This window comes from Metabacillus indicus LMG 22858 (genome assembly GCF_000708755.2).
Classification (GTDB): Bacteria; Bacillota; Bacilli; order Bacillales; family Bacillaceae; genus Bacillus_P; species Bacillus_P indicus.
Map to the genome: position 1 here is coordinate 115343 of NZ_JGVU02000002.1, position 57238 is coordinate 172580.

The following is a 57238-nucleotide window of genomic DNA, read 5'->3' on the forward strand; positions in this document are numbered from 1 at the left end:
TCAATGAACCGTGAATGACTTCTGCTCCTGCACGGTAGAGCTGGTTAATGGTCCGGCTTACGCTGATTGTGTTGCCCGGAATCGGCGAAGATGAGAAAACAACAGTGTCGCCAGGAATAATCTGAATCTGGCGGTGTGTTCCGTTCGCGATGCGGGAAAGAGCAGCCATCGGTTCACCCTGGCTTCCTGTGCAGAGAATGGTCACTCTGTTTGCAGGAAGGCGGTTAATTTCATGAGGCTCAACAAATGTATCTTTCGGACACTGAATGTAGCCAAGATCCTGACCAATTGTAATGGCAGATTCCATGCTACGGCCAAATACGGCAATTTTTCTGCCATGCTGAACCGCAGCTTCTACTACCTGCTGGAGCCTGTGAATGTTGGATGCAAAGGTAGCGAAAATGACGCGTCCGTCGACTTTCCGGAAAATTTCCTGGATGCTTTCCCCAACGCGGCGCTCTGACATTGTGAAATGGGGAATTTCGCTGTTTGTGCTGTCTGATAACAGGCACAGTACGCCTTCTTTGCCGATCTCAGCCATTTTCGTCAAGTTGGCAGGTTCGCCGACAGGTGTGAAATCGAATTTAAAGTCTCCTGTATGGACGATATTTCCCGGCGGTGTTTTGACAACGATTCCATAAGAATCCGGAATGCTGTGAGTAGTGCGGAAGAATGTTACAGACGTTTTTCTGAACTTAATAATGTCATCTTCTTTAATTTCGATGAGTTTAGCCTGGCGAAGCAAACCGTGCTCTTCTAATTTGTTGCGGATAAGTCCGAGGGCAAGCTTACCTCCGTAGATCGGAATGTTCACTTGCTTTAAAAGGTAGGGAATTCCTCCAATATGATCTTCGTGGCCGTGCGTGATGAAAAGCCCCTTAATTTTATCCTCGTTTTTTACTAAGTACGTATAATCGGGTATAACATAATCAATTCCAAGCAGTTCCTCTTCAGGAAACTTAATGCCCGCATCAATCATGATGATCTCATCCTGGAACTGGACACCGTACGTGTTTTTCCCGATTTCTCCAAGTCCACCAAGAGCAAAAACCGCTACCTGGTCATTTTTAACAAATTTCATAAAATCAAATCTCCAATACTTTAAAGTTTTCGTTTTGTTTTTCGTATTCTAAGTAAGCACCTTCAACAGATTGAACAAATTCAATGTTGTGATTGCGTTCCTTCAGTTTATTGCGTGCATCGCCTTCTGTTTTAGCTTCAATATAAAGGGTTTTTGTTTTTTCGCGAACAGGAACCTCTCCGAGTTTTTCCTGAAAATAAACTTTGTATAACATTGCCAAATCTCTCCTTAACTGCCGTATGTTAGACTAACTTGTTCTATTATATTCGATAATGGCCTCTAAGCCAACCCTCACCCGGTCCCGGGGCGTTTTTGGAGGAAAGAAAAAACCTTTCTGCGGGCAGAAAGGTTTCATTACGCTATTGATTTTCTGCCGAGAATGCTATTCCATTGAGAACGCAATCTGCGTCTGAGTTTTTTCATCATTATGTCCCACACTCCCATCTTGTCCAATTTTCGGATTGTTTACCGTTCGAATCTGCCAGACTTAGTATATGTGAATATCGGAAAAGATAACATGGGTATTTATGGAAGGGGGGCTGCGGCAAAAAATGCAGGTGTTTTGGTTGTGGCTGCATTTATTTTCCGCTATGATGAGTCATGTAAAAGCTGTCCAAATTAAGTACAAGTAAGGAGACCTATACTATGACAGGTAACGTAATCTTTTTTGATATAGACGGAACATTGCTTAATCATGATAAGGAAATTCCTGATTCAACAAGAAAAGCGGTAGAGGATGTGAAAAAAGCGGGACACCATGTTGCGATTGCAACAGGAAGAGCCCCGTTCATGTTTGAAGACCTTCGCCGCGAGCTTGGAATCGATTCCTTTGTCAGCTTCAACGGACAATATGTTGTTTTCGAAGGTGAAGTGATTTATAAAAACCCGCTTCATACAGAACGTCTGGAAGAATTATATGAATACGCAAAAACTTCGAATCATCCGCTTGTCTTTATGAGCAATGAAACGATGATGTCAACAGAAACAGATCACCCTTACATACATGAAAGCATGGGAAGCCTGAAATTCATGCACCCAGAGCATGATCCGGAATTCTACCGGAATCGTGAGATTTATCAGACGCTGCTGTTCTGCAAAGAAGGCGAAGAAGAGGCTTATAAAAAATACGAGGATTTTCACATCATCCGCTGGCATGAACTTGCAACAGATATTCTTCCATTTGGCGGATCAAAGGCAGAGGGGATCAAAAAGCTTATCGAACGCCTAAATATCAGCAAAGAAAATGTATATGCATTTGGTGACGGGCTGAATGACCTTGAAATGATTAAATTTGCAGGAACCGGCGTGGCTATGGGGAATGCGGTTTCCGAACTCAAAGAAATTGCAGATGAAATCACAACGAGTGTAGATGAAGACGGTATTTTGAACGGCTTGAAGAAAACCGGTCTTCTATAAGAAAAAACCTGTCTGCAGAGCAGACAGGTTTTTACGTGCTTACTTTTACCGTTCGATTGCAATGGCGCCTTCAGGTTCTTGCAAAGGGTCTTCACTGCTGATGTGATCGTAGAACATCACACCGTTTAAATGGTCAATTTCGTGCTGAAAGACGATGGCAAGCAGCCCGCGAAGTCTGAGGTCTACATTTTCTCCTTCAAGGGATACGGCTTTTACCCGGATTCTCGCATAGCGCGGAACATATCCCGGAACAGGTCTGTCAACTGAGAGACAGCCCTCTCCGCTTGTTAAATAACTTTTCTCAACTGAATGACTTACAATTTTAGGATTGAACAGAGCGTAACTGTGCAATTGGCCCTTTTCATCTGTTAACCGGATGGCAATCATCCGTTTGGAGACATTTATTTGAGGGGCTGCAAGGCCAATCCCGGGTCTCAGGCCGTATTTTTCAATCATCTCGGGATTCTGGCTGTTCTGGACATATTCAAGCAGCTCCTGCAGCGTTTTTTTATCTTCATCAGAAGGCGGCATCGGCACTTCTTCTGCAGCTTTACGCAAGGTTGGATGACCTTCCCTGATAATATCCTCCGTAGTAATCACCCGGACTCACACTCCTTTTCCTGCTGAATTATCTTACTAAGTATAATGGAACTTGGATCAAACGAAAAGTCCTGCTTGTCCACCAGTATCATTTTTGGATGCGGCGGCCCACATCGAATGTGGGCTCTGCTGCCGCAAGCCATTTTTAGCAATGACCTACAAACGCTGCTCCTACGATAATTAATAGAATAAACAATACAACAATCAGAGCAAACGTGCGTCCATAACCAGGATAGCCGCAGCCGCCATAACCGTATCCAGGATAACCGTACATGAGAAAACCTCCTTTAAATGTGACGCTTTACCCTCAGCAGCCTGTGCATCAGCCTTCAGCGTCTAATATAACCTATGTTTTTTGGTTGAATGTGTATAGACGATAGCCCAGTTCCCCAAAAAATGAATGTCATTTTTCAGATGCCGGAGTTTTAAAACAAATAAAAATATTGTAAAAATACCCAGAACCTTTTATAGTAAATATGTTGAATGGGTTAGGGGGACTCGCGGTGAAAAAAATGGTTGCAGCTTCTGCAGTGCTGCTTGCCGGAGCATTATTCCTGGCAGGTTGCAGCGGTACTTCTGCAGAGGAAGAAATGTATAATGCTCTTGAGAAAGCCGTTTCGGCGGAAAGTTCATTCGAAGATCAGCAGGAGCCATTGGTGGAACTTGAGAAAAAAGAAAACGAACTTTACGAAGAAATCATTTCACTCGGCATGAAAGAGTATGAAAAAATCGTCTCACTTTCTGAAGAAGCACTTTCTGTCGTTGAAGAAAGAGAGAAAAGAGCCGAAGATGAAAAAGAGAGCATCATGGATTCGAAAGAAGAATTCAAAGCAGTTGAGGACATTTCAAAGAACCTGGATGATCAGGCTCTGAAAAGCAAAGCTTCTGACCTGCAAAAATTGATGCAGCAGCGCTACGACGCTTACGATGCACTTTCTGCAGCTTATAATGAAGCGATCGCTCTTGATAAAGAGCTGTATCAGCTTTTTCAGAAAAAAGATCTGAAGCTTGAGGAACTGGAAGCGAAAATCACGGAAATTAACAGCAGCTACGAAAAAGTGGCGGCTCTGAATAAAGAATTCAACGATTTTACTAAAAAGTACAACAAGGCTAAGATGGATTTTTACAAAAAAGCCGGAATTGAAGTCGAGCAGTCAGATGCCAAAGGCAAAACGTCATAATGGAGTTCAGTGAATGCAGGGAGCAGCCGCCCCTGCATTTTTTGTATGCTGACGAAGGATATGTCTGGAACTGCAAAAAGAGACAATGCTGTATCGATTTTTATAGTACAGAATATCAAATAGTTATAGTACAGATTGATTAAAAGGGAATAAAAGTAAAATGAAAAGCAGCAAAAAGGTTGAAAGAATATCAGTATAAATCAATTGACGTATACATTTTTAATGGTGTACACTAAAACATGTTGAAATGAATTGTATTAATTTTTTTCTTCCCTTTAATTAGTACAGATTTTTGTACTGTCCAATACATAGAGAACGTTTCGGCATTCTCTAAAGTGGTATAAAGATATGTAGAGTGAAGCCTAAAATAATGTGTCATAAGATGTCATTTTGGGAAGGCTAATGCTGTATGTGTCATATAATCAAGAATTATTTTTTATTAGAGAAAGGACAGGTGACTTAGATGGCTGCTAAAACGAAAAATGCTGTAGTTGACAGCAAAAAGCAATTTGAAGGAATTGCAAAGCAGTTTGAAACGTTCCAAATTCTGAATGAGCAGGGCGAGGTAGTAAATGAAGCTGCAATGCCGGACTTGTCAGATGACCAATTAAAAGAATTAATGCGCCGTATGGTGTATACGCGTATTTTGGACCAGCGCTCAATTTCATTGAACCGCCAGGGCCGTTTAGGATTTTATGCACCGACAGCAGGACAGGAAGCTTCACAGATCGCTTCTCATTTTGCACTTGAAAAAGAAGATTTCGTTCTTCCTGGATACCGTGATGTGCCTCAGATTATCTGGCACGGACTTCCTTTATACCAAGCATTCCTTTTCTCACGCGGACATTTCCACGGAAACCAGTTCCCTGAGGATGTAAATGCATTATCTCCTCAAATTATCATCGGTGCTCAAATCATCCAGACAGCGGGTGTTGCACTTGGACTTAAAAAGAAAGATAAAAAAGCTGTTGCAATCACTTACACTGGTGACGGCGGAGCATCTCAGGGCGATTTCTACGAAGGAATCAACTTTGCAGGCGCTTATAAAGCACCGGCTATCTTCGTTGTGCAAAACAACCGTTTTGCGATCTCAACTCCGGTTGAAAAACAATCAGCTGCACAGACAATCGCTCAAAAAGCGGCTGCTGCAGGTATCGTAGGTATTCAAGTTGACGGCATGGATGCACTTGCTGTATACGCTGCTGTGCGTGATGCACGCGAGCGCGCTGTAAACGGCGAAGGCCCGACACTTGTTGAAACACTTACTTACCGCTATGGCCCGCATACAATGGCCGGCGATGATCCGACACGCTACCGCACAAAAGAGCTTGACACCGAGTGGGAAGAAAAAGATCCTCTTGTACGCTTCCGCAAATTCCTTGAAACAAAAGGCATCTGGAGCGAAGAAGAAGAGAACAAAGTGATCGAACAGGCTAAAGAAGATATTAAAGAAGCGATTAAAAAAGCGGATGAATATCCAAAACAAAAAGTAACAGATCTAATGGATATCATGTATGAAGAAATGCCATTCAATCTGAAAGAGCAATATGAAATCTACAAAGCAAAGGAGTCGAAGTAAGCCATGGCTCAAATGACAATGATTCAAGCAATTACGGATGCTCTCCGCACAGAACTTAAAAACGATTCAAACGTTCTTCTATTCGGAGAAGACGTTGGCGTAAACGGAGGAGTATTCCGTGCTACAGAAGGACTTCAAAAAGAATTTGGCGAAGACCGCGTGTTTGACACGCCGCTTGCTGAATCAGGAATCGGCGGTCTTGCAATCGGACTTGGCCTGACAGGTTTCCGTCCGGTTGCTGAAATCCAGTTCTTCGGTTTCGTTTACGAAGTAATGGATTCCATCTCAGGACAAATGGCACGTATGCGCTACCGTTCAGGCGGCCGCTGGAATTCTCCAGTAACAATCCGTTCACCGTTTGGCGGAGGCGTTCATACTCCTGAGATGCATGCTGACAGCTTAGAGGGTCTTATGGCGCAACAGCCTGGTGTGAAGGTTGTTATTCCTTCAACTCCATACGATGCCAAAGGACTTTTAATCTCTGCTATCCGCGACAACGACCCAGTCGTTTTCCTTGAGCACATGAAACTTTACCGTTCATTCCGCCAGGAAGTTCCGGAAGAAGAGTACACAATTGAAATCGGCAAAGCAGAAGTGAAGCGCGAAGGTTCAGACCTTTCAATCATCACTTACGGAGCAATGGTTCATGAATCTTTAAAAGCGGCTGAAGAGCTTGAAAAAGAAGGCGTTTCTGCAGAAGTTATCGACCTTCGCACAATCAGCCCGATTGATATTGACGCAATTATTGCATCTGTTGAAAAAACAGGACGTGCAATTGTTGTACAGGAAGCTCAAAAGCAAGCCGGCATTGCAGCTAACGTAGTGGCTGAAATCAACGACCGCGCTATCTTAAGCCTTGAAGCACCTGTGCTTCGCGTAGCAGCTCCTGACACTGTTTTCCCATTCTCTCAAGCAGAGGGAGTATGGCTTCCTAACTTCAAGGATGTCATTGAAACAGCTAAAAAAGTAATGAATTTCTAATTATACATTTATGAAAAGAAATCAGTTGGTCCGGGCAGAGTGTTATTGTTTCATGATGGAGCGCATCGAAGGCGCAAAAGCATTTGAACGATCAAAGTTCTTCCGAGACCTGACACCTGGTTTCTTTTCCATATGAAAAATAGGAGGTAGTATACCGTGTCTTTCGAATTTAAAATGCCGGATATCGGTGAAGGTATCCACGAAGGTGAGATTGTAAAGTGGTTTATCAAGCCTGGCGATGAAGTAAACGAAGATGATGTTCTGGCTGAGATTCAGAATGATAAAGCAGTCGTAGAAATTCCTTCTCCTGTCAAAGGAAAAGTAATTGAGGTTAAAGTGGAAGAGGGAACTGTTGCTACGGTTGGACAAACTCTTATCACATTTGATGCACCAGGTTACGAAAACCTTAAATTTAAAGGTGACGACCATGGCGATGAGCCTGCTAAAGAAGAGTCTAAAAAAGAGGAAGCTCAAGTTCAGGCTACAGCTGAAGCCGGCCAGGACGTGAAAAAAGAAGAAGCTCCTAAACAGGAAGAAGAAGCAGCAACTGGTGCAGGTGCACAAGATCAGGCTGATGCAGATCCAAACAAGCGTGTAATCGCAATGCCATCAGTACGCAAATACGCTCGTGAAAAAGGCGTTGAAATCCGTCAGGTATCAGGCTCAGGCAAAAACGGCCGCGTAAGCAAAGAAGATATCGACGCATTCCTTGATGGCGGTTCTAAACCTGCTGCTGAAGCTCAGGCTGAAGCTCCGAAGGCAGAAGCTAAAGAAGAAAAAGCAGAGCAAAAAGCACCTGCTAAACAAGCTGTTCCAGAAGGCGACTTCCCTGAAACACGCGAAAAAATGAGCCCGATGCGCAAAGCGATCGCTAAAGCAATGGTTAACTCGAAGCATACAGCTCCTCACGTAACATTGATGGACGAAGTGGACGTAACAAACCTTGTTGCTCACAGAAAACAGTTCAAAGGTGTTGCAGCCGAGCAGGGTATTAAGTTAACATATTTACCGTACGTAGTGAAAGCTCTTACATCAGCGCTTAAGAAATACCCGGTTCTTAATACTTCAATCGATGACAAAACCGAAGAAGTTGTTCAAAAGCATTACTACAACATCGGTATTGCCGCTGACACAGAAAAAGGACTTATGGTTCCTGTTGTTAAAAACGCAGAACGCAAATCAGTCTTTGAAATTTCTGATGAAATTAACGGCCTGGCTACAAAAGCCCGCGACGGTAAACTTTCTGCTGCGGAAATGAAAGGCGCTTCTTGCACGATTACAAACATCGGTTCTGCAGGCGGCCAATGGTTCACTCCGGTTATCAACCACCCAGAGGTTGCGATTCTTGGAATCGGCCGCATCGCTGAAAAAGCAATCGTTGTTGACGGAGAAATTGTTGCTGCTCCAGTACTTGCGCTGTCACTGAGCTTTGACCACCGCATGATTGATGGTGCTACAGCACAAAATGCTCTAAATCACATTAAGCGTTTATTGAACGACCCACAACTTATTCTAATGGAGGCGTAATTCAATGGTAGTAGGAGATTTCCCTATTGAAACAGATACTCTTGTCATTGGTGCGGGACCTGGCGGCTATGTAGCTGCCATCCGCGCTGCACAACTAGGACAAAAAGTAACAATCGTAGAAAAAGCAAACCTTGGCGGCGTTTGCCTTAACGTAGGATGTATTCCTTCAAAAGCTTTAATTGCTGCAGGTCACCGCTTTGAGAATGCCAAGCATTCTGAAGACATGGGAATTAAAGCCGAAAACGTAACAGTTGACTTTACAAAGGTACAGGAATTCAAAGCTGGCGTTGTAAAGAAACTTGTCGGCGGAGTTGAAGGACTTCTTAAAGGAAACAAAGTTGAGATTGTCAGCGGAGAAGCTTACTTTGTTGACAGCGAATCTATTAAAGTAATGGATGACAACTCATCTCAAACGTACAAATTCAAAAACGCAATCATTGCTACTGGATCTCGCCCAATTGAAATTCCAGGATTCAAATACTCTAAAAGAGTGCTTGATTCAACTGGTGCTCTAAGCTTGAACGAAATTCCAAAGAAAATTGTTGTTATCGGTGCAGGCTACATAGGCACTGAGCTTGGAACAGCTTATGCCAACTTTGGTTCTGAAGTTGTCTTCATCGAGGCAATGGATGAAATCCTTATGGGCTTCGAAAAGCAAATGAGTTCTCTTGTTAAGCGTAACCTTAAGAAAAAAGGAAACGTTGAAATCCATACAAAAGCAAAAGCAAAATCTGTTGAAGAAACAGAAAACGGCGTAAAAGTAACCTTTGAAGTGAAAGGCGAAGAGCAGACAGTTGAAGCAGATTACCTTCTTGTAACTGTTGGCCGCCGTGCAAACACTGATGAGCTTGGACTTGAGCAAGTAGGCGTTGAAATGTCAGACCGCGGCGTTATCAAAATTGATAAGCAGTGCCGTACAAGCGTTTCTAACATCTACGCAATCGGTGACATCGTTGAAGGTCCTCCGCTTGCTCATAAAGCTTCATACGAAGGTAAAATTGCTGCTGAAGCAATTGCCGGCGAGCATGCTGAAATCGACTACCTCGGAATTCCTGCTGTTGTATTCTCTGAGCCTGAACTGGCTACAGTTGGATACACTGAAACACAGGCTAAAGAAGAAGGAATCGAAGTTGTTGCAGCGAAGTTCCCATTTGCTGCTAACGGACGTGCTCTTTCTCTTAACGAAACAGACGGTTTCTTGAAACTTGTTACACGTAAAGAAGACGGTCTTGTTATCGGAGCTCAAATCGCAGGTGCGGCTGCTTCTGATATGATTTCAGAGCTAAGCCTTGCAATTGAAGCTGGCATGACTGCAGAAGATATCGCAATGACAATTCATGCGCATCCAACATTGGGAGAAATCACAATGGAAGCTGCTGAAGTTGCAATCGGAAGCCCAATCCACATTATTAAATAATAATCAAACCCCCTGATGGCATCCATCAGGGGGTTTTTTTGCAGAAAAAAAAGACGGTGTGAAATCCGTCTATCGATCTCCGCTGCTGCCTGAAAGAGCTTTTACAACGGGATTAATAATTTCTTCCTTTGTTCCTACGTGGCCTTCAATCTGGAAGAGGACGCGATTATCGTCTACAACCACAAGCGAAGGAAATGTATCAATGTCTACAGGATAGTCTTCATCACTGCTCGTTTCAACAAATTCCAAGTCTTCCACTTCTTCGGGGAAATCCTGTTTCAGATCAATCAGAGCATCAAAATAAACAGATTCCCGGTGTTCATCCTGTTCATCTGAAAAAAACAGCAGCTTTTTATCATCGTCTTCTGGACGCAGCGATTCTGAGGATATATTCAGACTGCAAGATGAAAGAAGAAAAACTGGCATGATGAAGGCGACAATAACCGACTTTGCCATATTGTCCACCCCTTTTAATGAAATGGTCGTAACGGTCCGAACTAAGTCCTACTTCGTACCTATTTTACAGTTTCCGTTAATCTAAATTAATGCTATTTTATCATGTTTTCCGAATATTCCCCTGAATGTTACCTATTTGTTACAAAAATGAAAAATACAATGACAGTTTGTCGCAAAAATTTATAATTTACTTCATAACAAGGTGGAACGGTGAGGCAGCGAGAGGATGCGTACCCTGGAAAACTGAAAAACGATGTGGGAGGGGTAAGAAAGAGAAGAATACGTACCCTCGAAAACTGAAAAACGATGTGAGAGGGTAAGAAAGAGAAGAATGCGTACCCTCCAAAACTGAAATTCGATATGAGAGGGTAAGAAAGAGCAAAGAAAAAAGACACTTTACTCTGTAAAATTAAGGACAAGTGAATGTACCTTTTTATAGGCAGAGAGGATGATCCTCTTTAATGTCAGACAATAAATAAAAAATTAAGTACATCACTTTATGTAGTGGTGTGCTTTTTCGTTTATTTAGGCCTCTAAATGACCTCATTTTACAACAACAACAATTTTATTTTTCTGAATTTTACATAAAATAAAAGTTGTGGTAAAGTGGGAACATACATTCCGAACATAAATTCTAGTTGGGAGGTTATTTTTTGAAAGATTATACAGTAAAGGAAGTTTCAAAACTCTTAGGAAAACACGAAGAAACAATCAAACGATGGATTCGAACAGGCAAATTTCCAAACTCATACAGAAAAAGTGATAAAGAAGGTTGGAGAATTGTTGAATCGGATTTATTAGAACTAAATAAGGGTCTGCCTACCCATAAACCAGAACAACTAGTCGAGAGAATGAATTCTAACGTTGATGAAACAGAGTTAGTTAAACTAGCATATCAAGCTGTCACCCTAACCACTCCAACAAATGAAATCTTATCTATCCTTTCCGTCGTAGGAATAAAACGTACACTAGAGATTCTCCTTATTATGCAGCAATCAGCAACAAAGGTAAAAAACTCTGACGGGTTTATAAGGAAAGCAATCCGTGAAAATTGGACACCAACTTCTGTTCCTGTAAAGTTACAAAAAAGTCAAAGCAAAAGAGTATATGATTTATCACAGCAGGACAGCAGTATTGACTCAGATTTTAATAACCAACCTTATAAGCGTAAGGTACCTTTTTATAATTGGCTTGAAGAATAGGAACCTTTTATTAAACAGTATGAAGGGGGTTTTTATGGGAAGCTACCAGTATTACTACTGCCCCAAAGGAATTGAAAGTCGCTTTGAATTATTGGTCTTTAATGGCGAAAGTGAGCCTTTCCTGCCTTTGACTGAACATTACCACGACTGCATAGGAAGTATAGACAAAAGCTCCGCACTTTCGTATTTGAAATGTCTCCTCCCCTTCTTTAGGTGGTTAGACGAGGTGAGTAACTACCAGGGAAAACGGGTTAAGTGGGATGAACCCCCTGAAGCTATACGAGTGGCTGTGGAGGATTATCTAATGAATGAGATGGGCTGCAAAGTTCGTGATAAGGATAACTTCCGGTTTGTTAACAGGACAAGTATAAGTCCCAATACCGTAAACCGTTTTCTATCAGCATTGAAATCATTCTATAAATCTCTTATTCGATTAAAGCGTTACAACTATATAAATCCTTTGATCGATTCTTATGCGATTTTAGATGAATTTAAAAGCCAGACTGAAGGTGTAAGAAAGGATAAGCCTCGTATGCCATCTGAGGCTGGGACGGAAGATGCCATACAACATAGAAGGATGACTGATTCATATTTTAAGTTAATTAATGAAGAGTGGCAGCCTGAAATTATTGATGATCCTTACCTCCCTTCAAAGGTCTATCAAGCAGGAAAAAAGGTAAACTGGTCACTAAGGGAATTGGTTATATCTCGTATGCTTTTCGAAACCGGAGCAAGAGCATCAGAGGTTATAGAATTAACTATTGGTGATTTTCGCTCGCGTAAAAGTTTTCAAGAAGTAAGCACATTCAATAAAGGGAGCCACGGAAGAAGGGTTAAGTTTCTTAGATTTAGTAAAGATACAGTGAAATTACTGATGCGATATATCAATAATGATCGAATCCAATATGACGAATTCCAACACAATTATGAAGGATTGCCAAATGAAGCTCCAATATTCCTTACGGAACTAGGGACCCCCTTTTCATATGAAGCTTGGTATTACCACTGGAGCAGGGCTATCGATGAATGTGAGATTAAGTTAAATCCTCATAAAACAAGGCACTGGTTTGTTACGACAAGATTACGAGAGATCTATAATACTTCCCAAACAGAAGCTGAAATTAAACAAAGGACAAATGAACTAATCAAGTATATAAAGTGGAAAAATGCGGACACCATAAAAGTTTACGAACATTATTTTGATGAAGAAAAACATCGCGAAGCACACGATCAAATGTTGAACAGTATGTCACAATTAGAAAAAGAGTATATAGAGCAAACGAAAGACAAACGAAAGAAAAAACCTTCTCTAACTGTTATAGAAAATAGCAGTGCAGTTGAAATAATTCCTGAACTACAAGATTTTTTAGATGGATTGGAGTGATAACGCTGACAATCTCAACCCTTAAACCACAATCACCTTTTTACGAGAAATTATTGAACAAAGTTGATAATCAACTTCTTCATTTTTGTGATGCTAGAGGTTTTTTTGTACTGGACAAGATGGATGAAAGATATTTGAAATACTATATTAATAATGTGATAGACAAACCTTGGAACAACAATTTATTTCTTTCTATGCTAGTTTATAGAGAAAAAAATGTAGACGTTAGAACAATTATGATAGTTATCACTGCTATTAACACGCGATTAAGAGATTTGTTTGACTGCTTTCGTTTAATAGAAATGGGTGACTTGAATACTGAAACACATATGTATCAATACTTTAAAGGTTCTGTATTTGAAGAACATACAGACGGTTTAAAGGCGAGTTTTTTGGCTACTTATAGATCTTGTTCTTATGCAACTAAAAAATGGGTTGCAAACAAATGCCCTAAAGAACAACAAGGTTACTTCCAACAATTTATTTTTCAAATGCCTTCTTACGATTCAAGGGATTTTACCTTTACGAAGTCTGCCAAAGAACATACACGAAATACTCGTAAGAGTGAAACGGACGCTATTGTGCCTTTACTACCCCAAATCCGAGCCGAAGGACACTTTCGCTGGAATCAAATAACTAGACTGCGGCAAGCTTTTTTAAAAGCCTGTGAGCAAGGAAAAATGCCTAATGTTATGTTGCCTTTGGAATTTCATTATAATGAACCTGAGCGTGTCGGTGAACGTTTTTATTTTCGCCTGTGGGACAAGGTTGCGTTTGTCCTAAATCATCAAGACAAATTCAATCAACAAACTATTAAAGCAGCAAACAATCGTACTGGTGTATATTCAGAAGAAAAAAATTATTACTTTGTAGAGTTTATTAAAGCAGAAAGATTGGAGGATAATGAAGAAGTTGAGGGGCCTTGGTTCATTGAACTTTTTGAAAAGGATGTAATTGGGCAGTGGTCTCAAAATGCAACCGATGAAGAAATAAAGCAAAAGCGTGAACTGCTTTATTCGTGGGGTTATGGTGGAGATAATTCCAATAGTAATCCTGTACCCTTTTATTCCATTCATAAAGGAATACTTTCACGAAATTCCTTTCTTTCTCTCCATAAAGACAAAGCTGAAGGTGTTTTGTTAGATGTAGAACCTATGTATGCAGCTGCAACCTTCGGTTTATTGGCATTAGATATATGTACTACAACTGGTGCAAGATTAAATGAATTACTGCAAATTAACAACACGAAAGAATGTATCCGTACTGTTAAGGTTGATAAGAAATTACGTTTTGCTTTTTACGCTATTCCTAAAGGTCGTGATGAATTAGAAGCCTTTTATATCAGCGAACAAACAATGAGAATATTACAATCGGTTGGGTTGATGCTAAAAACTCATTATGGCACTGAAAAAATTCCAAGTGTTAAATATCGTGATGATCGAAAACACCTATTCCCTGATGCCAGGCCTTATTTTTTTCAGTATCACAATAATGCATTAAAAAATAATGCGATTTATTCATCTCTTCGTTTTTTATTACACGGTCAGCAAATGGAGACACAGGAAGGAAAAACTGTTGTAGTTAAAACACACCTTTTACGCCACGCATTTGCGACTGATGCCGTCCAGAGACAAAAGTTACCAATAGACATCGTAGCAAAGATATTACACCAAAGAGATGTAGGAATAACCGGTTATTATTCTGAGCCTACACCGAGCCAAGTGGCTCAATCTGTCAGTGATTTACACGATATAATATCTGATTATATAGATATTGATGAAACCGTTTTGCGAAACCCTGAAGAACTTGAAAAAGAACTTGAGGACTATAAAGAAAAAGTTGGCGTCTTCAATAACGTTATTGGCGGAACGTGTGTCACTAATCACGTCTGTCCAATCAAAATGGCGTGTTTAGGCTGTCAAGCAAAAATCCCTCAACCTGAAAAGAAACACGAATTATTAGATGTTATTGAGTTATCGAAAGATATGGAGAAACGATATAGTGAAATGGGTTTAACGATTGAAGTGAAAAAAACAAAAGCGATGCGAAAACACGCACGTACTGAATTAAAGGAAATAGAACTTATTGAAAAGTATAGGGAGGAACAAGAATATGAGCCAGACATTCAATCCGAAAAATGAACCAGTTTGGCTTAAAGATAGTCATCTAAGGCGAAGTAACCGTTCAATAGAGCTTGGTAAACAAGCAATCAATCAGTTGATTAATAAAGGTGAACCTATCACTTATACAGCAATCGCTGAGCAATCAAAAGAAATCGATCCCGAAGGGAAAGGAATTCACCCAAACACCATTCGTACAAATGAACAGTTATATGAGTATTACAAGCAGCATAGTAAAACTCATAAACAGAAAAGGAATAGGAAAAATCCCGTATTTAACCGTTCTATCAACAGTAATGATTGGGGATTTTCTAAAATTAAAACAGGTCGTAATCCTGATAATTTAAAAAGGAAATATATGAAATTAACAAAGGCAGAACTTGTCCAAAGACTTATTCTTACGGAAGAATTTATTGCAGAAAATAATACAAAGTGGGTTGCGAGTTACTTCGAATCGTTTAAGTAGGTGATGCACAGAAAGTATCACCTACTCTTATTAAACGAACACTGCTAATTCTAAGACCATTTTAGTAAGTATTTAAGTGCGTATTTTAAAATTCAGAAATAAGGATTAACGGGTTCGGTTGAAAAGTGCAAACTGCCAAATAACACAATAAATAACATATCAAATAGCATATTAATTCCCATAGGAATTACTATGCTATTTTTATTGTTCTATAAAGGTTTACTCGCAATTATTGTTCGAATTTAATATATCAAATAGCATAGGTATCAACAGGACTTTGTTGAGCAGCAAAGTCCTGTTGATTGAGGTAATATTTATACTGCCATTTATGAACCGGTATTACGGCACAGTAAAAAAGGTACTCCAGCATTAAAATTGAGTTCCTTTCCTTATTCCATTAATGCCCCCTATAACTGAATTAAGACAAATAGTTAAAATGTTATGATTGGTGATTGTCCAGGTTCACCTAGAAAATAGGCAAAGATAGTGAACAATATGATGATCGAGGCAATTAAGATCATTCCTAAACCAATTGCGTAAACATAGTTTGGCTTATTTATTTTTAATAATAGGATGCCGCATAGTAAACTTGTGAATCCAATAATTAAACAAAAAACAGCAGCTAAAACAGGAGGTAAACCAGTAAGCAAAGAACTGATATACATAAATATGAAAAACAGTTGCAATGTAAAACCAACCCACAAAAATGAATTGTATCTAACGCTCTGCTGGAACATTACGCTCGCCCCCTTTTTCAATTCTCTTATTCCACAATCCTGCCCTTTAATGGAATAACTGATATTTCCATTTTATCATAATTGTCCAATATCCTGTATTAAATATGAACTAAAAGCATTGACCGTTTCCCAAGACCCAGAACTTGCGGCGGGAAAATCGTGTTTTGAACAACTCCCATCGTTTAAACTAGGAATAGTGTTTCATCTTGAAATTGACTAACTGGCGAGTTAGTACAACAACGCTATAAGTTCTTGTTGTAGTAACTGAGGTCATTTGTAGTACAAAAAAGGATAGATAGAGCAAGGTTCTTTCTGCTCATCTATCCTTTATAATTTACCCATTATAATGTCTGACATTAAATAAAGACATAATGGTATTATAGGTTTCAAGAAATATCTTGACTTTTAATAAAACATTACAAAGTGTCTTTTTTAGTCTCAGTCCGATTCATAACAGGGAATTTTTCGCGTCTCAATGATTTCATTAACGAAATGACCATTAAAATCATGATGACGGCAAACGGAAGTGCAGCAATGATGGATGCCCTCTGAAGAGCTTCAAGACCGCCAATCCATAAGAGAACGGCAGCTGCAGCAGATTGGATAAAGCCCCATACAAATTTGATTTTGTTTGGCGGATTTAAGTCTCCGTCTGTTGTCTGCATGCCAAGCACAAAAGTTGCCGAATCGGCTGAAGTAATAAAGAAAGTGCTAATCAGGAGAATAGCGAGCAGTGACATGAACATGCCAAACGGAAATTGTTCAAGGACAGCAAACAGAGCGACTTCCATCCCTTTATCATTGACGATATCCATGATTGGCTTTTTCATAAAGTGCTGCAGGTATAATGCGGAACCTCCGAAAACTGAGAACCACAATGCACCGAAAATGGTTGGAACAGCAAGAACACCGATCAGAAATTCTCTGATTGTTCTACCTCTGGAAATCCGTGCGATAAATGTGCCGACGAACGGAGCCCATGATATCCACCATGCCCAGTAAAAGATGGTCCAATCCTGAACCCATGTGCTTTCCTCGTTAAAAGGCGTAAGACGGAAGCTCATGTAGGTCAAATTCTGCAGGTATCCGCCAATGGTTGTCGTGAACAAATCCATGATGAAATTTGTCGGGCCTGCAAAGAGCAGAAAGAGCATGAGGGCAATCGCCAGAATAATATTAACGTTGCTGAGTATTTTAATTCCTTTATCAAGCCCTGTTTGAGCAGACAGCATGAAAAGAAAGGTCACTATCACAATAATAATCAGCTGGGTTGAAAATGTATTGCTGATTCCGTCAAACAAGTAGGAGACACCTGCACTAATTTGAATGGCGCCGAGCCCAAGGGACGTTGCAACTCCAAAAATGGTGGCAAACACTGCAAGGAAGTCTACCAGTACGCCGGCCTTTCCATCTGCACGATCCCCAATAAGCGGCCGAAGAATATTACTGATAACTCCGTTTTGATTTTTCCTGAACGTAAAATAAGCAAGTGATAAAGCGATAACCGAGTAAATGGCCCAAGGATGAAGGCCCCAGTGGAAAAAGGAGTAGCGCATCGCAGCACGGGCAGATTCATCCGTGAATCCTTCACCGGAAGGAGGTGCGCTGTAATGATTCATCGGCTCAGATACTCCCCAGAACACAAGTCCGATTCCCATGCCGGCACTAAAAAGCATCGCAAACCAGCTGAGGTAAGAATACTTTGGTTCATCATCATCATTTCCAAGCTTGATGTTTCCGTACTTCGTAAAAATTAATCCAATTGCAAAAATAAGAAAAAAAGTAGCAGTCAGCAGATAAAACCAGCCGAATTTTTCAATAATAAATCCGTGGATAAGTGTCGTTACATTTGACAGATTGGCACTCCCGATTATGCTTTTTGGCAGCGCTCCCCACAAAATAAAAAGAACAGAAACGATGAGAGAAAGGATAAAAACAGGTGTTAGTCTCTTCATATTCAGACCTCCTTCAAAATAGGAAATAAGAAGTGTTGTTAATTAATTCCTCTTCCTATATAGTGAAGCAATCGGCGGCAAATTATTCTAAAAAGAATGCACCGGGGAGGAAAGAACGTGAGAAAAGCACTCTGTATGACGGCAGCAGCTTTTTTCCTTGCAGGATGCACTGCATCAGGAACTGGCGGCAAAAACGAAGAAAAGCCGCCTGAGGAAGAGAAAGCGGTACATGAGGCAGGGGAGGAAAAACCAGAGCCTGCAGCAGATCTGGAATCAGATGAAAAGACTAAACAGCCAGCCATATTGGATAAAACCCCAAAATATAAAATCGATCCGGAAAATTGGTCACTTAAGCCTTTAAGTCCTGATGTCAGCCCGAAAGCGGTGCTTCTGACTATCGACGATGCTCCTGATCAGCACAGTGTGGAGATGGCTCAGACATTAAAAAAGATGGGAGTAAAGGCGATTTTCTTTGTAAATGGTCATTTCCTGGATACGGAAGAGGAGAAAGCAAGACTGAAAGAGATTTATCAGCTTGGCTTCCCTATTGGAAATCATACAATGACCCATTCCAATCTTAAGGACCTGACCCCTTCAGAACAGAAAAGGGAAATTACGGTTCTGAATGATCTCGTTGAGCAAATAACGGGTGAACGTCCCCGTTTTTTCAGAGCTCCGTTTGGAAGCAACACAGATGAAAGCAGAAAAATTGCGGAAGAGGAAAAGATGGTGCTGATGAACTGGACGTACGGCTATGACTGGGAAAGTGAGTACCAGACAAAAGAAGCACTGACAGAAATCATGATCAATACTCCGTACTTGACTGATGGTGCAAACTTGCTAATGCATGACCGCAAGTGGACAAGCGAAGCATTAAGCGCCATTGTGACAGGACTGAAACAAAAAGGGTATGAAATGGCTGATCCTGATACAATTGAAACTCCTCTTTAGAATGAAAACAGCGATCTTTGGCGATCGCTGTTTTCATCTTTTGTAATAGTACATCTTCCTTCCGTTGAATAAAGTCAGTTCCCCTTTTAGTTTTTTTGCCAGAAACTTTGAAAATTCATTTGCTTTATTTCTGTCGCCATATTTGGAATCTGCCGGCAGGGTAATTTGCAGAAATGAAAAGGCCTCTTCATTCACGGGACCTGCTCCAATATACATTTTTGCATAGCCGCGCTCCTCAGAGGTAAGGGAGAGATATCCGTCCTCATGCTTGCACTCGTATGGAAAAGCAGACTGGTCATAGTCAAACTGCAGCTGTTCGCCCGTTTTTCCTGTTATCTCTTTGTAATAAAGAAAGAGCTCCTCAACCTGTTGGAGGGATATTGTCTGCTGAGCAGATCCTTCGACTAAATGAATAAAAGCGTGTGAGGCCATTGCGTCAACTCCTAAGCACAATTTTATAGATGTCCGATTATTTAAAATATTACATATTATCCGCCGGCTTGCAAGTTCAAGGGGAAATGATTGTGCTCTTCGGAATAATGAAGTATAATTAATCTGAATAATCTGATAAAAAGAAGGAGGCCATCATGAACACATTGGAAAAGTTTTATGATGATACCGAACAGGCAAATGTCAGGTATGTTGGTTTTGCTTCCAGTGATTTAAGGTACGATATGGCCATCGTGTATTCAGGCATGTTTTTTGGCAAACCTCTCGTCATCTGCCTTCAGACCGGAAAATCTGTTCTCCTTGACTCATCAGATATCGAAGACCTCGAATTCCTCATGCGCACCTTTCGGATTGATACACTGCAGCAGGCAGCAGAACTGTCAGATTTCTTCCGTGAAGTCATCCCGTCCGTCCAATTAACAACTCAATATGAATAGTTAAGCAAAGACTGGCGAACAGATCCGTTCCGCCAGTTTTTTTGTGCATTTTTCAAAAAAGAATACTTTTAGAGATAAAAAGATTAAATGTGTTATACAATTTAGGCTTGACGGATTAAATGTGTTATATTATTATAAAGTTACAAAGTATTAAGCGCTTTCAAATAGTGCTAATCCATTCAAAAAGGGGTATGGAAATGGGAACAATCGTGTGTCAAACCTGCAACGGAACGATCGATCATTTTGAAGATGAAAAGGTCAGTGTTTTGTACGGAAAATGCACAAGCTGCGATTGCCAAGTACTAGAGAGAGAAATGACAGTTATTCAAGGGGTTTAAATAGAAGATTGAAAAGCATGCAGGGGGGCCTGCATGCTTTTTTTGCTGTTTAAAAGACAAGGTGAATGGTACCCCATAAATCTGACGGAGCAAATTACAGGGAAGCAAAGCGTCAAAATGGTACCTCATAAATCGGCCGGAGCAAATTACAGGGAAGCAAAGCATCAAAATGGTACCCCATGAATCAGGCGAAGTAAATTATGGGGAAGCAAAAAGCGAGAATGGTACCTCATAAATCAGACGGAGCAAATTAAAGGGAAGCAAAAAGCGAGAATGGTACCTCATAAATCAGACGGAGCAAATTAAAGGGGAGCAAAAAGCCAAAATGGTACCTCATAAATCAGGCGGAACAAGTTATAGGGAAGCAAAAAGCGAGAATGGTACCTCATAAATCAGACTGATCAAATTATAGGGAAGCAAAAAGCCAGAATGGTGCCCTATAAATCAGGCGGAGCAATTTATAGGGCAGCAAAGCGTCAAAATGGTACCCCATAAATCAGACAGAACAAATTATAAGCTGCCCAGCATCACACCAATCCGCTGTTATCAAATAAATAACAAAACAAACCCCCGGGAACTCTTTCCCGGGGGTTTCAGCATGCACCATGCTTCAGTTATTTAATCGCTCTATGCTCTTTAATTACCCGCAGGTAATGGAGTTCCGGATCTTCCGGTCCCTGGACGGGAAGCCCGACTTCAAGATTTTTGCGCACATATGAAAGGTTCTCTTCTGAAATGATTTCTCCTGGAATGAAAATTGGAATCCCCGGAGGATACACCATGATAAACTCTGCAATGATCCGGCCAGCAGATTCTGAAAACGGAACGATTTCTGTGTCAGCGTAGAAAGCGTCACGCGGCGTTAAAGCCAGTACTGGAATATCCGGAAGCATGACCTCCGGCTTAGCTTTATCAGCCGATGCGTGTGCAAATTGCGCCGACAGCGCCTGCAGCGCTTCAACCAGGATTCCGGTTTCTCTTTCCGTGTCACCAGGTGTGATGATACAGAGAATGTTGTATAAATCAGACATTTCCACTTCGATATTATAGTTTTCACGCAGCCATTTTTCTACATCATAGCCGTTCAGTCCGAGCTCTTTAATCGAAATGATTAATTTCGTCGGATCGTAATCATAAGCGGCCTTTGTGCCGATGATTTCTTCTCCGATGCATTCAATTTTATCGATTTCATTGATTTTGTTTCTTGTTTCATTTGCAAGCTGTATCGCTTTTTCGGCAAGATCGCGTCCTTCTGTGGCAAGCCTCTTTCTTGCCACGTCAAGGGATGCAAGCAGCAGGTAGGAAGTTGACGTTGTTGTCAGCATGCTCAGGATTGTCTGGACTCTCTGAACCGAAACAAGTCCTTCCCGCACATTGAGGATCGAACTTTGAGTCATGGAGCCACCTAGCTTATGAACGCTTGTAGCGGCCATATCAGCACCTGCCTGCATCGCTGAAAGCGGCAGGTCATCATGAAAATGAATGTGCACGCCGTGTGCTTCATCAACAAGCACCGGCACGTTGTAGGAATGAGAAATTTCCACGATTTTTTTCAAATCAGCTGAAACGCCGAAGTACGTAGGATTAATGACGAGCAGCCCTTTTGCATCAGGATGCTGCTCAAGTGCATGTTCAACAGATTCGGTTGTTATGCCGTGCGAAATGCCGAGGTCTTTGTCAATCTCAGGGTGGATAAAGATCGGTGTTGCACCTGAGAAAACTACGGCAGACATAACAGATTTATGAACATTGCGCGGGACAAGGATTTTATCTCCAGGTCCGCAGACGGCCATTACCATGGTCATGATGGCCCCGCTCGTGCCCTGCACAGAGAAGAATGTATAGTCAGCTCCGAATGCTTCTGCTGCGAGGTCCTGGGCTTTTTTTATCATGCCTTTAGGAGAGTGGAGATCATCCAGCGGGCCGATGTTGATCAAATCTATAGATAAAGCAGATTCCCCGATAAAAGATCTGAATTCCGGGTCAATGCCTGCTCCTTTTTTATGTCCAGGAATATGGAATTGTACAGGATCTTTCTTTGCATGTTCTTTTAGCCCTGTAAATAACGGTGTTTCATATTGCGACAATTTGTATTCCCACCTTCTTTAGTGCGTAATCTATTTTCATCACGTTCATTTACACATAAAACAAGTGAATTATATCACTTTCTACAAGGATTGGAAAGGAGTTTTTAGCGGGCAGATAAACGGGGGACAATGAATATTTAACAGAATTTTTAGAATAATAGTTGTCTTTTTTGGCAGAATCATATTATGATAGAAACAGAACTACATACCAACCGGTTAGTAAGGTGGATGAAAGGGTGATGAGAGTTGAATTTCTCGTATTCAGAAAAGGTAGTTGAGCTGCAGAAGCAGGTAATCTCTTTTATGGAAGAATTCGTCTATCCGAATGAAAAGAAATATGAAGAGCAATTAAATGATCAGGAAACGAGATGGTCTGCCATTCCTCCTATTATGGAGGAGCTGAAAGCCAAAGCAAAGGAACGGGGACTGTGGAACTTGTTCCTTCCAGAAAGCGAATATGGTGCCGGGCTGACAAATCTTGAATATGCTCCGCTTTGTGAGATTATGGGCCGTTCGCTGCTCGCTCCGGAAGTTTTCAACTGTGCTGCACCTGACACTGGAAACATGGAAGTGCTTGTGAGGTATGGATCGCATGAACAGAAAGAAAAATGGCTGAAACCGCTGCTTGCGGGCGAGATCCGCTCTTGCTTTTCCATGACAGAACCAGACGTTGCCTCAGCTGACGCGACAAATATTGAAGCGAGCATTATCCGCGACGGTAATGAGTATGTCATCAACGGAAGAAAATGGTGGTCATCCGGTGCAGGAGATCCGCGCTGCAAGATTGCGATTGTCATGGGTAAATCTGATTACAACGCTCCTAAATATGAGCAGCAGTCTATGATTCTCGTGCCGCTCGATACTCCGGGAGTTACTATTGAAAGAGTTCTTCCCGTTTTTGGCTATGATCATGCTCCGCACGGTCATGCTGAAATTACGTTTAAGGATGTCCGCGTTCCTGCAGAGAATATGCTTCTAGGCGAAGGAAGAGGGTTTGAGATTGCCCAGGGCCGCCTTGGACCGGGCCGCATCCATCACTGCATGCGCTTAATAGGGGCTGCAGAACGTGCGCTTGAAGAATTATGTAAGCGTGTACAAAAGAGAGAAGCCTTCGGTAAACCGATATCAAGCCAGGGTGTTGTCAGAGAGTGGATCGCTGATTCCCGAATTGAAATTGAGCAGGCAAGGCTGCTGACGCTGAAAGCTGCCTATATGATGGATACAGTTGGAAACAAACAGGCGAAAACGGAAATTGCCATGATTAAAGTGATTGCTCCAAACATGGCTTTAAAAGTCATTGACCGTGCTATTCAGGCATTTGGAGCAGCCGGAGTAAGCGAAGATACTCCGCTTGCGGCTCAGTGGGCAGGGGCAAGAACGCTCAGAATCGCCGACGGTCCTGATGAGGTTCACCGTGCACAGCTGGCAAGACTTGAACTGAAAAAATACGATGTGAATCTGCAGACTGTATAAGGAGGGATATCATGCACATCAAGGAACTTTTTGATCTGAAAGACAAGGTCGCCATAATTACAGGCGGCGGCAGGGGGCTTGGCGCCCAGATGGCGGAAGGCTTTGCCCAGGCCGGCGCATCGCTCGTGCTCTGCTCCAGAAAGGCAGCTGCCTGTGAGGATACAGCGCAAAGGCTGAGCAGTGAATACGGAATCAAGGCGATCGCACTCGGGTGTGACGTAACGAATCAGGCTGATGTGAAAAATGTGGTGCAGACAGCAGTGGACACGTTCCGAAAAATTGACATTCTCGTCAATAACAGCGGTGCTACATGGGGAGCTCCGGTACAGGACATGCCGCTTGATGCGTGGAATAAAGTCATGAATGTGAATGTAACGGGCACCTTTTTGATGTCACAGGAAGCAGGAAAGCACATGATCCAGCAAAAAAGCGGAAAAATCATCAACATTGCTTCCGTTGCAGGCCTTGGAGGGACAGACCCGCGCTACATGGATACGATTGCCTATAACACCAGTAAAGGAGCGGTTATTACCTTTACAAAGGATTTAGCTGTGAAATGGGGCCAATACAACATCAATGTCAACGCGATTGCCCCGGGATTTTTCCCGACAAAAATGTCCCAGGTCATTATCGAGAATGGAAAAGACCATTTCCTGAACATGACGCCGCTCAAGAGGTTCGGGACCGACCAGGATTTAAAAGGAGCTGCATTGTTCCTTGCAGCTAAAGCATCAGACTTTATGACCGGTGATGTTCTCGTCGTTGACGGCGGAACACATGCCATGTAAGGAGGAAGAAGAATGAACAGAGATCCTGTCATTGTAGCGGCAGTCAGAACACCCATCGGACGCCAGGGCGGTGCGCTATCCGCCATGGAACCGAATGAGTTCGGGGCAATCGTCATAAAAGAAGCCATGAACCGTGCAGGCGTTACGGCAGATATGATTGATGATGTTATTTTTGGAAACGTCCTGTCAGGCGGAGGCAATATTGCAAGACTCACTGCCTTAACAACCGGCCTTTCTATCAGCATTCCCGGATTGACAGTAGACCGGCAATGCGGCTCAGGCATTAATGCAGTCTGTCTTGCAGCCCAGGCCATCAAAGCCGGTGACGGAGACGTCTACATTGCCGGAGGAACAGAAAGCATGTCCCTTGCGCCATTTCTGATGGAAAAGCCGAAAAAAGCATTCAGTCCTGCACCGCCAAAATTTAAATCTGCTGTCCTTTCGCCGAAGGAGATCGGAAATCCGCCAATGGGCATAACAGCAGAAAATCTGGCGGTCAAATACGAAATAAGCAGGGAAGAGCAGGATGAATATGCACTGAGAAGCCAAGCGAGGATGGCCGCAGCTGTCGAAGAAGGCAGATTCGACGAGCAGATTGTGCCCGTCCCTGTTCCTCAGCGAAAAGGGGAGCCGCTTCTATTCGAAAGAGACGAGCACCCGCGTCCGAATACGACGATTCAGGGTTTGGAAGCACTCCAGCCTGCATTTAAAGAAGGCGGAACGGTTACGGCTGGAAGCAGTTCAGGGTTAAATGACGCGGCATCCGCTGTTGTCGTCATGTCCCGCGAAAAAGCGGCGGAGCTTGGACTAAAACCGCTGTGTACAGTCAGACAGTATGCAGTTGCAGGAGTAGACCCGAACATTATGGGAATAGGTCCGGTTCCTGCAGTAAAGCTTGCACTTGAGAAATCAGGCCTTTCACTCAGCGACATGGATTTGATTGAACTGAACGAGGCGTTTGCTGCCCAAGTTCTGGCATGTGACCGTGAACTGCAGTTTGACCACAGCAAATTGAACGTAAACGGCGGGGCGATCGCACATGGACACCCATTAGGTGCGACTGGTGCGATTCTCATGACGAAAGCCGTATATGAACTGCAGCGGTCAGGCGGGCGCTTTGCAATGATTACGGCCTGCATCGGAGGAGGCCAGGGAATCGCCGCCATTATTGAAAGAGAGTCTGAGTGATGAGACTAGAAGGAAAAACGGCAGTCATAACCGGGGGAGCTGGAGGAATCGGCAGAGCAACGGCGTTCCTCTTTGCTGAACATGGAGCAAACGTCGTGATTGGAGATGCCGATCAGGAGGCCGGTGAAAAAACAGCTGCAGCCGTGAGAGAAAAAGGCTTTTCCTGTCTTTTTATCCATACAGATGCAGCGAAGGCTGAAGATATAGAAAGACTGATGAATGGGGCTGTTTCCGCATACGGGGGCCTTCACATCCTGTTTAACAACGCCGGTGTTTCAAATCAGAGTGTGAAGCTTCATGATATGGAAGAAATGGAGTGGGACAGGGTCGTTGATATTAACCTGAAGGGTGTTTTCCTCGGCATGAAATATGCTGTTCCGCATATGAAACAGAGCGGGGGCGGATCGATCATCAACACGTCGAGCGTGCTCGGCATAAAAGGGAAAAAGCGAATGGCTCCTTATAACGCCTCAAAAGCCGGAGTCATAGCCCTCACTAAAAATGCCGCGCTTGATTACGGGAAAGACGGGATCCGGGTCAATGCCATTGCTCCGGGTGTGATCGATACAGCCATTGTTGATGAATGGCGGAATGATGAACGAAGATGGGGCATTTATACAACATCCAATGCGCTCGGCAGAATCGGCCAGCCTGAAGAAATCGCTAAGGCTGTGCTGTTTTTGGCAAGCGACGATGCCTCATATGTAACAGCTGCTGCTCTACTTGCAGACGGAGGAACGATTACCTTTTGAAAAAGTCTATCTTTTTTAGCATAAGGAGGAGTTCAATTGGATCAATGGCTAGCTAATTATCCGGATACTGTCAGTCACGAGTTCGAAATACCCTACATTTCCATTCCGCAGATGCTTGAAGAAACCGTTGAGAATTACGGCGACAAAGAGGCGATTTCGTTTTACGGGAAATCCATCTCCTACCGTCAGCTGTACGGGATGACCATTGCCTTTGCATCAGCGCTTCAGAAAAAAGGCGTTCAAAAAGGGGACAGGGTGGCGATCATGCTTCCAAATTGCCCGCAATATCCGGCAGCCTATTACGGAGCCCTTAAAGCGGGAGCCATTATCACCCAGGTTAATCCGATGCTCGTCGAACGGGAGCTTGATTATATTCTGAATGATTCCGGCGCGGAAACGATTGTCGTATATGATGCGCTTTATCCGCGAGTAAAGGCGGTCAGTGCAGGCACGGCTTTAAAGCGGATTATTACCGTCAGTCTGCAGGAGGAAATGACTCCTGCAGAGGGAGATTTTACGTTTTCGCAGTTTCTTTCTTTTTCAACAGGAGAGGTTCTTCCGGTGCAGATTGAACCGGAGCACGATATCGCCGTGCTTCAGTATACAGGAGGAACGACCGGGCGCTCAAAAGGGGCGATGCTTACACACAGAAATTTGATTGCAAATATTTATCAGTCTTTCGAATTTTTCAAGCATGAAGTTCAGACCGGCTCAGAACGCTGCCTGACAGTGATCCCGCTCTTTCACGTCTTCGGAATGACCTCGTGCATGAATTTGACTGTCCTGAGAGGGAATTCAATGATTCTGCTTCCGCGATTTGACCTTGAGGAAGTGATGCAGACCATCAAACGTGAACAGCCGACCATTTTTCCGGGTGTACCGACGATGTATGTGGCCATTACCAACCATCCTAAAGCTGAGGAGTACGGGATCAGCAGCATCCGCATCTGCAACAGCGGCAGTGCACCGATGCCTGTTGAGCTGCTGAATGAATTCGAGCGCAAAACGGGTGCCAAAATTCTTGAGGGATACGGATTATCAGAGGCTGCTCCAACGACTCACTGCAACCCGCCGTTTGCCAAGCGGAAGCCTGGGAGCGTCGGAATCGGCGTGCCGGGCACGGCTTATAAAATTGTCGATGTGGCAACAGGCAAAGAAGAAGTGCCTGCCGGAAAACTCGGAGAAGTCATCCTTAAAGGCCCCCAGGTGATGAAGGGCTACTGGAACATGCCTGAGGAAACGGCCAATACGCTCCGGGACGGCTGGCTTTTTACGGGCGATATCGCAAAGGTTGATGAAGAGGGATACCTTTACATCGTTGACCGGAAAAAAGACCTGATCATCGCAAGCGGCTACAATGTGTACCCGAGAGACATAGAAGAAGTTCTCTATGAACATGAAGCGGTGCAGGAGGCTGTCGTTATCGGGGTGCCTGATCCTTACAGGGGAGAGACTGTCAAAGCTTTTGTTGTGTTAAAAGCAGGGCGGCAGGCATCAGATGAAGAGATTATCGCCTTTTGCAGGTCCAATCTTGCTGCCTATAAAGTACCGGCGATGATTGAATTCAGAAGCGAACTTCCGAAAACAAGCGTGGGCAAAATCCTCCGCAGGGCCTTGCGGGAAGAAAACCTTCAAAGATAACAGGAAACTATGAATCTCTTTAAGTGCTTATGGTATACTTTTTTTAATCTAAGCTAGAGAGGATTAGCCAATATGAAGGAAAAAATCATCCAGGAAAGCATTCAGCTGTTTGGAGAAAAAGGCTTTAAGGAAACGTCCATTCAGGACATCGTCGATGCACTCAGCGTCACTAAGGGCACATTCTATTACTATTACAAAAGCAAAACTGAGCTGCTTATGGCCATCCATTTAAAATACATTGATGAGCTTCTGAGAAAACAGGAAGAAATCATCCATGACGCTTCGAAGCCATATAAGCAAAAGCTGCATGAAATTGTTTATATGCTGATTCATGATATTGAAAAAGAAGGCTTAAGCGCAAAAGTGTTTTTCAGGGAAATGAGAAATTTGACAAAAGAGGATATGGCTGAGGTCATTAAAAAACGCGACCAGTTCAGACTGAACATACAGCAGCTTCTTGAAGCAGGAATCGGAGCAGGGGAATTCCGGTCCGACTTGCCGATGGATATTGTCACCTTCGGTATACTCGGCATGACAAACTGGAGCTACTTCTGGTTTGATCCAAACGGAAGAGTGTCTGACGCAGAAGTATCGGATATTTTTCTGAAAATGGTGCTCCAAGGATTGAAAGGGTAAAGGGGGTTCCGGTTTTGTCCCGGATCTCTACCTGCTCTAATTATACCGACTGGTCAGTAGTTAAAAGGAGAGATGATGATGAAAAAGGAAGATATTCAGCAGATTTCGGTCATTGGAGCGGGTCAGATGGGCCATCAGATTGCCATGCTGTGCGCCCTTGGCGGTTATGAAACCGTGATTCAGGACGTTCAAGAAAGCGCTTTAGAAAAAGCGGAAGCATCTCTCCGTAAATTGATGGACAAATGGGTATCAAAATCCAAACTGACGGAGGAGCAAAAAGAGGCGGCATTTGGAAGGCTTACCTTTACACCTTCGCTTGAACAGGCTGCTGCCCACGCTGATTTTATCATTGAAGCAGTCGTTGAAAAGCTGGATGTAAAAAGGGAATTGTTTGCAAAGCTTGACCAAATGGCAAAGCCTCATGCCATTTTTGCATCCAACAGCTCAACTATTGTCAATTCACTGATTGCATCAGCAACAAATCGTGCAGACAAAGTTGTCAACATGCATTTCTTTTTTCCGCCGCTTGTCATGGACTGTGTGGAAGTTGTCATGAGTGAAGACACGTCAAAAGAAACAGCCGATTTGACGATGGATGTCTGTAACACAATCAACCGCACGGCAGTCCTTCTGAATAAAGAAATTTCCGGCTTTATCGCCAACCGGATTTTGGGTGCCCTGCAAAGAGAAGCCGTTTACCTGTATGAAGAAGGGTATGCAAGTTTTCAGGATATCGACACCATTTGCCGAAAAGCACTGAATCATCCGATCGGGCCGTTTGAATTAATGGATCTGTCCGGCATTGATGTCGGCTATTACGTCATGCAGCAAAGGTATGCGGAGTCGGGAGACCCTGCTGATAAGCCTTTTGCCTGCATTGAGCAGAAGGTGCGTCAAGGTGATCTTGGACGAAAAACGGGCAAGGGATGGTACACCTATCAAAAAGAAGAGGTGAAAAAATGAGCGTTGTATCTTACGAAAAACATGGAGCAGCTGCTGTTGTCACAATCAGCAATCCCCCTTTGAATGTCATGAACCAGCAGGTTACAAGAGAGCTTAAAGAAGCCTTTGCAAGTCTCAGAGAAGATGATGAGACACTTGCGGTCATTCTGACAGGAGCGGGTGACAGAGCGTTTATGGCCGGAGCTGATATTAAAGAATTTCCGAACCTTATCGGGAAAAAAGGCATTAAAGCCAATTTCCTGGAAGGACACGCATTCTTAAATGAAATTGAACAGTTCCCTAAACCGGTGATTGCGGTTTTAAACGGAATGACCTTCGGAGGAGGGTGTGAACTTGCATTAACATGCGATCTAAGAATAGCCGAGGAGCATGCCCAGGTAGGGCTTCCGGAAATTAAACTCGGATTATTCCCGGGTGGAGGCGGCACTCAGAGGCTTCCGAGAGCGGTTGGAGCAGCTAAAGCAAAAGAGCTCATGTTCACGGGAGATCCGATTGACGCAGCTGAAGCAAAAAGAATCGGCCTCGTCTCGTATGTTGTACCAAAGGGAGAAGGACTTCAAAAAGCCCTTGAACTTGCCGGCCGCATGACGCGCCACTCGCTTCCTGCCCTGTCCAAAATTAAAAAAGCGGTAGACGAGGGCATGAGCAGCACGCTTGAAGAAGGACTGGATCTTGAAGCTGGCCTGTTTGAAGAGGTATTTCAGACAGAAGATATTAAAGAGGGCGTACAGGCATTCATTGAAAAACGAAAGCCTGCTTTCAGCCATAAGTAAGGAGATGCTCCATGCATGAAGCACGGATGAGAGTCAGGTTTTGTGAAACAGATGCGCTTGGGCATGTGAACAATACTAGCTACTTCATTTACCTTGAAGATGCGCGCGTTCAGTTTTTTGAAGCGCTCGGATATTGCATGTCTTCAGGGGACTGGCCGTTTATCCTTGCCAGAGCAACATGCGATTTCCGCGGTCAGGCTTACTTCAATGAACACCTGATCATAAAAACGTCCGTTATGAAAATCGGAAAAAAAAGCTTCACCGTTCATCATGAAATTACAGAACAGGAATCCGGAAGACTGATTGCAGAAGGCGAAGCGGTCATTGTGACCTATAACTTTAAAACCGAGGAAACAGAAGAGATGCCGGACCATCTTGTAGAACAGCTGAAGAATTATGCTGCAAGAATTAATATCTGAATTTTCAAAAAAGAGGTGGCGCGATGTCTCAGCTTATTCCGGTAAGAACAGGAGAAGAACTGAATGCAGGGGTTCTTGAGACATACTTAAGAACGAAAATAGAAGAGCTGCCTGAAGGTACTCTTCAAATCAATCAGTTCGGCACAGGTGCTTCAAATTTAACGTATGCCCTTAAGATCGGCAGCTGGGAAGGGGTGCTCAGAAGGCCGCCGCTTGGACCAGTGGCTCCTAAAGCGCATGATATGGAACGGGAATTTGTCATTTTAAAAGACTTGCATCCATTGTTTCCTCTGGCGCCGAAACCTTATTTTTTCAGCAGCGATGAGTCGATTGCAGGCAGCCCGTTTTTCGTTATGGAAAGACGGCACGGTGTATTGGTCGACACTGAGTTTCCAAAGGGAATCGAAGCAACCCGGGAACTTGGCAAATCTCTTTCTGAGCTGATGGTCGATACGCTTGTCCGTCTTCATGATGTTCCGTATAAGGGTACGGCGCTTGAAAAACTGAGCAGGCCTGAAGGATTTATGGAGCGTCAGGTGCATGGCTGGATCGGCCGTTATCACAGGGCAAAAACAGATGATATACCAGAAGTCAGGCTGCTGACAGAGTGGCTTGAGAAAAACCTGCCAGCATCACCTGATCCGACGGTAATTCATTATGATTTCAAATTGAATAATTCGCTGTTTTCAAGTGACCTGAAAGAAATGACCGGCCTGTTTGACTGGGAGATGACCACAATCGGGGATCCTCTCGCAGATCTCGGGGCCGCCATGAGCTACTGGATGGAGGAGGATGATCCGGAGCCTTTGAAAAAAGGAATGGGCAAGCCTTCTGTTACAGCGAGCGGCATCTTCTATACCAGAAAGCAATTTATAGAAAGCTATGCTAAAAAAAGCGGCAGAGATATAGCAAACATCCATTACTACACTACATTTGCCACCTTTAAGCTTGCCGTCATCTGCCAGCAGATCTATTACCGCTTTAAAAAAGGGCAGACAAATGACCAGCGCTTTGCCCGCTTTGGGCCATATACTGAAATCCTCATCCAGCATGCACTGCGGCTGGCACAGAAGGGCTGACTATGGGGAAAATACATGTTGTGACCAGAAAAGAAGAAATAGACGAAGCCAAAATGAAAGGCAAAATTGCGGTAGTCTTTGATGTGTTGCTTGCCACATCAACCATTGCCACTGTTCTTGAGCATGGTGCCCGCTCCGTCATCCCTGTTCTGGACGGTGAACAGGCCCGAAGCCGTGCAGCGGAAATGAACAAGGATGACTGCATGCTTGTCGGCGAATATGAGGGAAGGACGATTGATGGATTTCTGGATCCTAACCCCTCCGCTTTGAAGGCTTCAGCCAAAGGGAAAAAAATCATATTATCTACGACAAACGGAACGGTTGCCATTCATAAAAGCAGTCCTGCCAGAAGAATATTCGCCTGCTCGCTCTTGAATGCCAAAGCAGTGGCAAATGCCCTTACTAAAGACCACAGTGAGGATACAATCATCCTTGTCTGTTCCGGTTCGTCCGGGCATTTCAGTTTGGAAGATTTCTACGGCGCAGGCTGCCTGATTCAGCACCTGGCAGAAGCGGGGGGCTATGAACTGAGTGATGCCGCCCAGACTGCGAAGCTGTTTTATGAAGGCTGCAAAGAAGAACCGGCAGTCGTACTTGCGAAATCCAAAGTCGGGAAAATGCTCGAGAAATACGGTTTTCAGGAGGAAATCAGCTTTATTTCCGCTAGAGACTGCTTTTCATGCGTGCCGGTCCTATACGGAGATGAATTAATCGATTACCGCCATCTGAAAGTCAACTCGTCATGAAAGGAGAGTGGGAAAATTGAGATTTCAAAACCAAATCGCTGTAGTGACAGGCGGAGGTAGCGGTATCGGGCTTGAAACGGCAAGTAAGCTTGCATCAGAAGGAGCAAAAGTCATTCTTGCAGGAAGAAGCGAGGAAAAACTGAAGGCGGCGGCAGAGCAGCTGAACCATTCAGAGCAAGCTGCGTTTCCTTTTGCGGCTGATGTTACTAAGGAAGAGGATGTCCTCTCACTTCTCTCATATGTGAAAGAGGAGTTTGGCGATCTGCATATTCTCGTCAACAACGCTGGTGGGTCTGTACACTCGAGAATTATGGATACAACAGCAGAACAATGGGATTTTGTTCAAAATGTCAATCTGAAGAGTGTTTTTCTTGTATCAAAAGTGCTTGGCGGCTACATGGCTGAGTGCAGCGATGAGGGTAACGACAACAGGGCAATCGTCAACGTAGCGTCTCTTTCAGGACATAAGGCGGGGGCGGAAATCCCTCATTACAGTGCAGCTAAAGCGGCCGTCATTCATTTTACAAGGGCGCTTGCACATGAGTTCGCGCGAAATGGCATCAGAGTCAACTCGGTATCACCGGGTTTCATTGAAACACCCCTGACAGAGCAGGGTCTTCAAAATGCAAGATTCACGGAAGCGATAAAGCGGAATACCGCATTGAAGCGTGTCGGCAAGCCTGAAGAAATTGCGAACATTATTGCATTTGCTGCTTCTCACGAGGCATCATATATGACCGGTTCCGATCTGCTTGCAGACGGCGGCTGGCTGATTACATAAACCAGGGAGGAATTAAGATGAGTGATTTATTAGTAGAAAAAAGCGGAAATGTCTTGTTTTTAACGCTGAACCGTCCAGAAAGGCTGAATGCTTTCAGTGCAGAGATGATTTTGTCACTGACGAATGAACTTGCCGCAGCAAAAAAAGATGACAGCATCAGAGCGGTTGTCCTGTCAGGATCAGGACGGTCGTTCAGTGCAGGCGGGGACGTCAAAACGATGGGAGAGGCTGACGGCCAGCAGGTTTATGATCATATTGGCCGCCTGAATGAATGCATCAAGGCTTTTAAAGAACTTGATAAACCTGTCATTGCCGCTGTACATGGGTTTGCCGCAGGTGCAGCCTTCAACCTTGCTCTCGCGTGCGATCAGATTCTGGCTGCCGAAGACAGCAAGTTTGTGATGAGCTTTTCACAGGTCGGGCTGATTTCCGACGGAGGAGGCCTTTATTTTCTGCCTAGGATCATTGGACCTTATAAGGCGAAGCAATTGTTCTTCAATGCTGAACCGATTACAGCTGTCCAGGCTGAAGAATATGGCATCGTAAACAAAGTAGTCCCGCTTGAGCAGCTTATGGATGAAGCTGTCTCATATGCCCATAAGCTCTCCCAGGGACCTGTAAAAGCATATGGCATGATGAAAAAAATCATCAATGCCTCAGCGGTGAGCACACTTGAAGAAATTCTTGAGCAGGAACGGATCGCACAGACGCTGATGATCTCAACAGAAGATCATCAGGAAGGCATTCATGCATTTAAAGAAAAACGCAAGCCAGTCTTTCAGGGGAAGTGAAGAGATGATGAGAGCGATCCAATTAAAAGAATACGGCGGACCGGAAGTATTGAAGGTAGTGGAACTTGATGTGCCGAAGCCGGCTGAAAACGAAGTGCTGATTAAAATTGAAGCAATCGGCGTCAATTATGCAGATACGGCAAGAAGGGAAGGGCAGTATGTGATTGATACGCCGCTTCCGTTTGTTCCCGGTGCAGAGGTGGCTGGAACGGTCGCTGAGACAGGAAACGGGGTTACCCGTTTTAAAAAGGGGGACAAAGTCGTTACCCTTCTTGGATCAAGCAGAGCTACAGGCTATGCAGAATATACCGTTGCAGAAGAACGCGGGCTGATTCCCGTTCCTGAAGGAGTGGATCTCAAGCAGGCTGTGTCTCTCCCGCTGCAGGGACTGAGTGCTTATCATATCTTAAAAACAATGGGACGGGTTGAAAAAGGCGAAACGGTCCTTGTTCATGCGGCTGCAGGCGGAGTCGGTACCATTGCCGTCCAGCTTGCCAAATTGTTTGGGGCAGGCAAAGTCATTGCAACAGCCAGTACGGCTGAAAAAAGAAGGCTTGCTCTTGAGATGGGGGCAGATGAAGCTGTTGATTATACACTTGAAGGCTGGGAGAAGGAAGTGCTGCAGCTGACGGACGGCAAGGGCGTAGATGTTGCTCTTGAGATGGCCGGAGGAGATGTTTTCAGGAAAACCCTCTCCTGCATGGCTCCATTTGGCCGCCTGGTCATTTACGGCGTGGCGAGCGGGGAGCAATCAAGGCTTTATCCATCATCGCTGATGGCTCAAAACCTGTCTGTCATCGGATTTTTTCTTCCTCAGATTATGAGAAAGAAAGAAATCTATCTTCAAAGTTTGTCTGACCTGCTTGGACATCTTCAAAAAGGAGAACTGAAGCTTACGATCGGCGGCGTTTATCCGCTCGAACAGGCAGGTGAAGTTCATGAAATGCTTCAGGGTAGACAGACGAAAGGAAAACTGATTCTCGTGCCTTAATTTTTTTAAAGCGGGGGGCTTTAGTCCCCCTGCCTCTTATCTTTTACTACATCCATCCTTATCCAGCAGCAGTTTTGCAAAAACTCCTCTCATCTACTCTGATATGTACCTGTCATGAATATCTTCCAGATGGACTGCAATTGAATGAAAATAAGCATGAGCAAGGGGGCCGCTATGGAGTTATTTCTTCAGCAATTGTTTAACGGAATTACAATTGGGAGCGTTTACAGTCTTGTGGCTTTAGGGCTGACGCTTGTGTTCGGCATTCTGCATATCCCGAATTTCGCCCACGGTTCGTTCTATATGATCGGCGCTTATGTCAGTCTCTTATTTATGACTCAGTATGGCATGAACTACTGGGCAGCACTCATATTGTCGATCCTGATTGTTGCTGGTCTCGGCATTCTCTGCGAGCAAGTAGTGTTTAAATACCTTGGAAATGTCAATCCGATGAGAGTCATGGTTGCTGCAATCGGCCTGATGCTGTTTTTTGAAGCGCTGGCGCAGCTGATATGGGGAACAGATTACAAACAAATGCCAACGCCTTTTTCAGGGGTAGTGGAAATATTCGGGCTGACCATCACGCAGCAGCGGATACTGGTTGTTGTATCATCCGTCCTCCTTATGCTTGCTTTGCATTTTTTCCTGACAAAGACGATGATTGGAGCTTCCATTGTCGCAATGTCACAAAACAGGGACGGCGCCTTTTTGGTCGGCATCAACGCCAATATGGTGGCCATGCTGACATTTGCCATTGCAGCGGCGCTTGCTTCTGCAGCCGCTACTTTAGCTTCTCCAATCAATCTCGTCTTTCCGACGATGGGGAGCCTCGTCATTATGAAAGCCTTCGTCATCATCATTATCGGAGGGATGGGCAGTATTCCCGGGGCAATAGCGGGAGGATTTCTACTTGGGCTGACTGAAAGCATGGGGGCTACTTATCTTTCAAACGATTATAAAGACATCTTTGCCTTTCTTCTCCTCGTGGCCATTTTAACCATTAAGCCTACCGGTCTCTTTTCAAAGGGGGCACGTACATGAAGGTTCAAAAAATACTGCTGCCTGTTATTCTGCTGATTGCGGTGCTGTTTCCTTTAATCTCTCAAAATCATTATCATAAGCAAATCCTCATTCTTGTCATGATCTGGTCCATCGCTGTTTACGGACTTAACATCATCTCGGGGTTTACAGGCCAGCTGTCTTTGGCCCATGCCGGTTTTTTTGCGGCAGGCGCCTACACGCTCGGAATACTGACATCCACTTATCAGATGAATTTCTGGCTTGCATTTGCAGCTGCGCTTGCCGTTACAGTAACCCTGAGTTTTGTAATCGGTCTGATTGCGCTAAGGACAAGACACCATTTTTTCGCCATATACACCATGTGTGTGGGGTTTATTATATACCTGGTCATCGACAAGTGGGATGAAGTCACCGGTGGAGTAAGAGGCCTGATCGGCATTCCTGTGCCGTCGCCTCTTGGTCCTGTCACCTTTGACACGATTGAATCGCAGTACTATTTTATCTTGTTCTTTTTGCTCGGAACAATCATCGCTGTTAAAAGAATCAAAGACTCTCTATTCGGCAGAACGCTCTTTGCCATCAGAGGGAGTGAAGATCTTTCAAAGACAATCGGGATCAATATTATGAAAAATCAGCTGCTCGCCTTTGTCCTCTCCGCTTTTTTTGCGGGTCTCTCAGGCGTGCTGTATGCGGGTTTTATCCGTTTTCTCGGGCCGGATATCTCAGCGATCACCGTCACGTTTGAAATGCTGATGTATCTTCTTGTCGGAGGAATCGGCACGATGACAGGACCTGTTCTCGGTACATTTTTGATTGTTACTGTCACACAGTCCCTGCAGTTTCTGGAAGAATACAGAATGCTGATTTTCGGTCCGATCGTCGTTTTGATCATGCTTTTTTATCCAAAAGGGCTTGTCGGAAGCTATCACTCTCTGAAAATGTATTTCTCGCAGCGCAGGCCTGCTGATGCAAAGAGAAAAATAAAGGAGGCTGGATGATGCTGATAGAAATCAGACAGTTGACAAAATCCTTCGGGGGATTGACGGCTGTAAATGAAGTTGACCTTGGGATTGAAAAAGGGAAGATCACCGCAATCATAGGGCCGAATGGAGCCGGAAAATCAACATTTCTGAATCTGATCAGCGGTTTTCACCGGCCGACTTCCGGAACCATCCTGTTTAACGGGACAGATGTGACAGCAGCAAAGCCTGCCAGAATGGCAAAGCTCGGAATCGGCAGGACGTTTCAGACGACAAGTCTTTTTTCGGACGCTACTGTCATTGACAATGTGCTGATCGGCCATCGCCTCAGAACGAAATCAAACTTGTTTGACGGAATCTTTAAAACAAAAAGGGAACGGTCGGAGCAGCAGCTGTGCTATGACAAAGCGGTGGAAGCTCTTTCCTTTTGCGGGGTCGACCATTTAGAAGGCGAAATGGCTTCTGCCATCTCACAGGAAGCCCAAAAACGGGTGGCCATTGCACTTGCTCTTGCAACTGAACCTCAGATCATCCTTCTTGACGAACCTGCAGCAGGAGTTAATCCTGATGAAACAGACGGACTGTCCGAGCTGATTCTCAAATTAAAGCGCACCGGATATACAGTCTGTTTCATCGAACATAAGATGAAGATGGTCATGAGTCTTGCTGATAAAGTGATGGTTCTCAATCACGGCAAAAAAATTGCAGAAGGTCTGCCATCCGATATTCAGGCAGATCCAAACGTGATTGAAGCTTATCTTGGAGGACATGCCTATGCTGAAGCTGCAACATATTGATGTATTCTACGGCCGGTTTCAGGCACTGAAAAACGTATCCATGGAAATTGGACAGGGAGAGCTTGTGACCATTCTGGGGGCAAACGGTGCAGGGAAAAGCACGCTGTTTCACACGCTGTCGGGCCTGAACAAGGTTTCTTCCGGAGACATTCTTTTTGAAGACCGGAAGATTCATAATATGGCGCCCTATAAATTAGTCAGAGCTGGTATTGTCCAGTGCGCCGAAGGCAGAAAGCTGTTTTCTGAAATGAGTGTTTTTGAAAATCTGAAAATGGGAAGCTATACCCGGCGAAGTGATAAAAAGGCTGTCCAAAAACAGCTGGATGACATTTATGCCCTGTTTCCGATTCTATTTGAAAAACGGAAAGATGCTGCAGGGTCTCTCAGCGGCGGTCAGCAGCAAATGCTTGCCATCGGCAGGGCTCTCATGGCGAAGCCGAAGATTCTGATGCTTGATGAACCTTCTCTCGGACTCGCACCGCTGATTGTAGACCAGATGTTTAAAGTCATCCAGGAAATTCATAAGCACGGAACGACGGTGCTGCTCGCTGAACAGAACGCGCATGCCGCTTTGTCCATTTCAACAAGAGGTTATGTTATGGAGAACGGACAGATTGTGATGCAGGGGACAAAAAAAGAGCTGTTTGATAACGATGAGGTCAAACGCGCCTATATTGGCGCTTGACATATTTTTTTTTGCAAATGGCATGCCTGCAGCGCAAATAGGTTGGGCAGAAGTCGATTTTGATGAAAAACAAGGGGGAATTTCTGTGAAATCGCTTAAAAAGATCGGGATGGTTCTTGGGCTTTCGATGTCGTTAATGGGTCTTGCAGCATGCAATTCAAGCGGTGCGTCAGGCGGGGGAGATGCAGGCGGAGAGGGCACAGTCAATATCGGATACAGCGGTCCTCTTTCCGGTCCCGCTGCTTTTTACGGGGAGAATACGCTGAGAGGCCTGACGATGGCGGCAGACGAGATAAATAAAGAAGGATTTGAAGTCGACGGAAAAACATACAAGGTGAAAATTGTATCGCTTGATGACAAGTACCTTCCAAATGAAACGGGTACGAATGCCCGTAGGCTGGTGCAGGAAAATAAAGCGCCGATCGTTTTTGTTCCGCACAGCGGCGGTGTGTTCGCGACGCAAGTTTTTAACCAGCAGGAAAACTTCATCATCGGGGCCTATACAAGCGAACCGAAAATCCAGGAACAGGGCAATAAGCTGACATTAAGCATTCCTCCTGCATATGACGCGTATCCTGAGCCGTATGCTGATTATCAGATGGAACGCTTCGGGAAAAAGCTTGCACTGATTCCGACTGCTACACAATATGGCAAAGACTGGACGGCTACCATTAAACCGGTCTGGGAAGAAAAAGGCGGAGAAATCGTTTTTGACGGTTCAGTGGATTTCAGCAAAGAAACAGACTTTTTCACCATCATGACAAATGCGCTTAAAGAAAAACCTGACGTATTGTTTGTGGGGGGACCGTCCCAGCCGACGGCACTGCTGATCAAACAGGCGAGAGAGCTTGGGTTTAAAGGCGGTATCATGATTATGGACCAGGCGAAATTTGAAGAAATGGAACCGGTCCTTGGAGGGTATGAAATGCTTGAGGGTGCGATCGGGACGCTTCCAATCAGTGAAAGCGACGCACCGGGAGGCAAGGCGTTTGTTGACAAATATGCAGAGCTGACTGACGGCATTCCTACAGCCGAAAGTGCATTTAACTATCAGGCCCTTCACGTTGCAGTGAAAGCAATGCAGGCAGCAGGCACTGTCTCAGACCCGGCGAAAATCATGGAGAACATGGATAAAGGAATTAAAGAACTTGAAGACGAGCAAATGGTATGGCACTTGACCGGAGTGGAAAACAACGGATTCAACTGGAAAACGTCCATCCACGTCGTAGAAGACGGAAAGCTTGTGAAGTTGGATAAGTAAGGTTGTCCTGCAGATTGAAAGATTGAATTTTAACAGTTTCCCGCTGTATACAGCGGGAAACTGTCTTTAATTAAGTCTGTGTTCGCAGTTATGGTTGCTTCAAAGTCTTTAAATAAGACACCAGTGACTTGAGCGAAAGGGAACGGGTACAACTTAAAAAACTAAGTAACAGTTACTTAATAAACCATGTGATGATAAGAAAAAATTTTTCCACAAAGAATAAAGGTATTTATCAGAAAAGTTAGAAATGTTACTGTAAGCGCTATCAAAACCAGTAAGGAAGGTGGAACACATATGATTCAATCTCATTTCAAGCATTGGCCGGTCAGGGTGCCATACACACTGACAGTACCTGAAACAACCTTGTACGAAAACCTTGAACTGTCTGCAAAAAGATACCCGGACAAAACAGCCATTCATTATTACGGCGCAGAACTTACATACAAACAGCTTTTAAAAGAAACCGAAGCACTTGCCGGATTCCTTGAAAAGAAAATGGGCGTTCAAAAAGGTGAAAATGTTCTGCTGTTCGTTCAAAATTCGCCCCAGTTTGTCATCGGGTATTATGCCATCCTCCGTGCCGGCGGCGTCGTCGTGCCGATTAATCCGATGAACACTTCAGAAGAACTGAGATTTTTTATAAACGACTGCGAGTTAAAGACAGGTATTGTAGGGCAGGAGCTGTACGCCAAGGTGCTTCCTTTGCTGGATTCAGTCCCGATGAAAAATGTCATCGTTTCAACCTATTCTGATTATCTGCAGGCAGGGAGCCCCGGTCATGGAATACCGGAAGAAGTAAAAATGGGGCCGATTGAGCTTGGTCAAACCGGGCATATTCACTGGAAGGATGCGCTGTCGAGTCTGGAAGTGCCTTCACAAATGACGGCATCAGCTGATGATCTCGCTGTACTGCCGTACACATCGGGAACGACAGGACTTCCAAAGGGGTGCATGCATACTCACCGCACCGTTCAAGCAAACACGTTCGGAGGCTATCACTGGCTGAATGCAACGTCTGATGCCGTATGTCTTGCGACTTTGCCCCTGTTTCATGTGACAGGCATGGTACACAGTATGCACATCCCAATCCTCTCTGGTGCCACCATGATCATGATGACAAGGTGGGACAGGGAATATGCGAGAAACACCATCAGGGATAAAGAAGTGACGCACTGGATAACAATCAGCACGATGCTGATCGACTTTATGGCCAATCCTTCCCTGAAAAAAGAGGATATGGCAAGCCTGATGAATCTTGCAGGAGGAGGTGCAGCTCTTCCTGCAGCAGTTGGAGAAAGACTGTACCAATTGTCCGGCCTGAAATTTATTGAGGGCTACGGGCTTTCAGAAACCATTGCCCAGACGCATTTTAATCCGCCTGACAGATCGAAGCTTCAATGTCTTGGAATCCCTTCATTTGATGTAGATGCAAGGATTATTGATCCCGTGACATGCCGGGAGCTTGAAAATGGAGAAGAAGGCGAAATTGTCGTGAACGGGCCGCAAGTCTTTTTAGGCTATTACAGAAGACCGGAGGAAAATGAAAAATCGTTTGTCGAGATTGAAGGAAAAAAATTCTTCAGGACCGGCGATATTGGAAAGCGCGACGAAGAAGGCTATTACTTTATCGTGGACAGAGTAAAACGAATGATCAATGCATCGGGCTTTAAAGTGTGGCCGACAGAGGTTGAAGGCATGCTTTATCAGCATCCTGCCGTTATGCAGGCATGCGTGGTCGGCGTACCTGATGAACGCAGGGGAGAAACGGTCAAAGCCTTTATCATTCTGAATCAGGAATATAAGGGGAAAATTGACGGCGAGGAAATCATCGCCTGGGCAAAAGAAAAAATGGCAGCCTACAAGTATCCAAGGATGATCGAATTCAGAGAAAGCCTTCCGATGACCTCAAGCGGCAAGCTGCTTTGGCGGAAGCTTCAGGAAGAAGAAAAACAAAAGGTGATGGGGTGAAGCGCAATGACCGGCACAGTTGAAACCGTTACAGGGCCGATCCCGGCAGATCAGCTCGGCAAAACACTGATTCATGAACATTTTGTTTTCGGGTATCCGGGTTTTCACGGTGACGATTCCCTTGGAGGCTTTGATGAGCAGGATGCCCTTGAAACAGGCATAACCGTCGCTCTTCAGCTGCTCAGCTTCGGAGTCGATACAGTAGTGGATCCTACACCGAATGAGTGCGGCAGAAATCCGGAGCTGCTGAAGGAAATATCAGAAAGAACCGGCCTCCAGATTATCTGCGCCACGGGATATTATTATGAAGGGGAAGGAGCTACTCCTTACTTCAAATTCAGACAAGGCCTCGGGACGGCAGAAGAAGAAATTTATGAAATGTTTAAAAAAGAGCTCACAGAAGGCATTCGCCAGACGGGCATCAAGCCTGGAATTATAAAACTTGCATCAAGCAAGGGTGAAATTACACCTTATGAGCAAATGTTCTTCAGAGCCGCAGCAAGGGTTCACCGTGAAGAAGGCACGGTGATTCTTACCCACACCCAGGAAGGCACAATGGGGCCGGAACAAATCAAACTGCTCATTGAACTTGGCTGTGATCCGAAAAAGATCGTCATTGGACACATGTGCGGCAATACGGATACTGACTATCACTCAGCTGTTCTTGAGCACGGAGCTTATATAGCTTTTGACCGTTTCGGCATTCAGGGAATGGTGGGAGCACCTGACGATGACATAAGAATAAAGACGCTGATGGAATTACTTGATAAAGGGTATGCAGACCAAATCATGATGTCTCACGATACCGTAAACTATTGGATGGGAAGACCGCTGATCCTCCCGAAGCAGGTTCAGGAGAAAATGAAGAACTGGCACCCTGCCCACCTGTTTGAAAATGTTATTCCGGCTCTTCGGGAAAAGGGAGTGCAGGAAGAGCAAATCAGAACCATGACAGAAAAAAATCCTTCCAGACTGTTTGCCGGTGTGGGGGCAAAGGTAAGGCTTTAGGGCCGGGCAAGGAAACTCAGTAAAAAGAATCCGAACGGTTTAAGCCGTTTCGGATTTTATTGCTTTAATTGACTGATCTGACTGGAACAACGAGTTAGTGGGGTCATTTCCTAGGCGTAGTCACTATTCTTCTGTTGAAGTGTTTGCTAAAGTGGCGTCATTCCATAGAGTGCTGCCATTATTACCGTTTAGGGATCATTAGAAGTGGCTTCATTCTCCAGAGTGCTGCCACTTTTGCAACTGAGGGAGCTCCGAAAGTGGCGCTATTCCCCAAAGCGGCACCACTTTTTTCATTATGAGTGTTCCTTTTTTCACACAGCAAGAAGGAGAACGGCTGTCTTGAGAGAAGTGGAATACAGTACGATTTTAAAGGGGGGATCATGATGAACTGGAAAACAAGAATAACCGATATGCTTAATATTCAGTACCCGATCATACAGGGAGGTCTTGCATATCTCGCTTATTCGGAACTGGCTGCGGCAGTGTCGAATGCCGGGGGGCTTGGGCAGATCACGGCGATGTCGCTTGGAGAGCCTGAACTGCTGAGAGAAGAGATCGCGAGAGTCAGGATGAAGACTGATAAGCCGTTTGGCGTCAACTTCGCAGTCGGCCAGCACGGCAGACCTTATTCTGACCTGCTTCAGGTTGCAATTGATGAAGAAGTGCCCGTGATTACGATGACAGGAGGAAATCCTGCACCCATTTTTGAGCAGCTAAAAGGGGTGAATGTAAAAAAACTTGTGCTTGTAGCTGCGAGAAGACAGGCGGAAAAAGCTGAAGAGCTTGGTGCTGATGCTGTGATGGTTGTCGGCCAGGAGGGGGGAGGACATCTCGGACGGGATGATACAGGCACATTTGTCCTCATTCCGCAGGTTGTCGATGCGGTTTCCATTCCGGTCATCGCTTCAGGCGGAATTGGAGACGGAAGAGGCCTTATGGCAGCATTAAGCCTTGGTGCAGAAGGAATTGAAATGGGCACAAGGTTTATCGCTACTAAAGAATGCACCCATGCCCATAAGGCATACAAGACAGCCCTTGTGAACAGCTCTGAAAGAGATACAGTCGTGATTAAACGAAGTATTGGCACGCCTGCCCGCGCGCTTGCAGGGACTTGGACGGACACCATTCTTGACATGGAGCAAAAAAAGGCAGATTATGAGCAGCTGAAAGATTATATTAGCGGACAAGCTAACAAAAGATACATATATGATGGTATGATAGACAATGGTTTTGCCTGGGCAGGCCAGGTTACAGGGCTGATCAGGGATGTTCCGAGCGTGGACGAGCTGTTTTCAAGAATCATCTCAGAAGCCTCGGATATCAGAGGGAAATGGAACTAGCAGCAGGAAAAAGGCAGGTGAACAGAGTGGATTATCAATATCCAATACAGCCGGATTGGTCGACAACAGAAATCATCGACGTCATCTCATTTTTTCAGGCAGTCGAGAAAGCCTATGAAAAGGGGATCAGCAGAGAAGACTTCATGAAGAAATACCGCAGGTTTAAAGAAATTGTCCCAAGCAAAGCGGAGGAAAAAAACATTTGCGATGATTTTGAGGAAATAAGCGGCTATTCCAGCTACAGGGCTGTGAAAAAAAGCAAAGACAACAGCGATGCTGAAATAATTAAAATGTAAAAAAAGGACGGGTATGCTCCGTTCAAAATCAAAACAGGGTGCCATCCTTAGATGGCACCCTGTCTGGTTCTTATGACTTAACCGCAGCTTTTTGAGACAGCTTGTAAAGCGGGAGAAGTGTTTTGAATGCATCCTGCACGGTGCTGATAAATTCGTCACCGCTCATCTTTACTGCGTCATCGCGGTCAATTCGGATGCCGCAGAGCAATTCCGCTTTTTTAACGTTTTGAAGACGCTGGAACAGGTTTTGAAAATCAGTGCTGCTCAGCTCTTTTTGAACGAGGGTCTGAGGTTTTGTATGATCGCCTGACCATACATAGTGATCAGGAATATTCTTTTTCAATTTGCTCCAGTTTTTTTCAATCGCTTCGCCGTACTCTTCTTTAACCGGCGCTTCGTATATGACGGCAAACCAGGCAAAGGCGTGTGACTCCCAAAGTCCGATTTGGAAGTGCGGCAGCATTTTGTAGCCGCGTTTGCTGCCGGCAAATGCAACCCACGTATCATTCGGAGGGTTAACCGATCTGCGGGCATGCTTTGCAACATGAGAGAACATCTCTTCTCCTGTCATGGCAGACAGCTCACCCGCGAACACTTCCCCGAGCACTTCAAGCTTTGGCCTGACAGTAGATATGAGCGCCTCCATCCGCTGATCAAGTCCATCTATTTTAAAAACATCAAAATCTTCATTTGTAAATCCTTTAAATTCCATATGATTGCCTCCCGTTTGCAGGTAATGGAATCAGTTTAGCACAGGTGTGCGCATATTCGAAAGGAACTTGCACGTTTCGACACTCCTTCAATGTGGTATTTAAAAAATAATAGGTAAATACACAATTTTCACTTCCAAGTTGCATCCTATTTCCATATCTCATATCATATATAAAAATATCAGAAAATTAAGTCAATCGATTAAAAGTCACCGGTTAACAATTATAGACAATTTTTGAAAGGGGCGGTAGAAAGATGAAACAAATCGTGAGAACGACAGGACAAAAGGAATCAGATCATCGCATAGGGGTGCTAAAGCTCGAACTGGACTATGAATTGGCCACCCTTTACGACGCCATGACCGAAAATGATGAAACGAAGAAGAATGAATGCAAACGCAAGCTTGAAAGACTCAGAAAAGAATGGATCAGACTTCAGGCATAGCAGCCGCAAACAAAAGCGAACCTCGGCACAGGGTTCGTTTTTATCTGAGCAGACAAATCCTCCCTGCAGAGCGCTTGCGTTTCTTAAATTCATTGCGTTATTCTTACTATAAGAAGCCGTTCACAGCCATTAACCCTGCAATTAGGTTACCTACATAGAAAGAAGGTTTATACATGGAAAATTGGACTAAGATTGAACAGGATGCTAAAACGTGGATTTATGAGGCAGGAGAAAAAATCAGGCAGTCTTTTCAGAAGGTCCTGTCTGTTCAGGCCAAATCGAATCCCGATGATCTCGTTACGAATATGGACAAAGAAACAGAACAATATTTAATTTCTAAAATCAACCATACATATCCCGATCATAAAATTCTTGGTGAGGAAGGCTTCGGGGACAAGCCTGACTCGATGGACGGCGTTATCTGGATTGTTGATCCGATCGACGGAACGATGAACTTTGTTCACCAGCAGCGCAATTTTGCCATTTCCATTGGAATTTATGAGAACGGCGTCGGACAGGTCGGCCTGATCTATGATGTCGTGCATGATGAGCTTTACCATGCAGTAAAGGGAAAGGGCGCCTATATGAATGACGCGGAATTGCCTAAGCTTGAAGATGTTCCGCTGAATGAGGCCGTCATAGCCCTGAACGCTACGTGGGTAATGGAGAATAAACGATTTGACCATAGTAAGCTTGTTCCTGTTGCAAAAGCGGTCAGAGGCACAAGGTCATATGGTTCTGCTACGATTGAATGCGCATATGTGGCAGCGGGCAGGCTTGACGCCTACATCACTTTGAGGCTTGCACCGTGGGATTTCGCAGCCGGCCTGGTGCTGCTTGAGGAAGTCGGAGCAAAAGCAAGCACTCTTGACGGGAAACCAATCAATATGCTTGGACAAAACAGTATTTTCGTTGCGAAAAAAGGGATTCATGACACGATTTTGAATGAGTACTTAAACAACTAATGATTGAGAGCAGACCATACGAGGATTCAGATCTGGATTTTTTCAGGGAGCTCATAGCTTCAAGCCCTGCATGGCAAAAAGAAGAATGCCTCCCGGAGCAGGCTCTGGAATACATGTTTTCTTACAAGATGTATAACGGGGAATGGCAGATATGGAGCTGCAATAATGAAGCAATCGGCATTTCCTTTCATATCAGCTGGTCTCCTTCAAACGAGAAACCGTGGCTAGGAACAGTACTTGTTAAAGAAGACCAGCGAAACAAAGGGTACGGAAAAGGAATGGTTTCGCGGATCTCAGCCGATCTGAAGAAGGCGGGCCGTCAAGCCGTTTTTGCCGGCTGTCCTGCGGATAAGCTTGAATGGCTGAAATTTCTCGCATCGTGCGGCTTTGAGCAGCTGAAGCTTGAACGGGATGCGGGCGGTAAAGAGTATATGATTACAGTGAAACCTGCTTAGCAGGTTTTTTTTCATGCAGTAAAAAAATACAAAAATAAAGCCCGGACACATATCCAGGCTCCTAAAGCATTCCTTTATCGCGCATTTTCTTTTTTGTGGCAAAGCCAAATCCCATTGCTCCGGTAAGTGCAAGCAGCGAGAGAACGACTCCGATTATGCTTCTTTCCCCGACAGCGATGCCGACTGCAACCATAGAAGCTGCCGCTGTAAAAGCTAAAAGAAAGAAAATCCATTTTCCGGATTTCATCGTTGTTTTCATCCCCTTTAAAGCGGTTTGGACAGAAAATACTGCCCCTTTTAACAGTTTACATAAAATGATTTCTTTTTTCTACAAAAGTTTGTGGTATAATACACTAGGTTATTTTAAATTTTTAGGAGATGAAAATGTGAAACTTCGAAATGATATTCGAAACATTGCGATTATTGCCCACGTAGACCACGGGAAAACGACGCTTGTAGACAAATTGCTTCACCAGGCAGGAACGTTCCGTGCGAACGAACAAGTTGCAGAAAGAGCGATGGATTCAAACGACCTCGAACGCGAGCGCGGAATCACGATCTTGGCAAAAAATACGGCAATTAACTATAAAGATACACGCATTAACATTATGGATACACCAGGACATGCCGACTTTGGCGGAGAAGTAGAGCGCATCATGAAAATGGTTGACGGCGTACTTCTTGTTGTTGACGCTTATGAAGGATGTATGCCCCAAACACGCTTCGTGCTGAAAAAAGCACTTGAGCAAAATCTGACGCCGATTGTAGTTGTCAATAAAATTGACCGCGACTTTGCACGTCCTGAAGAAGTGGTTGATGAAGTTCTTGACCTGTTCATCGAACTTGATGCAAATGAAGAACAGCTTGAGTTCCCGGTTATCTTTGCATCTGCCATGAACGGAACGGCAAGCACAAGCCCTGACCCGGCTGATCAGGAAGAAAACATGGTTGCATTATTTGATTCTATTGTTGAGAACATTCCTGCACCAGTTGACAACACAGATGAGCCTCTTCAATTCCAGGTAGCTCTTCTTGACTATAATGACTATGTAGGACGTATCGGAATCGGCCGTGTATTCCGCGGAACGATGACTGTCGGCCAGCAGGTTTCATTAATGAAAATCGACGGAAGCATTAAAAACTTCCGTGTAACGAAATTATTCGGATTCCAGGGATTAAAACGCGTTGAAATCGAAAGCGCTAAGGCAGGGGATCTTGTTGCCGTTTCCGGAATGGAAGACATCAACGTAGGGGAGACTGTCTGCCCGGTTGAGCATCAGGAAGCATTGCCTATCCTGCGAATCGATGAGCCTACTCTTCAAATGACGTTTGTTGTTAACAACAGCCCATTTGCAGGCCGCGAAGGAAAATATGTGACGTCACGTAAAATTGAAGAGCGTTTAATGGCGCAGCTTCAGACAGATGTCAGCCTTCGTGTTGAGAACACAGAATCTCCGGATGCGTGGATTGTGTCAGGACGCGGTGAGCTTCACCTTTCCATCCTGATTGAAAACATGCGCCGCGAGGGCTATGAGCTGCAGGTTTCAAAACCTGAAGTTATCGTAAAAGAAATTGACGGAGTCCGCTGTGAGCCGGTTGAGCGTGTTCAAATCGATGTTCCTGAAGAGCACACGGGTTCTGTTATGGAATCAATCGGTGCCCGCAAAGGCGAAATGCTTGATATGATCAACAACGGCAACGGTCAAGTCCGTTTGATTTTCAACGTGCCTGCACGCGGATTAATTGGATACTCTACTGAGTTCATGTCTATCACACGCGGTTTCGGCATCATCAACCACACATTTGACAGCTACCAGCCAATGCAGCCTGGCCAGGTTGGCGGACGCCGTCAGGGTGTACTGATCTCAATGGAAAACGGAAAGTCAACAACTTACGGTATCCAGGGAATCGAAGACCGCGGAATCATCTTCCTTGATGCAGGTACAGACGTGTATGAAGGAATGATCGTAGGAGAGCACAACCGCGAAAACGACCTTGTTGTTAACATCTGCAAAATGAAGCAGCAGACAAACATTCGTTCAGCAAACAAAGATCAAACGAGCACAATGAAAAAACCTCGCATCATGTCACTTGAAGAATCTCTTGAATACTTGAACGAAGATGAGTATTGCGAACTTACGCCTACTTCAATCCGTTTGAGAAAGAAAATTCTTGATAAGAACGAACGCGAAAAGCAGGCTAAAAAGAAAAAGCTTGCAGGATTGCTTTAAGTCTGACTCTCGACGTGCAATGGAGGGGATAGCGGGATGAACGTATACGAAAGTATGTGGCCGGTTGCCTACAGTATTTATACGGCAACAGAACCCGATACACAAACAGGGGCAAATATCTTATATCTGGTCATTCTCGGACTGTCAATTGTCGTATTCAAGCTGGGGTTTGCTAAAAAGCTTCCCCTTCTTCAGACAATTGTCATCTACTTGTTTTTGATGTTCGGCTGTACGGTTCTGACGTTTTTAGGGGCGTTTTTGCCTGTTGCAGAAGGACTCATTGTGGCTGCACTGATTTTAATAATTTATAAAATCAGACTCCACAGGGCAAAAAAAGCCGAGCAGCAGGATGCCGCAACATGAAGTCTATTCAGGACTCCCTCTACAATTGGCTCTCCATTAAAACAGTGGCAGACGCCCGTCCTGATGACACGGCAGCAGCAGATACATTCAGCCTTTTTGATCAGCTGCTGAAAGAAAATCATGACATACAGGAAATTTCTGTCCAAAAGGACGATGTGATGTACCTGGTCGCGTATAAGCTGAACGGGGAACAGAAATCATCCAGATTTCCGGTTGAACTGATTGACAGCATGATTGAGCAGATTGAAGCTGAACCTGAAAAATATAAGAACTATTAAAAAGACACCTCAACGTTGAGGTGTCTTTTTGTGTATGCATGCCGCAAGCACTGCGGCAAACAGAATATGGCCGGCAATCCACCAGGAGATCGCTTCAATATTAAAAATGCCGGGTGTTTCTTTAACAGCAAGAATGGTAAGGGGAAAATAAAGGAGAGCTGCAGGCAGGGTAAGGAGGAAAGATGCAGCCCATACTTTTCCTTCAGACAGCCTGAAAGCACGGGTCATCCAGCTGCAGACGATGCCAATTGCGACAGCCACCGCCAAATGCAGAATAAATTCAGCAAGTTCAGGAAGAGGCCTGCTGTAAATAAAGTCGATATTCAGCAGTAAGACATATACTTTTTCACCGCTGAATTGTTCGGCAAATTTAAGAAAAAGCCCCAAAAGGATTCCGCTCAGCAGGCCGGCGATGGCGCCTCTCAGTGCCACTACCAGCTGTCCTCTGTTTTTTTATCTCTGTAAAGCTTGAAATTTCCCGTATTTGCCCGTTCAATTGTCCGGTTTTCTATTCTGTTTTCACACTCTTTGCACATATATGTATGAATTGGCCTGTTGCGCAGACGCTTCGCCTGGAGTGTTTCATCATGGATCGTTTCAACTTTGTCGCACAGCACGCATTTTACTCTCATGTGACACCTCATTCTTTTTTTGTAGGAGATATTGAATTTGATTAAGCCGCCAGTTCCATTCGCAAGTTCGGCAGGCAGCGGAGTTTATCGGCAAAAAGGATGTCCGAATTTGAATGTAGCAAGCATTAGAAAAAAAAGGTATGATAGCATTATACAACGAATATGGAGGGAAGAAAATGGCTAATAAGTCAGAAACCAAATTGATTCAGCCTTTGTTTGACAATCTCCAGAAAGAACGTTTTGCTGTTTTTGCCACAATTGACTTTGAAACAGGCGCTCCAAATGTGTCAGCCGTCTCCTGGGTTTTTGCGCCGGATGAGGAGCGGGTGTACCTTGCGGTTGATAACCGCTCGCGCATTGTCAAAAATGTCAAAAAGCATCCTGCTGCAGCTCTGACGCTGCTTGCAAATGAGTCTACATATACTATTAACGGAAATGCACATATAAAAGAAGAAAAACTTGAATCTGTCCCACTGAAGCTTGCCCTGATCGAACTGGTGATCTCTGAAGTAAGAGATGTTATGTTTTACGGTTCGAAAATTTCGGCTGAACCAGCATATGAAAAAACATATGATGAAAAAGCAGCAGCTAAGCTTGACGGCCAGGTTTTAGAAGCCATGAAAAAAGCTTAGTTCAGCGTGAACTAAGCTTTTTTTGCTTCAATCTTTGTTTAAATGGTTTTCTGACTGATCATTCTGTTCGCGGTCAAGCTCTTTTTGCTCTTTCGTGTTGAGCTGATTGTTGTCCTGCTCAGTCGGTCTGTTATTGCGGTTTTGATTGTTCAGCGCATCATTCGGGATTTCGGGCATCACACGGCCTACTATGGCAGCAAGCTCATCAAGAATGCCTGAGATCGGTTTGCCCTGCTGAAGATCTTTGCCGATTGCTTTTAGACGCACTGTCGTATCGGCATCTGCAATGATGACAGCATTTGCACCGTACGGGTCGTGCTGAATGCTTTCAGCAACCGCATATTTAATGGATTCAGCCTTGTTTCTGTCAAGCTCTGAGTTCACATCAATCCCTACAATGGCATATCTCCCGAGAACAACGGCGCTGGCATCATTTACACCAGGCACCCGGCCTGCAAGATCAACGAGGCGGCGTGAAATCTGCTGGCCCGTTTTCTTTTCAACCGGTTCATTGACAGAGTTCCTGACGTTCATCGGTTTTCCGTTTTGATCTTCAGAACGGTTTTGTTCTGATCCCTGATTAAAAGAACAGGCTGAAAGCATAAGCACAAGGACCAATGCTGAAAATGTCATACTGCGCATGTAATCACTCCTTTTAGACCATGCTTTTTAATTTTATTGTCCGATAAATCTTCTATCTTTATGCACCATTTCATATATTTTAGCAACGCTTCAATTACAGCTTGATTATTTCATGACCCCGAGCACGCGCAGCACGCTCTAAAAACCCGTATAAGGTAGGAGGCGGAAGGTTGAGTAAAATCTATGTTTTGGATACGAATGTCTTACTTCAAGATCCGAATTCCATTTTTTCATTTGAAGACAACGAAGTAGTCATTCCAGCAGTTGTACTAGAAGAGGTCGATTCAAAAAAAAGGTATATGGATGAAATAGGACGAAATGCAAGACATGTTTCCAAACTCATTGATAGCCTAAGGCTCATCGGAAAGCTGCACGAAAAAATACCGCTGCCGGGCGGAGGCTTTTTAAGAATTGAACTGAATCACCGCTCGTTTCACGAGCTGCAGGAGATTTTCATCGAAAAAACGAATGATAACCGGATCCTTGCGGTGGCGAAAAATCTGTCAATTGAAGAAGAGACAACTGAAAACGGCAGACCTGTCATATTGGTGAGCAAAGATACGCTGGTCAGAGTAAAGGCAGATGCAATCGGGCTGATTGCAGAAGATTTTCTGAGCGACAGAGTGGTTGAGATTGACCGGATCTACACGGGCTATCTTGATTTGTATATAAGCGGGGATGATCTCAACAGGTTTTATGAAAAAAATGAGCTGATTCTGGCAGAGGTGACAAATCATCCATTTTATCCGAATCAGTTTGTCATTATGAAGAATGCTCTCGGCGGTTCGTCATCTGCTATTGGAATTGTGGACAAAACCGGGAAAAAAGTAAAACGTCTGGTCTTTGATCATGATCATATTTGGGGGATAAAACCGAGGAACGTACAGCAGACAATGGCAATGGAGCTGCTTCTGAGAAACGATATGCCTCTTGTGACGCTGATCGGGAAAGCAGGAACAGGCAAAACGCTGCTTGCTTTAGCCGCTGGACTTATGCAGACAGAGGACCTGGGATCATTTAAGAAACTGCTTGTGGCAAGACCCATTGTGCCGGTCGGAAAAGATATCGGCTATTTGCCGGGGGAAAAGCAGGAAAAGCTCAGACCGTGGATGCAGCCGATTTATGATAATCTCGAGTATTTATTTAATGCCAAAAAGCCGGGGGAACTGGATGCCATTCTTGCCGGAATGGGTTCGATTGAAGTAGAAGCCCTCACATATATAAGAGGAAGAAGTATTCCTGAACAATTCATCATCATTGATGAGGCTCAGAATTTAACCAAGCATGAAGTGAAAACAATCCTGACGAGGGTTGGGGAAAAGAGCAAAATTGTCCTCATGGGGGATCCCGAGCAGATTGATCATCCTTACTTGGATGAATACAACAATGGGTTAACCTATGTAGTGGAGAAATTTAAAGACCAGCAAATTGCAGGGCATGTCAGACTTGTCAAAGGGGAGCGCTCAGGCCTCGCCCAGCTGGCCGCTGATTTGCTATAAAAAAGACGAAAAGCCGCTGATCTCAGCGGCTTTCTTAAGGGAAAGCAGAGAATGCTTTTTACTCAACAATTATTCTTTTTATGTTTTTAAAAGGATTGTCTTTATTGCTTCCGTCACCATAGTAAAGAGTAGCAGGTCCGTCACCTGCAAGGGGTTTGCCGTTTCTGCTGAAGCCGATTACGGCGTTTGAGGCTTCTTCCAGAGTCAGTTCAATTTCTCCTTCGCCAGTGGAAAAAATGACTTTTCGTGCATCCGCTCTCGGCTCGGCATTTTGGAGAAACGGGTAAAATGGGATTCCGAACGTTCCGTTAAGAATCGCCTCTTTTTTTGAAACTTTTCTTTCTTCCGGCATCCGCGCACCTTCTTTTATTTCCTGATCCCAATGTTTTGAAACAGCTTTTGTGTATTCTTCAAGCTCGTCAACGGAGTCTCTGGTTTCCTCAAAATAAGTGTTCAGATCCACTTTGCGGTCATCAAAAATCCAGACCCCCGGATCGAGTGTAATTGGATAGGCTACATTTCCTGTCAGAGTAATGATGGATTCCATTGCTGCACGTCCTTCCTTTAGTAAGCTCTTTGTAAAGTATAAGCGCTTTCCTGTATTTTGTCATGCCGCTCATGCTGATTCTTTTAATTGGGCAAACTACGTTTCATAATGATGAGCAGATGAGGTGAACGGAAATGCCGTGCAAGACGAATGAAGAGCTTGCTGAACTGGTGGAAGAAGCGAAAAAGGTGACGTCAGAAGGAAAAGTGGCGGATTATATACCGGAGCTTGGAAAAGCAGAAGCGGATGATTTATCCGTTGCCATTTACCATGTGGAAAACTCCTGTATGTCTGCCGGGGATATTGAAAAGACGTTTACTCTGCAAAGTATATCAAAAGTGCTGACCCTGGCTCTTGTTTTAATGGATCACGGGGAGCCCTTCGTTTTCAGCAAAGTTGGAATGGAACCGACCGGAGATCCGTTTAATTCGATCGTCAAACTCGAAACACACGAAAAACAGCGCCCTCTGAATCCAATGATCAATGCCGGGGCGCTCGCGGTCACAAATATGATTAAAGGCTCGACAAAGGAAGAAAAACTGCTGAGGTACATTGATTTCATAAGGAAGCTTACGTTTAACAAGAAAATAAACATCTGCAAAAATGTGGCCGCGTCTGAATTTGAAACCGCCTGGCTGAACAGGTCGCTCTGCTATTTCATGAAAAAAGACGGAATAATTGAAGGTGACGTTGAAGATCTGATTGATCTGTACTCCAATCAGTGCGCTATTGAGATGCACAGTTTGGACCTGGCAAAGATAGGGGCTGTTTTTGCGCTGGACGGCAAGCACCCAGAAACGGAACAGCAGTTGATCCCAAAGGATATTGCCAGAATCTGCAAAACCTTTATGGTAACGTGCGGAATGTATAATGCTTCAGGGGAATTTGCAATAAAAGTAGGCATTCCTGCAAAAAGCGGGGTCTCAGGCGGAATTATGGGAATCGTCCCCTATCAGTTTGGAATCGGCATCTTTGGGCCGTCACTTGATGAAAAGGGGAACAGCATTGCAGGAATAAAACTCCTTCATCTTTTGTCAGAAAAATATGAATTGAGCATCTTTTAGCGGAAGAGGGCCGGCGTGCGGGAAACACCCTGTTTTTTCTTGATTTTTTCACGCTTACCCTATAATATTAATAGATAGATTAAGGTAATCGCTCGGGAACGGAGGGGTTCAATTGGCGTCTGAGATTGCAATTGATCATCGAGAAAAAGCACTTGCTCTTTTAAAAGCGGATGCTGATAAAATTACGAAGCTGATTCAAGTCCAAATGGACAATTTGACGATGCCTCAATGTCCTCTTTACGAAGAGGTTTTAGATACACAAATGTTTGGACTTTCAAGAGAGATTGACTTTGCTGTCAGACTTGATCTTATTGATGAAAGAGAAGGCAAGGCGATACTCGACACACTTGAGAGAGAGATGTCTGCACTTCATGAAGCTTTTACGAAAAAATAAGCTTCAAGGTAAAGCTTACAGAATGAAAATGAAAACTCAAACTGCCTGAAAATTGCAGTTTGAGTTTTTTTATAAGGTAAATCATTCCCGGAGCTTTAGACCTACATACTTTTTTAACTTGTTTCCGCCTGTCTAGCGGGTTAACATAAGTCGTGCCCCTTAAACCAAGATTTCAGAAGGAATTCCGTCTGCCAATCTCGAACAATAAAGGAAAAAGATCTACATCATGAAAACAGCAACTTGTAACGATAGGAAGCGATAAAATGATAAAAAAAATCTTAAAATCATATGACTACTCCCTTATTCTGGCGGTGCTTCTTCTGTGCGGATTCGGGCTTGTCATGGTATACAGTTCCAGTATGATTTCAGCGGTTGCAAGATGGGATTATGCGAGTGACCATTTCTTTGTCAGGCAGTCAATCTTCGTTGCCGCGGGATTTCTTGTTCTGCTTTTAGCCATGTTTTTTCCGTACAGAGCTTATCTGCAGCCGGTGTTTCTCAGAAGCGTCGTTCTGATTTCGATCGGCATGCTTCTTGCCATCTTTGTTTTCGGATCGGTAGCAGGGGGAGCCAGAAGCTGGTTTTCCGTTATGGGTTTTAAGCTGCAGCCTGCTGAATTTGTGAAACTGAGCGTCATTCTGTATCTCGCTGCCGTTTATGAAAAAAAACAGGCCTATATCGATCACTTTGGAAGAGGAGTTCTGCCTCCGATCATCTTTACAGGGTTTATCTGTGTTCTGATCATTTTGCAGCCGGATATCGGTTCTGCTTCCATCATTGCCATGATCGCCATATCAATGGTCCTGTGCTCGGGACTTGGCATGAAAAATATTGTGAAATTGCTGATTCTTGGTCTGGCAATGGTTGTTCTGATCAGTCCTCTTGTTCTTATTATGTGGGATGATATCTTTACAACGGAGCGTGTAAGCAGATTCACTGGCTTTATGGATCCATTTGCTGATGCAGGAGATTCAGGCTTCCACCTCATCAATTCGTATTATGCCATTAGTTCTGGCGGGCTTACCGGCCTTGGGCTTGGTGAAAGCATTCAAAAGTACGGATATCTGCCTGAATCGCATACAGATTTTATTCTTGCGATCATTTCTGAAGAGCTTGGCATCTTTGGCGTGTTATTTGTCCTTGTTCTCCTGGCTTTTATTGTGTTGAAGGGATTTCATATTGCACGCAGCTGCGATGATGCATTCGGCACACTCCTTGCCATTGGGATTTCGAGCATGATCGGCATTCAGACAGCCATTAATGTCGGCGGTTTAACCGGTCTTCTTCCGATAACAGGGGTTACGCTTCCGTTTATCAGCTACGGAGGATCGTCTATGATCCTGCTGATGCTCTCGATGGGCCTGCTCATAAACATTTCGATGTTTGTCAAATACCGCTCTGTCTATCAGAAGGACGAAGTGAAAAAAACGGCTGAGCTTAAAGGCAACGCGGTTCCTTTTCAGCAAAATTAAAGTGATATACTAATTTTAAATGTGCTATACTAATAATCGAGCAACTGATGAAGCCTAAGGGGGATTCCTATGACGCAGAAAACAATTCAGAAAATACTTGTAGCTAACCGCGGTGAAATTGCCATTCGCGTGTTCCGCGCCTGCACGGAGCTGAACATCAGAACGGTC

Annotated in this window: 62 protein-coding genes (2 of these 62 cut by a window edge); 48 read left to right on the plus strand and 14 right to left on the minus strand. The window is 44.2% G+C overall.

Annotation, left to right across the window (positions count from 1 at the left end):
- On the minus strand, positions 1-1081 hold the 5' portion of the coding sequence (gene rnjA / locus AZ46_RS03775; protein ID WP_029285211.1) for a ribonuclease J1. Its footprint begins 587 nt before the window's first position; only the first 1081 of its 1668 coding nucleotides appear in the window; the start codon lies at positions 1079-1081; the stop codon falls past the left edge of the window.
- Positions 1082-1085: 4 nt separating this feature from the next.
- The gene (locus AZ46_RS03780; RefSeq protein ID WP_029285209.1) at positions 1086-1295 is read right to left on the minus strand and encodes a DNA-dependent RNA polymerase subunit epsilon; all 210 of its coding nucleotides are present in this window, start codon (positions 1293-1295) and stop codon (positions 1086-1088) included.
- Positions 1296-1726: 431 nt separating this feature from the next.
- Between AZ46_RS03780 and AZ46_RS03785 the strand changes: the two genes are divergently transcribed.
- Positions 1727-2497: a Cof-type HAD-IIB family hydrolase gene (locus AZ46_RS03785; RefSeq protein ID WP_029285207.1), complete on the plus strand. Its 771-nt coding sequence runs from the start codon at positions 1727-1729 to the stop codon at positions 2495-2497.
- Between the two features lie 45 nt (positions 2498-2542).
- Here the strand turns inward: AZ46_RS03785 and def are convergent, their stop codons facing one another.
- On the minus strand, positions 2543-3097 hold the full coding sequence (gene def, locus AZ46_RS03790) for a peptide deformylase (protein WP_029285205.1): 555 nt from the start codon (positions 3095-3097) through the stop codon (positions 2543-2545).
- A gap of 145 nt (positions 3098-3242) precedes the next feature.
- Positions 3243-3371: a YjcZ family sporulation protein gene (locus AZ46_RS21380; protein WP_081414064.1), complete on the minus strand. Its 129-nt coding sequence runs from the start codon at positions 3369-3371 to the stop codon at positions 3243-3245.
- 238 nt (positions 3372-3609) lie between these two features.
- On the opposite strand from AZ46_RS21380, the gene AZ46_RS03795 reads away from it, so the two are divergent.
- From AZ46_RS03795 to lpdA, 5 genes are all read left to right on the plus strand, one after another.
- Entirely contained in the window at positions 3610-4278 is a 669-nt protein-coding gene (locus AZ46_RS03795) for a YkyA family protein (protein WP_035319230.1), read from the plus strand.
- A 463-nt stretch (positions 4279-4741) separates the two neighbouring features.
- Positions 4742-5857, plus strand: coding sequence for a pyruvate dehydrogenase (acetyl-transferring) E1 component subunit alpha (pdhA, locus tag AZ46_RS03800; RefSeq protein WP_029285202.1), 1116 nt, complete (start codon positions 4742-4744; stop codon positions 5855-5857).
- A gap of 3 nt (positions 5858-5860) precedes the next feature.
- On the plus strand, positions 5861-6838 hold the full coding sequence (locus AZ46_RS03805) for an alpha-ketoacid dehydrogenase subunit beta (protein ID WP_029285200.1): 978 nt from the start codon (positions 5861-5863) through the stop codon (positions 6836-6838).
- Between the two features lie 156 nt (positions 6839-6994).
- Positions 6995-8365 (plus strand): dihydrolipoamide acetyltransferase family protein, encoded by a 1371-nt coding sequence (locus tag AZ46_RS03810; RefSeq protein WP_029285198.1) that lies wholly within the window; start codon positions 6995-6997, stop codon positions 8363-8365.
- Between the two features lie 4 nt (positions 8366-8369).
- Positions 8370-9782, plus strand: coding sequence for a dihydrolipoyl dehydrogenase (gene lpdA, locus AZ46_RS03815; RefSeq protein ID WP_029285196.1), 1413 nt, complete (start codon positions 8370-8372; stop codon positions 9780-9782).
- 69 nt (positions 9783-9851) lie between these two features.
- Here lpdA and AZ46_RS03820 read toward each other — a convergent pair whose 3' ends face one another.
- Positions 9852-10238: a hypothetical protein gene (locus AZ46_RS03820; RefSeq protein WP_051827077.1), complete on the minus strand. Its 387-nt coding sequence runs from the start codon at positions 10236-10238 to the stop codon at positions 9852-9854.
- A gap of 653 nt (positions 10239-10891) precedes the next feature.
- Here AZ46_RS03820 and AZ46_RS03825 point away from each other — a divergent pair.
- The 4 genes from AZ46_RS03825 to AZ46_RS03840 are packed head-to-tail and all read left to right on the plus strand — an operon-like array spanning position 10892 to position 15410.
- A complete protein-coding gene (locus AZ46_RS03825; protein WP_029285193.1) occupies positions 10892-11440 on the plus strand; it encodes a helix-turn-helix domain-containing protein in 549 nt (182 codons plus the stop codon).
- A gap of 34 nt (positions 11441-11474) precedes the next feature.
- A complete protein-coding gene (locus AZ46_RS03830; protein ID WP_029285191.1) occupies positions 11475-12824 on the plus strand; it encodes a tyrosine-type recombinase/integrase in 1350 nt (449 codons plus the stop codon).
- 5 nt (positions 12825-12829) lie between these two features.
- Positions 12830-14965, plus strand: coding sequence for a site-specific integrase (locus AZ46_RS03835; protein WP_029285189.1), 2136 nt, complete (start codon positions 12830-12832; stop codon positions 14963-14965).
- A complete protein-coding gene (locus tag AZ46_RS03840; RefSeq protein WP_029285187.1) occupies positions 14937-15410 on the plus strand; it encodes a hypothetical protein in 474 nt (157 codons plus the stop codon). Before AZ46_RS03835 ends, AZ46_RS03840 begins: the two co-directional genes overlap by 29 nt.
- A gap of 1153 nt (positions 15411-16563) precedes the next feature.
- On the opposite strand, the gene AZ46_RS03850 is transcribed toward AZ46_RS03840, so the two are convergent.
- Positions 16564-18102 (minus strand): glycine betaine uptake BCCT transporter, encoded by a 1539-nt coding sequence (locus AZ46_RS03850; RefSeq protein WP_029285183.1) that lies wholly within the window; start codon positions 18100-18102, stop codon positions 16564-16566.
- Positions 18103-18219: 117 nt separating this feature from the next.
- Here AZ46_RS03850 and AZ46_RS03855 point away from each other — a divergent pair, with 117 nt between their 5' ends.
- Positions 18220-19053: a polysaccharide deacetylase family protein gene (locus AZ46_RS03855; protein ID WP_235728202.1), complete on the plus strand. Its 834-nt coding sequence runs from the start codon at positions 18220-18222 to the stop codon at positions 19051-19053.
- A gap of 33 nt (positions 19054-19086) precedes the next feature.
- On the opposite strand, the gene AZ46_RS03860 is transcribed toward AZ46_RS03855, so the two are convergent.
- The gene (locus AZ46_RS03860; protein ID WP_029285180.1) at positions 19087-19485 is read right to left on the minus strand and encodes a DUF1885 family protein; all 399 of its coding nucleotides are present in this window, start codon (positions 19483-19485) and stop codon (positions 19087-19089) included.
- 155 nt (positions 19486-19640) lie between these two features.
- On the opposite strand from AZ46_RS03860, the gene AZ46_RS03865 reads away from it, so the two are divergent.
- Both AZ46_RS03865 and AZ46_RS21385 read left to right on the plus strand, forming a co-directional pair.
- Positions 19641-19940 carry a DUF3055 domain-containing protein gene (locus AZ46_RS03865; RefSeq protein WP_029285178.1) on the plus strand — a complete coding sequence of 100 codons (300 nt, stop codon included), beginning with the start codon at positions 19641-19643 and terminating at the stop codon, positions 19938-19940.
- A gap of 197 nt (positions 19941-20137) precedes the next feature.
- The gene (locus AZ46_RS21385) at positions 20138-20278 is read left to right on the plus strand and encodes a GapA-binding peptide SR1P (protein WP_081414065.1); all 141 of its coding nucleotides are present in this window, start codon (positions 20138-20140) and stop codon (positions 20276-20278) included.
- 614 nt (positions 20279-20892) lie between these two features.
- On the opposite strand, the gene AZ46_RS03870 is transcribed toward AZ46_RS21385, so the two are convergent.
- Entirely contained in the window at positions 20893-22365 is a 1473-nt protein-coding gene (locus AZ46_RS03870) for an aminotransferase class I/II-fold pyridoxal phosphate-dependent enzyme (RefSeq protein ID WP_029285176.1), read from the minus strand.
- A 246-nt stretch (positions 22366-22611) separates the two neighbouring features.
- Here AZ46_RS03870 and AZ46_RS03875 point away from each other — a divergent pair, with 246 nt between their 5' ends.
- From AZ46_RS03875 to AZ46_RS03985, 23 genes are all read left to right on the plus strand, one after another.
- Positions 22612-23838, plus strand: a complete 1227-nt coding sequence (locus AZ46_RS03875; RefSeq protein ID WP_029285174.1) for an acyl-CoA dehydrogenase — start codon at positions 22612-22614, stop codon at positions 23836-23838.
- A gap of 11 nt (positions 23839-23849) precedes the next feature.
- A complete protein-coding gene (locus tag AZ46_RS03880) occupies positions 23850-24626 on the plus strand; it encodes an SDR family oxidoreductase (protein WP_029285172.1) in 777 nt (258 codons plus the stop codon).
- A gap of 12 nt (positions 24627-24638) precedes the next feature.
- Positions 24639-25814, plus strand: coding sequence for a thiolase family protein (locus AZ46_RS03885; RefSeq protein ID WP_029285171.1), 1176 nt, complete (start codon positions 24639-24641; stop codon positions 25812-25814).
- Positions 25814-26566 (plus strand): SDR family NAD(P)-dependent oxidoreductase, encoded by a 753-nt coding sequence (locus AZ46_RS03890; RefSeq protein ID WP_029285169.1) that lies wholly within the window; start codon positions 25814-25816, stop codon positions 26564-26566. The genes AZ46_RS03885 and AZ46_RS03890 overlap by 1 nt, the downstream gene beginning before the upstream one ends.
- Positions 26567-26602: 36 nt before the next feature.
- Positions 26603-28207, plus strand: coding sequence for a long-chain-fatty-acid--CoA ligase (locus AZ46_RS03895; protein WP_029285167.1), 1605 nt, complete (start codon positions 26603-26605; stop codon positions 28205-28207).
- A 72-nt stretch (positions 28208-28279) separates the two neighbouring features.
- Complete coding sequence (locus AZ46_RS03900; protein ID WP_029285165.1) at positions 28280-28843, plus strand: TetR/AcrR family transcriptional regulator; 564 nt, start codon at positions 28280-28282, stop codon at positions 28841-28843.
- A gap of 78 nt (positions 28844-28921) precedes the next feature.
- Entirely contained in the window at positions 28922-29806 is an 885-nt protein-coding gene (locus AZ46_RS03905; RefSeq protein WP_029285163.1) for a 3-hydroxyacyl-CoA dehydrogenase family protein, read from the plus strand.
- Entirely contained in the window at positions 29803-30579 is a 777-nt protein-coding gene (locus AZ46_RS03910; protein ID WP_029285161.1) for an enoyl-CoA hydratase, read from the plus strand. Before AZ46_RS03905 ends, AZ46_RS03910 begins: the two co-directional genes overlap by 4 nt.
- A gap of 11 nt (positions 30580-30590) precedes the next feature.
- Positions 30591-30998 carry an acyl-CoA thioesterase gene (locus AZ46_RS03915; RefSeq protein WP_029285159.1) on the plus strand — a complete coding sequence of 136 codons (408 nt, stop codon included), beginning with the start codon at positions 30591-30593 and terminating at the stop codon, positions 30996-30998.
- Between the two features lie 23 nt (positions 30999-31021).
- Complete coding sequence (locus AZ46_RS03920; protein ID WP_029285157.1) at positions 31022-32077, plus strand: phosphotransferase family protein; 1056 nt, start codon at positions 31022-31024, stop codon at positions 32075-32077.
- A gap of 2 nt (positions 32078-32079) precedes the next feature.
- Positions 32080-32823, plus strand: a complete 744-nt coding sequence (locus AZ46_RS03925) for a 2-phosphosulfolactate phosphatase (RefSeq protein ID WP_029285156.1) — start codon at positions 32080-32082, stop codon at positions 32821-32823.
- A 16-nt stretch (positions 32824-32839) separates the two neighbouring features.
- On the plus strand, positions 32840-33604 hold the full coding sequence (locus AZ46_RS03930; protein WP_029285154.1) for an SDR family NAD(P)-dependent oxidoreductase: 765 nt from the start codon (positions 32840-32842) through the stop codon (positions 33602-33604).
- 11 nt (positions 33605-33615) lie between these two features.
- A complete protein-coding gene (locus AZ46_RS03935; protein ID WP_035319095.1) occupies positions 33616-34395 on the plus strand; it encodes an enoyl-CoA hydratase/isomerase family protein in 780 nt (259 codons plus the stop codon).
- A gap of 7 nt (positions 34396-34402) precedes the next feature.
- A complete protein-coding gene (locus AZ46_RS03940; RefSeq protein ID WP_029285150.1) occupies positions 34403-35386 on the plus strand; it encodes a quinone oxidoreductase family protein in 984 nt (327 codons plus the stop codon).
- Between the two features lie 174 nt (positions 35387-35560).
- Positions 35561-36427: a branched-chain amino acid ABC transporter permease gene (locus AZ46_RS03945; RefSeq protein WP_029285149.1), complete on the plus strand. Its 867-nt coding sequence runs from the start codon at positions 35561-35563 to the stop codon at positions 36425-36427.
- Positions 36424-37404: a branched-chain amino acid ABC transporter permease gene (locus tag AZ46_RS03950; RefSeq protein WP_029285147.1), complete on the plus strand. Its 981-nt coding sequence runs from the start codon at positions 36424-36426 to the stop codon at positions 37402-37404. The genes AZ46_RS03945 and AZ46_RS03950 overlap by 4 nt, the downstream gene beginning before the upstream one ends.
- Entirely contained in the window at positions 37404-38183 is a 780-nt protein-coding gene (locus AZ46_RS03955; RefSeq protein WP_029285145.1) for an ABC transporter ATP-binding protein, read from the plus strand. Before AZ46_RS03950 ends, AZ46_RS03955 begins: the two co-directional genes overlap by 1 nt.
- Positions 38161-38868: an ABC transporter ATP-binding protein gene (locus AZ46_RS03960; protein ID WP_029285143.1), complete on the plus strand. Its 708-nt coding sequence runs from the start codon at positions 38161-38163 to the stop codon at positions 38866-38868. The genes AZ46_RS03955 and AZ46_RS03960 overlap by 23 nt, the downstream gene beginning before the upstream one ends.
- Before the next feature lie 109 nt (positions 38869-38977).
- The gene (locus AZ46_RS03965; protein ID WP_029285141.1) at positions 38978-40129 is read left to right on the plus strand and encodes an ABC transporter substrate-binding protein; all 1152 of its coding nucleotides are present in this window, start codon (positions 38978-38980) and stop codon (positions 40127-40129) included.
- A gap of 294 nt (positions 40130-40423) precedes the next feature.
- Positions 40424-42097 carry a long-chain fatty acid--CoA ligase gene (locus AZ46_RS03970; protein WP_029285139.1) on the plus strand — a complete coding sequence of 558 codons (1674 nt, stop codon included), beginning with the start codon at positions 40424-40426 and terminating at the stop codon, positions 42095-42097.
- A 6-nt stretch (positions 42098-42103) separates the two neighbouring features.
- A complete protein-coding gene (locus AZ46_RS03975) occupies positions 42104-43105 on the plus strand; it encodes a phosphotriesterase family protein (protein ID WP_029285137.1) in 1002 nt (333 codons plus the stop codon).
- A 383-nt stretch (positions 43106-43488) separates the two neighbouring features.
- Positions 43489-44445 carry an NAD(P)H-dependent flavin oxidoreductase gene (locus tag AZ46_RS03980; protein ID WP_029285135.1) on the plus strand — a complete coding sequence of 319 codons (957 nt, stop codon included), beginning with the start codon at positions 43489-43491 and terminating at the stop codon, positions 44443-44445.
- A 26-nt stretch (positions 44446-44471) separates the two neighbouring features.
- A complete protein-coding gene (locus AZ46_RS03985) occupies positions 44472-44741 on the plus strand; it encodes a UPF0223 family protein (protein ID WP_029285133.1) in 270 nt (89 codons plus the stop codon).
- Positions 44742-44811: 70 nt separating this feature from the next.
- On the opposite strand, the gene AZ46_RS03990 is transcribed toward AZ46_RS03985, so the two are convergent.
- Positions 44812-45453 (minus strand): YktB family protein, encoded by a 642-nt coding sequence (locus tag AZ46_RS03990; RefSeq protein WP_029285131.1) that lies wholly within the window; start codon positions 45451-45453, stop codon positions 44812-44814.
- Positions 45454-45707: 254 nt separating this feature from the next.
- On the opposite strand from AZ46_RS03990, the gene AZ46_RS03995 reads away from it, so the two are divergent.
- The 3 genes from AZ46_RS03995 to AZ46_RS04005 all read left to right on the plus strand — a co-directional run bounded on the left by AZ46_RS03995 (position 45708) and on the right by AZ46_RS04005 (position 47316).
- Positions 45708-45896, plus strand: coding sequence for a hypothetical protein (locus AZ46_RS03995; protein ID WP_029285129.1), 189 nt, complete (start codon positions 45708-45710; stop codon positions 45894-45896).
- A 173-nt stretch (positions 45897-46069) separates the two neighbouring features.
- The gene (locus AZ46_RS04000) at positions 46070-46861 is read left to right on the plus strand and encodes an inositol monophosphatase family protein (protein WP_029285128.1); all 792 of its coding nucleotides are present in this window, start codon (positions 46070-46072) and stop codon (positions 46859-46861) included.
- Positions 46861-47316: a GNAT family N-acetyltransferase gene (locus AZ46_RS04005; RefSeq protein WP_029285126.1), complete on the plus strand. Its 456-nt coding sequence runs from the start codon at positions 46861-46863 to the stop codon at positions 47314-47316. Before AZ46_RS04000 ends, AZ46_RS04005 begins: the two co-directional genes overlap by 1 nt.
- A 61-nt stretch (positions 47317-47377) precedes the next feature.
- Here AZ46_RS04005 and AZ46_RS04010 read toward each other — a convergent pair whose 3' ends face one another.
- Complete coding sequence (locus tag AZ46_RS04010; RefSeq protein ID WP_029285124.1) at positions 47378-47563, minus strand: YlaF family protein; 186 nt, start codon at positions 47561-47563, stop codon at positions 47378-47380.
- 139 nt (positions 47564-47702) lie between these two features.
- On the opposite strand from AZ46_RS04010, the gene typA reads away from it, so the two are divergent.
- Genes typA through AZ46_RS04025 form a run of 3 tightly spaced genes read left to right on the plus strand, consistent with a single transcriptional unit; the run spans position 47703 to position 50188 of the window.
- Complete coding sequence (gene typA, locus AZ46_RS04015) at positions 47703-49547, plus strand: translational GTPase TypA (protein WP_029285122.1); 1845 nt, start codon at positions 47703-47705, stop codon at positions 49545-49547.
- Positions 49548-49601: 54 nt separating this feature from the next.
- The gene (locus AZ46_RS04020) at positions 49602-49910 is read left to right on the plus strand and encodes a YlaH-like family protein (protein WP_369733087.1); all 309 of its coding nucleotides are present in this window, start codon (positions 49602-49604) and stop codon (positions 49908-49910) included.
- The gene (locus AZ46_RS04025; protein ID WP_029285118.1) at positions 49907-50188 is read left to right on the plus strand and encodes a hypothetical protein; all 282 of its coding nucleotides are present in this window, start codon (positions 49907-49909) and stop codon (positions 50186-50188) included. The genes AZ46_RS04020 and AZ46_RS04025 overlap by 4 nt, the downstream gene beginning before the upstream one ends.
- Positions 50189-50197: 9 nt before the next feature.
- Here AZ46_RS04025 and AZ46_RS04030 read toward each other — a convergent pair whose 3' ends face one another.
- Positions 50198-50620 (minus strand): hypothetical protein, encoded by a 423-nt coding sequence (locus tag AZ46_RS04030; protein ID WP_035319098.1) that lies wholly within the window; start codon positions 50618-50620, stop codon positions 50198-50200.
- Entirely contained in the window at positions 50620-50820 is a 201-nt protein-coding gene (locus AZ46_RS04035) for a YlaI family protein (RefSeq protein ID WP_029285115.1), read from the minus strand. The genes AZ46_RS04030 and AZ46_RS04035 overlap by 1 nt, the downstream gene beginning before the upstream one ends.
- Positions 50821-50996: 176 nt before the next feature.
- Here AZ46_RS04035 and AZ46_RS04040 point away from each other — a divergent pair, with 176 nt between their 5' ends.
- A complete protein-coding gene (locus AZ46_RS04040) occupies positions 50997-51452 on the plus strand; it encodes a pyridoxamine 5'-phosphate oxidase family protein (RefSeq protein WP_029285113.1) in 456 nt (151 codons plus the stop codon).
- 27 nt (positions 51453-51479) lie between these two features.
- Here AZ46_RS04040 and AZ46_RS04045 read toward each other — a convergent pair whose 3' ends face one another.
- Positions 51480-52094 carry a YhcN/YlaJ family sporulation lipoprotein gene (locus AZ46_RS04045; protein ID WP_029285111.1) on the minus strand — a complete coding sequence of 205 codons (615 nt, stop codon included), beginning with the start codon at positions 52092-52094 and terminating at the stop codon, positions 51480-51482.
- A 170-nt stretch (positions 52095-52264) separates the two neighbouring features.
- On the opposite strand from AZ46_RS04045, the gene AZ46_RS04050 reads away from it, so the two are divergent.
- Positions 52265-53593, plus strand: a complete 1329-nt coding sequence (locus AZ46_RS04050; protein WP_029285109.1) for a PhoH family protein — start codon at positions 52265-52267, stop codon at positions 53591-53593.
- 58 nt (positions 53594-53651) lie between these two features.
- On the opposite strand, the gene AZ46_RS04055 is transcribed toward AZ46_RS04050, so the two are convergent.
- Entirely contained in the window at positions 53652-54140 is a 489-nt protein-coding gene (locus tag AZ46_RS04055) for a hypothetical protein (protein WP_029285107.1), read from the minus strand.
- A gap of 134 nt (positions 54141-54274) precedes the next feature.
- On the opposite strand from AZ46_RS04055, the gene glsA reads away from it, so the two are divergent.
- The 4 genes from glsA to pyc form a co-directional block, all read left to right on the plus strand.
- Entirely contained in the window at positions 54275-55204 is a 930-nt protein-coding gene (glsA, locus tag AZ46_RS04060; RefSeq protein ID WP_029285105.1) for a glutaminase A, read from the plus strand.
- 112 nt (positions 55205-55316) lie between these two features.
- Complete coding sequence (locus AZ46_RS04065; RefSeq protein ID WP_029285103.1) at positions 55317-55598, plus strand: Fpa/YlaN family protein; 282 nt, start codon at positions 55317-55319, stop codon at positions 55596-55598.
- A 263-nt stretch (positions 55599-55861) separates the two neighbouring features.
- Positions 55862-57070 carry an FtsW/RodA/SpoVE family cell cycle protein gene (locus AZ46_RS04070; RefSeq protein WP_029285101.1) on the plus strand — a complete coding sequence of 403 codons (1209 nt, stop codon included), beginning with the start codon at positions 55862-55864 and terminating at the stop codon, positions 57068-57070.
- Between the two features lie 69 nt (positions 57071-57139).
- Positions 57140-57238: the beginning of a pyruvate carboxylase gene (gene pyc / locus AZ46_RS04075; protein ID WP_029285099.1), read on the plus strand. 3345 nt of this gene lie beyond the right edge of the window; 99 of the gene's 3444 nt are visible here — the first part of the coding sequence; the start codon lies at positions 57140-57142; the stop codon falls past the right edge of the window.

What these genes read in the sequence shown, in the direction of transcription:
- AZ46_RS03780 (WP_029285209.1), bottom strand. Translation starts at nt 1,295, where the DNA reads ATGTTATACAAAGTTTATTTTCAGGAAAAACTCGGAGAGGTTCCTGTT.
- AZ46_RS03785 (WP_029285207.1), top strand. Translation starts at nt 1,727, where the DNA reads ATGACAGGTAACGTAATCTTTTTTGATATAGACGGAACATTGCTTAAT.
- AZ46_RS21380 (WP_081414064.1), bottom strand. Translation starts at nt 3,371, where the DNA reads ATGTACGGTTATCCTGGATACGGTTATGGCGGCTGCGGCTATCCTGGT.
- AZ46_RS03795 (WP_035319230.1), top strand. Translation starts at nt 3,610, where the DNA reads ATGGTTGCAGCTTCTGCAGTGCTGCTTGCCGGAGCATTATTCCTGGCA.
- pdhA (WP_029285202.1), top strand. Translation starts at nt 4,742, where the DNA reads ATGGCTGCTAAAACGAAAAATGCTGTAGTTGACAGCAAAAAGCAATTT.
- AZ46_RS03805 (WP_029285200.1), top strand. Translation starts at nt 5,861, where the DNA reads ATGGCTCAAATGACAATGATTCAAGCAATTACGGATGCTCTCCGCACA.
- lpdA (WP_029285196.1), top strand. Translation starts at nt 8,370, where the DNA reads ATGGTAGTAGGAGATTTCCCTATTGAAACAGATACTCTTGTCATTGGT.
- AZ46_RS03820 (WP_051827077.1), bottom strand. Translation starts at nt 10,238, where the DNA reads ATGGCAAAGTCGGTTATTGTCGCCTTCATCATGCCAGTTTTTCTTCTT.
- AZ46_RS03830 (WP_029285191.1), top strand. Translation starts at nt 11,475, where the DNA reads ATGGGAAGCTACCAGTATTACTACTGCCCCAAAGGAATTGAAAGTCGC.
- AZ46_RS03840 (WP_029285187.1), top strand. Translation starts at nt 14,937, where the DNA reads ATGAGCCAGACATTCAATCCGAAAAATGAACCAGTTTGGCTTAAAGAT.
- AZ46_RS03850 (WP_029285183.1), bottom strand. Translation starts at nt 18,102, where the DNA reads ATGAAGAGACTAACACCTGTTTTTATCCTTTCTCTCATCGTTTCTGTT.
- AZ46_RS03860 (WP_029285180.1), bottom strand. Translation starts at nt 19,485, where the DNA reads ATGGCCTCACACGCTTTTATTCATTTAGTCGAAGGATCTGCTCAGCAG.
- AZ46_RS03865 (WP_029285178.1), top strand. Translation starts at nt 19,641, where the DNA reads ATGAACACATTGGAAAAGTTTTATGATGATACCGAACAGGCAAATGTC.
- AZ46_RS21385 (WP_081414065.1), top strand. Translation starts at nt 20,138, where the DNA reads ATGGGAACAATCGTGTGTCAAACCTGCAACGGAACGATCGATCATTTT.
- AZ46_RS03880 (WP_029285172.1), top strand. Translation starts at nt 23,850, where the DNA reads ATGCACATCAAGGAACTTTTTGATCTGAAAGACAAGGTCGCCATAATT.
- AZ46_RS03885 (WP_029285171.1), top strand. Translation starts at nt 24,639, where the DNA reads ATGAACAGAGATCCTGTCATTGTAGCGGCAGTCAGAACACCCATCGGA.
- AZ46_RS03890 (WP_029285169.1), top strand. Translation starts at nt 25,814, where the DNA reads ATGAGACTAGAAGGAAAAACGGCAGTCATAACCGGGGGAGCTGGAGGA.
- AZ46_RS03900 (WP_029285165.1), top strand. Translation starts at nt 28,280, where the DNA reads ATGAAGGAAAAAATCATCCAGGAAAGCATTCAGCTGTTTGGAGAAAAA.
- AZ46_RS03905 (WP_029285163.1), top strand. Translation starts at nt 28,922, where the DNA reads ATGAAAAAGGAAGATATTCAGCAGATTTCGGTCATTGGAGCGGGTCAG.
- AZ46_RS03910 (WP_029285161.1), top strand. Translation starts at nt 29,803, where the DNA reads ATGAGCGTTGTATCTTACGAAAAACATGGAGCAGCTGCTGTTGTCACA.
- AZ46_RS03915 (WP_029285159.1), top strand. Translation starts at nt 30,591, where the DNA reads ATGCATGAAGCACGGATGAGAGTCAGGTTTTGTGAAACAGATGCGCTT.
- AZ46_RS03920 (WP_029285157.1), top strand. Translation starts at nt 31,022, where the DNA reads ATGTCTCAGCTTATTCCGGTAAGAACAGGAGAAGAACTGAATGCAGGG.
- AZ46_RS03925 (WP_029285156.1), top strand. Translation starts at nt 32,080, where the DNA reads ATGGGGAAAATACATGTTGTGACCAGAAAAGAAGAAATAGACGAAGCC.
- AZ46_RS03940 (WP_029285150.1), top strand. Translation starts at nt 34,403, where the DNA reads ATGAGAGCGATCCAATTAAAAGAATACGGCGGACCGGAAGTATTGAAG.
- AZ46_RS03945 (WP_029285149.1), top strand. Translation starts at nt 35,561, where the DNA reads ATGGAGTTATTTCTTCAGCAATTGTTTAACGGAATTACAATTGGGAGC.
- AZ46_RS03950 (WP_029285147.1), top strand. Translation starts at nt 36,424, where the DNA reads ATGAAGGTTCAAAAAATACTGCTGCCTGTTATTCTGCTGATTGCGGTG.
- AZ46_RS03955 (WP_029285145.1), top strand. Translation starts at nt 37,404, where the DNA reads ATGCTGATAGAAATCAGACAGTTGACAAAATCCTTCGGGGGATTGACG.
- AZ46_RS03960 (WP_029285143.1), top strand. Translation starts at nt 38,161, where the DNA reads ATGCTGAAGCTGCAACATATTGATGTATTCTACGGCCGGTTTCAGGCA.
- AZ46_RS03965 (WP_029285141.1), top strand. Translation starts at nt 38,978, where the DNA reads ATGGTTCTTGGGCTTTCGATGTCGTTAATGGGTCTTGCAGCATGCAAT.
- AZ46_RS03970 (WP_029285139.1), top strand. Translation starts at nt 40,424, where the DNA reads ATGATTCAATCTCATTTCAAGCATTGGCCGGTCAGGGTGCCATACACA.
- AZ46_RS03975 (WP_029285137.1), top strand. Translation starts at nt 42,104, where the DNA reads ATGACCGGCACAGTTGAAACCGTTACAGGGCCGATCCCGGCAGATCAG.
- AZ46_RS03980 (WP_029285135.1), top strand. Translation starts at nt 43,489, where the DNA reads ATGAACTGGAAAACAAGAATAACCGATATGCTTAATATTCAGTACCCG.
- AZ46_RS03990 (WP_029285131.1), bottom strand. Translation starts at nt 45,453, where the DNA reads ATGGAATTTAAAGGATTTACAAATGAAGATTTTGATGTTTTTAAAATA.
- AZ46_RS03995 (WP_029285129.1), top strand. Translation starts at nt 45,708, where the DNA reads ATGAAACAAATCGTGAGAACGACAGGACAAAAGGAATCAGATCATCGC.
- AZ46_RS04000 (WP_029285128.1), top strand. Translation starts at nt 46,070, where the DNA reads ATGGAAAATTGGACTAAGATTGAACAGGATGCTAAAACGTGGATTTAT.
- AZ46_RS04005 (WP_029285126.1), top strand. Translation starts at nt 46,861, where the DNA reads ATGATTGAGAGCAGACCATACGAGGATTCAGATCTGGATTTTTTCAGG.
- AZ46_RS04010 (WP_029285124.1), bottom strand. Translation starts at nt 47,563, where the DNA reads ATGAAATCCGGAAAATGGATTTTCTTTCTTTTAGCTTTTACAGCGGCA.
- AZ46_RS04020 (WP_369733087.1), top strand. Translation starts at nt 49,602, where the DNA reads ATGTGGCCGGTTGCCTACAGTATTTATACGGCAACAGAACCCGATACA.
- AZ46_RS04025 (WP_029285118.1), top strand. Translation starts at nt 49,907, where the DNA reads ATGAAGTCTATTCAGGACTCCCTCTACAATTGGCTCTCCATTAAAACA.
- AZ46_RS04035 (WP_029285115.1), bottom strand. Translation starts at nt 50,820, where the DNA reads ATGAGAGTAAAATGCGTGCTGTGCGACAAAGTTGAAACGATCCATGAT.
- AZ46_RS04040 (WP_029285113.1), top strand. Translation starts at nt 50,997, where the DNA reads ATGGCTAATAAGTCAGAAACCAAATTGATTCAGCCTTTGTTTGACAAT.
- AZ46_RS04045 (WP_029285111.1), bottom strand. Translation starts at nt 52,094, where the DNA reads ATGCGCAGTATGACATTTTCAGCATTGGTCCTTGTGCTTATGCTTTCA.
- AZ46_RS04055 (WP_029285107.1), bottom strand. Translation starts at nt 54,140, where the DNA reads ATGGAATCCATCATTACTCTGACAGGAAATGTAGCCTATCCAATTACA.
- glsA (WP_029285105.1), top strand. Translation starts at nt 54,275, where the DNA reads ATGCCGTGCAAGACGAATGAAGAGCTTGCTGAACTGGTGGAAGAAGCG.
- AZ46_RS04070 (WP_029285101.1), top strand. Translation starts at nt 55,862, where the DNA reads ATGATAAAAAAAATCTTAAAATCATATGACTACTCCCTTATTCTGGCG.